The sequence below is a fragment of the Collinsella sp. LCP19S3_D3 genome (assembly GCF_052121455.1).
Taxonomy (GTDB): domain Bacteria; phylum Actinomycetota; class Coriobacteriia; order Coriobacteriales; family Coriobacteriaceae; genus Collinsella.
On record NZ_JBQKEF010000009.1, the window covers coordinates 1 to 57,671 of the forward strand.

The window sequence follows — 57,671 nt, forward strand, 5'->3', positions numbered from 1 at the left end:
CGAAGAGCTCGACGGCCCGCCTCCTGGACTCCAGGTCGTGCTTCACCCTGAGGTCTATACTCATGGAAAACCTCCCATTTCCCGATGTCCAAGAAATGGGAGGCAGTTCACAGGCACCTTCGTGGTGGTTTGGGGTGGGGCTCGCTGCTATCATGGACAACGTTGAATTTCTACGAAGGAGCAGGGCATATGGCGATTCTTTTGGGATGCGATTCCGTCAGCCTAGAGTTTCCCACCAAGCATATTTTCGATAGCGTGACGCTTGGCGTGGACGAGGGTGACCGCATTGGCATCGTCGGTAAAAACGGCGACGGCAAGTCGACGCTGCTGAGTGTGCTCGCCGGTACGCTGGAGCCCGACGACGGCCGCGTGACGCATCGCCGCGACACGACGATTGGTTTGCTCGGCCAAAAGGACAACCTGGTCGATACCGACACCGTGCATCATGCCGTCGTCGGCGACACGCCCGAGTACGAATGGGCCTCGAGCCCGCGTACGCGCCAGATTCTGGCTGGCCTTATTAGCGATGTGCCCTGGGAGGGCACGGTGGGCGAGCTTTCGGGCGGCCAGCGCCGTCGTGTGGACCTCGCGCGCCTGCTGATCGGCGACTACGACGTGCTCATGCTCGACGAGCCCACCAACCACCTGGACATGCGCACCATCAATTGGCTCGCGCGTCACTTAAAGGCCCGCTGGCAGCGCGGTCAGGGCGCGATGCTCGTGGTCACGCACGACCGTTGGTTCTTGGACGAGGTCTGTACCAGCATGTGGGAGGTCCACGACGGCCAGGTCGACCCCTTCGAGGGCGGCTACTCCGCGTATATCCTTCAGCGCGTAGAGCGCGACCGCATGGCCGCCGTTACCGAGGAGCGCCGTCGCAACATGGCGCGCAAGGAGCTCGCGTGGCTGAGCCGCGGCGCACAGGCGCGCTCCACCAAGCCCAAGTTTCGTGTGGAGGCCGCTCGCGAGCTCATCGCCGACGTGCCGCCCGTGCGCGACGAGCTGGAGCTCAAGCGCCTGGCGGTGAGTCGCCTGGGCAAGCAGGTTATCGACGTGGTCGACGTGGACGCCGGCTATGCCGATACCGACGGCGCGCCCAAGCAGGTGCTCTCCGACGTGACCTGGCTCATTGGTGCGGGCGACCGCTATGGTCTTTTGGGCGAGAACGGCGCCGGCAAGTCCACACTGCTCGATGTGATTCAGGGCAAGATCGCGCCCCTGCGCGGCCGCGTGAAGATTGGCCAGACGGTGCGCTTTGGCGTGCTGTCGCAGCAGCTCGAGGAGCTCGAGCCCTACATGGGCGACACGATCCGCGAGGTGCTCAGCAACTACAAGAAGTACTACGTTATCGATGGCAAGGAGACCTCGCCCGAGAAGCTCTGCGAGCGTCTGGGCTTTACGACGCAGCAGCTCTGGAGTCGTATCGGCGATCTTTCGGGCGGACAGCGCCGTCGCCTGTCGCTGCTGCTGACGATCCTGGACGAGCCCAATGTGCTCATCCTGGACGAGCCCGGCAACGACCTGGATACCGACATGCTGGCGATTGTCGAGGACCTGCTCGATGGTTGGCCCGGCACGTTGATTCTGGTAACGCATGACCGCTTTTTGATGGAGCGCGTGACCGACCAGCAGTGGGCGCTGCTCGACGGCCACCTGACGCACATGCCCGGCGGCGTCGACCAGTACCTGCGCCTGTGCAATGCCACCGCCGAGGGCGAGCCCGTGGGTGCGCCGAGCGCCAAGACCGGCACGTTCGACACCGGTGCCGCGGCAGCTGCGGCCGAAAAGCCCAAGGCGAGCGGTCAGCCCAATGGCCTTTCCAATGCCGAGCGCCAGAAGCTCCGCCGCGAGGTGAGCTCGCTCGAGCGCAAGATGGAGACGCAGCGCGCTCGCGTGGAGGAGGTCGAGGCCGCGATGGCTCAGGTCGACCCCACCAACTACACGGCGCTGGGCGAGCAGCAGGCAAAGATCGACGAGGCTCACGCCGCTATGGACGAGCTGGAGATGGCGTGGCTCGAGGCGAGCGAGAAGCTCGAGGGCGAGGAGTAGACGAGGATGATCAAAGCCGCATTTTTCGATATCGACGGCACGCTACTGAGCTTTAAGACGCACCGGATTCCGGCGTCGGCGCAGCAAGTGCTCGACAGCTTTCACGAGCAGGGGATCGCGTGCGTGATCGCCACAGGCCGTCCGACCTACCAGATGCCGGATTGGCTGTTCGATCTTGGTTGGGATGCGTACATTACGCTTTCGGGCCAGCACTGTTTTGATGCCGAGGGCGTCTACCGTAGCTGCCCGATTGACCCGGAGGACGTTGCGGTGATTGTGGACCAGGTGGCCGAGGGGCGCTACGACTCGCTGTGCATGCAGGGCGAGAACTCGTTTGTGAACCGCCTGTCCGAGCGCGTGGTGACGGCCGGTAACAACGCGGGAATCGTCTACCACGAGGAGCCGTTTGAGCACGCCTTCGATGCGCCGGTTTACCAGTTTTGCGCCTTTGTGGATCCTGCCGACGAGCATATCGTGACCGACGCCGTGTCGCATTCGCTCACCACGCGCTGGTGCGACCTGTTCTGCGACATTATTCCGGCCAACGGCGGCAAGGACCTGGGTGTGGCGGCGACGCTGGAGCGCCTGGGCATCGACGCGAGCGAGGCGATCGCCTTTGGCGATGGCGAGAACGACCTGTCGATGTTTGCCGCCGTGGGCACGAGCGTGGCCATGGGCAACGCGCAAGACACGGTAAAGGCTGCGGCGAGCTACGTGACGACTGCCGTGGACGACGACGGAATTTACAACGCCGCAAAGCACTTTGGGCTGCTATAGCTGCGGCTCGGCACTTGGGGACGTTCCTTTTCTGCCGGCAGTTGGGGACGCCCCTTGCGCGTTGTGTGCCGCGTCGCCCGGCCGGACAGCCACGCATGCTACAGGTTCTTGACACCCATCGCGCGCATGGCGTTCAGGATGGCGATGATCGCCACGCCCACGTCGCCAAAGACGGCGAGCCACATGTTGGCGATGCCAAGCGCCGCGAGCACCAGAATCAGCAACTTAATGCCCAGTGCAAAGATGATGTTCTGCCGAACAATCGTCATGGTCTTGCGAGCCACGCGGATTGCACGGGAAATGTTGGACGGCTTGTCGTCCATCAGCACAACGTCCGCTGCCTCGATTGCGGCGTCGGAGCCCATGGCGCCCATGGCAATGCCCACATCGGCACGGGTGAGCACGGGCGCATCGTTGATACCGTCGCCCACAAAGGCGAGCTTGCCCTTGCCCGATTCGGTCGCCAGCAATGCCTCGACGCGCTCGACCTTGTCACCTGGCAGAAGCTGCGCGTGGAACTCATCGACTCCCAGCTGATTGGCCACGGCGGCGGCCACTTCCTCGCGGTCTCCCGTGAGCATGACGGTGCGCTTGACGCCGGCGGCGTGCAGCTCGCGAATCGTTTGCTCGGCATCGGCCTTGACGGTGTCGGCAATTACGATGTGACCGGCATAGACGTCATCGACCAGCACATGGAGGATAGTGCCGACGACCTCGCAATCGGGCGCTTCGATGCCGACCGCGGCGAGCATCTTGGCGTTGCCGACGACGACGTGCTTGCCGTCGATGTTCGCCGTCACGCCATGGCCCGCGTCGTTGGTGGAGTCGCATACACGCTTGGGGTCGAGTTGGCCCTGGAAGGCGGCGCGCACCGACTGCGCGATGGGGTGGTCGGAGAACGACTCGGCGAGGGCTGCGACTTCAAGCAGCGATTGCTCGGTATAGCCGCCCTCGGGGTGCACCGCGACGACCGAGAACGTGCCGTTGGTGAGCGTGCCGGTTTTGTCGAAGACGACGGTATCCACATCGGCGAGCGCCTCGAGGTAGTTGGAGCCCTTGATGAGAACTCCCAGCTTGGACGCGCCGCCGATGCCGCCAAAGAAGCTCAGTGGCACGCTAATTACGAGTGCGCACGGACAGCTGACGACGAGGAAGGTCAGGCCGCGTAGGATCCAATCGGACCAAGCACCGGTCACCAGGCCGCCGCCGAGCGCGAGCACCGCTGCCGCGCCGGTGACGGCGGGCGTGTAGACGCGGGCGAACCGTGTGATGAAGTTTTCGGTGCGCGCTTTCTTCTCGCTGGCGTTTTCCACGAGCTCCAGGACGCGCGCGACGGTGGACTCGCCAAAGGGTTTGGTGGTGCGTACGCGGATAAGACCCGTCATGTTGATGCAGCCGCTGATGATATCGTCGCCGGTCTTGGCGGTACGGGGGACCGACTCGCCGGTGAGGGCGGCGGTGTCGAGCTGGGTTACGCCCTCGACGATAACGCCGTCGATGGGCACGCGCTCGCCGGGCTTGATGACAATGACGGTGCCGACGGCGATGTCATCGGGAAAGACCTGCTCGAGCGTGCCGTCAGCCTGCTCAACGTTGGCGTAATCGGGCGCGATGTCCATCATGGCGCTGATCGATTTGCGGCTCTTGCCCACGGCGTATGTCTGGAACAGCTCGCCGACCTGGTAGAACAGCATAACGGCGGCGCCTTCGGCCATGTGCGGGTCGGTATCGGGGAAGAGCACCGTGGCAAACGCGCCGATGGTCGCGACGGCCATGAGGAAACTCTCGTCGAACGCCTTGCCGCGGCGGATGTTGCTGAATGCCTTTTGGAGCACGTCGTAGCCGGCAATCAAAAACGGCACGAGGAACAGCACAAAGCTGGCGTAGATGTTGCCTGGGGTGCCGAATGCGGCGGTGAGGGCGCCGAGCTCATCGAGGGCGTACACCACGACAAAAATACCCAGCGCTACCAGGATGCGGTTGCGTTTATGCTCGAGTGACTCTTTTTTCTTGCGCTTCTTCTTTTTCTTCTTGGGGTCGGCGGTGGCCATGACTCGTATCCTCCCATTTGAATGTATGAACACTCGCTCATGTAATTTCGCGAGCAAAGGCCGCGGCAAGCGCGGCCTTGCGTATCAGCGTATGCGCAGGCTAGAGAATGATCTCGCAGTCCGGCTCGGCGTCGGCGGTGAACTCCACGACGCGATCGAGGACCTCGTCGAACTCAGCGTCGTCGGCTTCGAGCGTCAGCTTCTGAGTCATAAAGTTGACCGAAACGGATTTGACGCCCTCGAGCTTGGCGAGTTCGTCCTGAAGCTCACGCGCGCAGTTGGCGCAGTCGATCTCGTCGAGCTTGAACTGCTTTTTCATGATGGGTTCCTTTCCCTGTATTTGCGGCTTGGGTGCAGGCCGCGCTGGTACCGTGGTTGGTCGCTATTCGCAGATGTGGCTCATGCCTTGGTTGAGCATGGTGTAGACATGATCGTCGGCGAGCGAGTAGAGGATGTTGCGCCCGTCGCGCCGGAATTTAACCAGGTGCGACTGTTTGAGCGTGCGCAGCTGGTGCGACACCGCGGACTGCGAAGTCGCAGTCGCTTCGGCGATGTCTGCCACGCAGAGCTCGCGGCCCATGAGAGCGTAGAGGATCTTGATACGCGTGGTGTCGCTGAAAACCTTGAACAAGTCGGCAAGGTCGTACAGCAGCTCCTCGTCGGGAAGGTCCTCGGGCGAGCAAGTGGTGGGGATGTCGGGCACGATGGTGGTGTCGATATCGGTCCTTATTTCATCGGCGTGTTCGCTCATTGCAATATCCTTTCATATGAACATGTGCTCATATAACTTACTTCCGAGTATATGAGCGCATGTTCATATGTCAATATAATTTGCGAAATTTTTTGCTGTCGATTGGCCCCAGAGGCGGCTAAGGGCATTGGTTGGTGCTGATAAGGCCGCCGATGCCAACGTGGGTACCCTAGCGACGTGCAAAAACGGGAGTTTTCAGTATCGACGAGGGGTTATTTATTGCATGATACGGCGTCGTTTGCCGCCACAGGGCTTTACTGGAGTGCAAATGGCAATAGATATTCCCCAGCTGTTGCCTAACTTACATCAAAAACAGCGGCTTCGGTGCAAAATGGGGCAATTCGGCCGGCCTCGGATACTCGGCTCTGCTGAAAACTCCCGTTTTTGCACGTCGCCGGGGTACCCACCCTGTCAGTCCGCCTCTGTTCTGGCCCCGTACACCCTGCCTTCGGGTGTGGAGGTGCTTGTTTGGGCGAACTCCGGGCAATCCAGCTCGATGACTTGCATGTCGTCGATGGCCGGGACATTGTTGATCGTCGGGTCGTCCAGCGAGATGCCCTCGAGCACTGCGCGCTCGAGCTCAAGTGCATTACCCTGCGCTGCGTCTTGACGGAGGAGCTCCTCAATACGCTTCTTTTCCTCGATAAATCTCCTGAGCACAAATTGTCGCAGCTCTTCTTGCTTGATTGCGAAATCTTTGGGCAGGCGCGATGGGCGAATGCCCTCCTTTCGCTGGATTGCCTCCATAACCCTGGCGAAGGCGCTGGCGTGCATAAAGGAATAGCGACTGACGGTAATGATTCCGTAGCCCATGGACGCCAGCGCGTTCTTGCGCTCTTCGTCAATGGCGCGGTCTTCTTCGGCATCGTGCTGAAATCCGTTGTATTCGATGTCGGTTCGGGACCGCTTGAGATATGCATCCATATAGAACTTTTCGCGCCGCGTGAGATTCTTTGCAGCAGCTGTGACCTTTACTTCGTAGTCGGTCTCGATCTCGCTAATGCCAAGACCGCCCTCGCGCCTGGGTAGCGTGAGCATCATGACAAACGCCGTTTCCATCGGCGATCGGCATCCGTCCCGCACGCATTGGATGGCTTTTCGGGCAAGTTCGAGGCCCTTGCAGTCGATGAGGGAGTTAAAGAAATGTTTAAGGCTCGAAGTCGAGGTGAGCGCGAAGCGCTCGGTATAGGATGTCGAGGCATCGTGACCAAGGGAATAGGCTCCACACAGTTCGAAGTAGTACTCCACAAGTTCTCGAAAGGGAAGATAGGTTGCGGCCTGAAGCGCACAGAGTTCGACGCCGACAATATAGATGTCGTCGGCAAGCTTGATAAAGCGCGAGCCCGCGAATCGCTTGGATGATACGTGGCACTTGCAGCCCGTCATGCTGCGCACGTTTGCGCGCTCGAACACCGTTGTATCGAGCGGGGCATCGTTATCCAGTGCGACGTTGTGCCTGGCGAGCCAGTCGGCGGCAGAGTTGAGCAGCTCCTTGCTGGGGCGCGCCCCGTAGATCTTGGCAGGGCTGCAGGGCTCGGTGCCAATTGCGGATACCGAGTATGCGGCTTGGTAGACCGCTTTTGCCGTGTTATGTGAAAGCACGATACTCATACAGATAGCATGGCAGACCAGGCAGCGGGGCTCGCAATGAACGCCAAGGTAAAATGTCGCGGCATAACAAAAGCTGTCCAAGCGCTTGACGCCAATGATGGAGAAAGATGCTATTTGGAGCATTGTCGCAGCTCGCTGGCTACGCAGACCTCCACAACTGATGCTGGTCAGCATCGTTTTGATGCAAAGACGGCGTCAACAAAAATGTGCAATTTGGCTTGAACATGCGCAGATGAAGTTCTTGGTTATGCGGCGGCTAGACATCGGGGGCTGGAGGGCCATGTTGTACGGCGCGAAAAACGGGCCGATATCCGCTTGGACATCGGCCCATTTTTGCGTCGCTTGAGGGGAGCGCCTCCGCGTGTCGCTTTTGCGCGGGGCGCTATGGTCCGGCAAGTGTTGCTCGCGAATGGCGCCTCTGCTTGGCAATCTACTTGGCAAACAGGTTTTTGAGGTTGAACTCGGCCTGCACCGTCCGGAGCATGAGGTCGGTGTCGTCGAGGCCCAGGTGCTGCTCGTTGGCGTCGGGCGCGAGGGTGCCGCGACGGCGTGCCCAGTTCTCGAGTGCGGCGGGCGCGGACTCGCGGGGGAGCGAGCGCACGTCGGCGTCCAGGCTGCGGCAGATCTGGCGCGAGTCGATGACGATAATCTTGCCGGCTCGGCGCGCCTCGGCATAGCCGTCCAGATGGATCTTGAACCAGCTGTCCTCAAAGGCGGCGTTGTGCGCCATGTACGGGTATTTCTTCATGAGCTTGAGCAGCTGCTTTTGCAGCTCCTTGTTCTCGCGGAAGGGCGTTTTGCCGTCGATGTCGTCCCAGGTGATGTGATGGATATTCGACAGCGGCACATCTTCGCCGCGGTAGATATCGGGCAGGCCGCAATAGTGTGCCTCGGCGTCGTGCGGGACGGCGTCGCTGGTGAGCTCCATGATCTCCCAGCCCACGTTGATGATGTAGCCGCGCTCGGGTGCACGGCCGGTGGTCTCGATGTCGATGCCGAGCACCGTGCCCTGGATGGGCTTGCGGGCGTACGCCACGCCGAGCGCATCGCGGTCGCCGCGGATCTCGCGCATGACGGACGCGGCGGTGCGCTTTTGCATCTTGCCGATGGCGGCGCAGGTATCGGCGTCGGACAGGCCGCGCGAAAGCGTCACGGGCGTCACGTTGCGCAGACGCGCCTCGCCAATCTGGTCGCATAGGTCGCGGTTGCGGTCGGCCAGGTCGCGCACGGTGGCAAAGTCGAAGCCAGGGTCGCCCTCGGCGGTAAAGTACTCGGTCTCGAGCACCTTGAGGGCCTCTTCGCCTTTTTGACGCTCGGATTCCATGGCGGCGTGATCGCCATAGATGAACATGGGGATAAACGGCTGGCGCTCGTATTCGAGTGCTTGCGAAACGTTCATATACTGCTCCTTGGACGGGCCGCGTCGTGCGGCTCGGGGTCATTGAGATGTGGCGAGATGATAGTTTACCACATGCAACTATTGGCATCACGCCTAGGACAACTACAATACCCTAGTTGACCGCTAGGACTTTTACAATGCTGCCGAAAGACACGAAAGGTTCCATCCGTCATGGATTTGCTGATTGATATTTTGCTCGACGCCGGCAAGGACACGCTCTCGCTGGTGCCGTTCTTGTTGGTGACATATCTGGCCCTCGAGACGCTGGAGCATGTGGCGGGCGATCGCGTCAACGGCGCCATCAAGCGTGCCGGCGCCGCTGGCCCCGTGGTTGGCTCGTTGCTGGGCATGGTGCCGCAGTGTGGCTTTTCGGCGATGGCGGCAACGCTGTACGCCGGTCGCGTCGTGACGTTGGGCACCCTGGTGGCGGTGTTTCTCTCGACCTCCGACGAGATGCTGCCACTGCTGCTTGCCGAGCAGGTTCCCGTGCAGACCATGGCGATGCTTTTGGCTTCGAAGGCGCTGATCGCGCTGGTCACGGGCTTTATCGTGGATGCCGCCATTCGCGGCCTGCGTCGCAACGCCCGTGCTCATGCGGCGATCCGCCGTACCGTGTTGGGAACCGCTGCCAATCCGGCGCACGTTAACTGCGCACATGACGATCACAGCGGCGGTGACATCATCGACGAGGTGGCCGAGGCGGGCGTGAGCGCCGACCACATCCATGAGCTGTGCGAGCGCGACCATTGCGGTTGTGATGAAGACGAGGACGAGCGTGACCACGGACATGGCCACGACCACGGACACGAGGGCGAGCACGAACACCACCACGGTCACTCCCACTCACACAAAGGCGCGCCCGTCCTGTCGATTATCCGCAGCGCGATTTCGCATACCGTACAGGTTTCGGTATTCATTTTCCTGGTGACGCTGATTCTGGTCGCCGTGCTCGAGACCTTTGGCGAGTCCGCGATTGAGCAGTTCCTGCGCGGCAACGAGACGCTCGCCGTCCTGGGTTCGGCGCTTGTCGGCCTCATTCCCAACTGCTCGGCGAGCGTGGTCATTACGCAGCTGTATCTGGAAGGCGCGCTGCAGCTGGCACCGATGCTCGCCGGCACGCTCATTTCTGCCGGCGTGGGTTACCTGGTGCTGTTCCGCACCAACCGCAGCGCCCGCGAAAACGTCGTGTTCCTGGTCATGATGTACGTCATCGGCGCCGGCTGGGGCCTTATCCTTTCCGCCTTTGGCCTCTAAGTAGATGTTTGAGGTATCCCGTAAAAACTGGGGCATGCCTCAAACATCTACCGCCATGATCGGCGTTGGATGCGCGCCAATCGCCAAAACAAAAAGGTAGATTTTTAGACATGTCCCAAAAATCTACCTTGGTTAGCGCAGCAGGTCGGTGAGGTTGCGCTTAAAGCGGGCGCGGTCTTCGCTGGTGAAGGCTGCCGGTCCACGGGTGCGACCGCCGGCGCGGCGCACTTTCTTTTCTTCGTGACGAATAAACAGCTGCATATCGATGGTGGCTTTGTCGTACACGCGCCCGCGCACGCCGATGGCGGCGGCATCGCGACCGAGCACCATGCTGGCCAGGCCAATGTCCTGTGTCACGACCACATCGCCTGCCTGCAGACGCTCGATAATGGCAAAGTCGGCGCTATCGGCGCCTACGCTCACGTCGAGCGTTGTGACCCAAAAGCCACGTCGCGCGTGCTCGGCATCGCGCGGGTCGTCACGGCGAATGTGCCGCTCCAGGTTTTGCGTGCTGTTGCCGGCGACAACCACGGCAACACCCGCCCGTCGCGCGCAGTCGATCGACTCACGCGTAACCGGGCAGGCGTCGGCATCAATAAACAGCGTTCGCGGCATCTAGTGCACCAGCTTGCCAAAGCGGATAGCGCGAATAACCAGCGTCACGCCAAACACCAGGAGTGCAGCGCCGGTAAAGATGACGAGCATCTTTGCCGACCACAGCGGATAGATGAACACGAACACGCCGGCGATGATGGAGAGCGCGCCGCTCAGGATGGCGAGGGCGCGGTTGGAAGAAAGCTCGGACTCCAGAATCGACATGATGCCCTCGACAATCCAGCCAAAGCCGGCCACGACCACCACGAGCGTGCTGAGCGTCGCGGTCGAAAGCGCCTGGTTGCGCAGGATCACCACGCCGCCCAAGATGATGAGCAGGTTGGCGAGGATGCTCGTGACGCGCCAGCCGGCAGGCAGCAGCGGCTCAAAAATGGCGGTGAACAGCCTGACGCCAGCCGTGATCACAAAGTAGAAGCCCAGTACGGTCGTCAAAAAGACGAGGGTCTTAGCGGGTGCAAACAGCAGCGCGATGCCGGCGAGGAGCGCGATGACGCCCGTGGCGGCGTAGATCCAGCGCACGGCTTTAATCGCCTTGCCTGCCATGCTTTTCTCGTCAAATCCAAACAGACTCGATTGCTGGTCGTCATTCTTAAAGATGCCCATGAGGCCTCCTTTCCGTGCGGCGTAAGCCGCGGTCGTTACAACCAGTATCGCCTAAAGGCGCTGGCGTATGGGCCGGGGAGGGCGAAACGCAACTCAAAAGCCCCGATTTGTTCCCGTTGTTCCCCACGTTGCGATTTTCTATTCAACAGGTGTAGAACATTGCAGCTCTGTTCGTTATTGCCTGCGTTTTAGGTTAGATTTTCCTAAGAACAATTGGCTTTTTGGGGGTCCCTATGAACGAAGCAGTTCCCGTGGTGCCGTTGAGCGCCGAGTCGATGGCAAAGCAGGGTTGCGAAAAGCTTGGCCTGGATGCGTTTGATGCGCTGGTCCGTCGCGCCCGCACATGCCGCCGTTTTGACGAGTCCATGCGCGTGCCGCGCGAGTTTTTGCTCGAGCTGGCAGAGCTGGCGCACCTGGTCCCCTGTGGCGCCAATGCTCAGCGCTTGCGTTTTCATGTGGTGAGCGGTGCCGAGGACTGCGCTCGCGTGTTTGACGAGCTCGCATGGGCCGGGGCGCTCAAGGACTGGCCGGGTCCTGTCGAGGGCGAGCGTCCGACCGGCTACATTGCAATTCTTGCCGAGCGCACCGTTCCCGGCAAGCCCGCCGCGCCTATCACCGAGGTCGACACGGGCATCGCGGCTCAGACGATGATGCTCGCCGCGCGCAGCGCAACGCCCGAGGTGGCGGCTTGCATGTTCAAGGCCTTTACGCCCCGCGCGATCGATGCGATGGGGCTCGATAACGACAAGTACGAGCTCAAGCTGATCATGGCTTTTGGCGTGCCGGCCGAGACCCAGGTTATCGACGCGATCGATTCCAACCCCGACGGTTCTATTAATTACTGGCGCGACGAGGCGCAGGTGCATCACGTGCCCAAGCGTCCGCTTGCCGACGTGCTGGTGTAGTTGCGTCGTTGCGGCGCGATCCGGCGGCAAACCACCACAAAGGTGCCTGTCCCCTTTGTGGTGGTGCGAGGGGAGGGCGTGTGTCCGATCTGTATTTGGTTCGGCATGGGCAGACCGAGCTTAACGTGCAGAACATTTTGCAGGGCTGGCAAGACTCGCCGCTCACGGAGCGCGGGCGCGAGCAGGCACTGGCGACGCGCGCGGCGTTTGAGGCGCGCGGCATCTCCTTTGACCACGCGTATTCGTCTCCGTTGGGTCGGGCGCGCCACACGGCCGAGCTGATCGTTGGCGAGGATCTTCCCATAGAGCCAGTCGATGATTTGCGCGAGTGGCGCCTGGGCACGCTGGAGGGCACATCAAATCGCGATATGCCGCCGCAGCCCTGGGGCGATTATCCGGTGGCCTTTGGTGGCGAGTCGGAAGGCGAGCTTCGGGCGCGCATGGTCGCGGCGCTGTCCCGTATTATGGCCCGACCGCAGCACGATCGTGTGCTTGCGGTCTCTCATGGCTCTGCCTGCCAGGAGTTTCTTAGATGCGTGACCGGCGGGGGAGAGCAGCCCGACAACGGTGCCGTGCTTCATTTTGGCTATTGCGACGGGGCGTTTTCGCTCCTTGATTGGTAACGAACGAAAGGACCCCTATGAACAAAGATCTGTATCTGGTCCGTCATGGACAGACGATATTCAACCTTAAACGCATTATTCAGGGATGGAGCGATTCGCCGCTCACGCAGTTGGGCTGCGAGCAGGCGGCGCGTGCCGGTATGTTCTTGCGTGCGCGTGGCGTTGAGCCCGATCACGCCTACACCTCGACGCTGCACCGCACCGAGCAGACTATCGCCAGCCTGTGGCCGGGCCTTGCCTACGAGCGTCTGGATGGCCTGCGCGAGTGGTTCTTTGGCGACTTTGAGGCCGAGCGCGTGATGCTGATGCCCGAGCGTCCGTGGCGTGACTTTTATCGTCAGTTTGGCGGGGAGGGCCAGATGCAGGTACGTGAGCGCATGGTGACGACGTTGACCGATCTTATGCGACGCCCGGACCATTCGTGCGTGCTCGCGGTGAGCCATGCCTCGGCCATCAAGGAGTTTTTGGACCACTCTAGGGGAGCGGCGGCCGACGAGCGCGAGCGCGTGCCGGGCAACTGCTCGGTTCTGCATTTTGCGTTTGACGATGCAACCGATACGTTTGAACTGGTCGAAGTCTTTACGCAGGAGGATTACGCGCGTGAGCTGGGGCTAGAGCCACTCGTGGCGGCAGCGGGCCCGCGGCGTGGGTAGCGCGGGTGCGGCGATGCGGGTCGCCGGCGTAATTGTTTGATGTGAAAGGGGCGGGGATGCATGCACGGGCATTGCATCTCCGCCCCTTGCTTGTTTGGATGCTGGGTTTTCCAGCGTCGCGTTTGAGTTCGCTAGAACCGTGAGATCTGGTGAGTGAGCAGACCCGTCGGAACCTGCGGCGCGCCGCCGCTGACCTGCGCGGCGGGGAACAGCACGGCCACGGTAAAGTTGAACGGCTCTTTGCCCGTGTAGGTGCCGGCTGCGCGGGCCTCATCGGCCAGCAACTGCGACGCCCCTGCTAGTGCGGCAGCGTAGGCGGGGTCGTCTGCCGGCGCCGGCTCCGGTGCCTGATCGAGCATGGCTCGGATGGCGGCAACGGCGTCCTCGCGCTTGACTTCCCATACGCGATGCGTAATGCCGGCGGGGTCGGTGACGGCATAGAGCGATGCGCCCTCTTTGGCGGCGCCAAGGATGATATCCATGACGGGCGACGCCTCGTAGGCGAGCGACACGGGGCGCGGCTGCACCTTAAGCTCGGCGATCGCGCGCGCGGCGGCGAGTGCGTCGACGCTCTCGGCGGCAGCCTCGTCGTTACCCGTCAGCACGTTAACCGGGCAGATCGCCACAACGCCCGTCACGCGTCCCGGCTCTCCGGAGCACTCGTACACGTAGTATGCCGCGCCCGGATCCTTGAGCATGAGCCCATCGGCAATCGCGCCGCGCAGGGCGTCGTTGTCACTCAGAATGCTGTCCATCGCAGGCAGCGCTTCGAGCACGCGATCCTGAGCTGGGCGGATGCAGGGAAACGGAAGAGCTTTCATGGACAGTCCTAACGCGCGAGTCGGTTTGTTTGCGGCTTATTATGCCCCAACTTGGCTATTCGCGCCCCAGAGCGTGTTGTCGGCGAGCGCGATCAGCACCCGCTGGCAGCGAACGATATCGGCGTGGGGCACATATTCGTTGGGCTTATGGGCGAGCGCGAGCGAGCCTGGGCCATAGCTCATGCAGTTGCGGTTACCCGTCTTGCCGGCAATGACGGCAGTGTCGGTGTAGCCGGTAAAGAAGCCGACGGTCGCGTCCGCGCCTGTCACGTCGTCGGCGGCACGCTTGAGCGCGGCTAGAAGGGGAGAGACCGGATCGCGCTCGATGGCGGGGCGGTCGCCTGTCACGGTATAGCTTCCATGGCAACCGGGGATTGCGGCTTCGGCGCCGGCGATGGCCTGCTCTACCATGCGCGTCGCGGCGGCCGTATCGGTCGGCGGCGTCAGGCGCATATCGACCCAGACCTTGGCACGGTCGGGCACGACATAGGGGCGATAGCCGCCCTCGATCTGTCCAAACGTGATGGTCGAAGCCCCCAGCTCCTCATGTGCGGGCAACGCTGCAAACGCATGGCGCAGCGCACAGACGGCCTCGGCCATGGCGGCGATGGCATCCGCTCCCTTCCAGGGCTGGCTCGCATGCGCCGTGACGCCGGTCATCTCGATCTCGAACCACGTGCGACCCTTGTGCGCCACCTGAATCTGTCCGTCGGTGGGCTCGGTGTCCAGCACCCATTCGCGCGAGCCGACCCAGCCGGCATCGATGGCGGCCTCGGAGCCGCGCATAAAGTCCTCTTCGTCGACCGAGCAAATAAGCGAGAAGCCGCGGTGGGGCAGCTCACCATCCGCCGCCACGCGCTCGAGCGTATGGACCAGTGCGGCAATGGCGCAAGCCAGGCCGCCCTTCATGTCGCAGGCGCCGCGGCCATAGAGTTTGTCGTTGCGCACGGTCGCCCCGAGTGGCGGTGTGTCCGCGTTCCAGCCATCTCCTAGGGTGACGGTATCCATATGGCAGATGTAGACGAGTCGCGCCTCGTCGCTCACACCCGGCACGGTGACCATAAGGTTGCGGCGCCCGGGGAGTACTTCGAGCTCTGCAACCTGCACGGCATCGAGTGCAGGACTATCAAGCTGCGCCAGCTGCTGTTCAATGAGCCTCTTAATGAAGTGTTCGATCTCTCCTTCGTAGGCGCCCGGGTCCGAGCTATCAATCTTCACGAGCTCCTGCGTAAGCCGCCAGGCAAAGTTCTCATCAACCATATGCAACCTCACAATCAGTTTGTTTCCAAAACCGATTGTAAGCCACCTGGAAGATTCGCGACGTGTGCGTAGCAGTATTAACCGTTCACAGGCCGAGCCATCGCGTTTGGCGTCCGGGCAGGCTCACAAACGACGCAATGGGTACGTATCCTTCATGGATGACATGCTGTGCGACATATCTGCCTTTCGGTATCACCGGATACCTCCGCAGGTCTTGGCAATAATGCCGGACCTGCCCGATTCTGCGGACGATCCGCGCAGGGAGCATCTTTGTGAGCACCCGCTCGTCAAGCATTTCCTGGGCACTCCGCTACACGTGTTGGCGCAGGGCCTCTGCGGGCGCAAGGGCGGTCGAATTGTCAGGCATGTCTGGAACGGGGAGAGGCCGTTTGATTCCGTGCGGCAGACAGAGTTTGGCCTTGATGTTGCGTCCCCGCTCTTTACCCTGCTGACCCTGGCTTCCTCGGTCTCAAATGAGCGCCTGATCATGTGCATGTATGAGATGTGCGGCACCTTTGCCGTGTGCAAGATTGCGTCTCAGGTAAAGTCGGCGCTTGAGCAGGCATATGGGAGCCGGTGGGGTGACGCACGGTTGGGCTGGGAAAACGTAAAGGATACCTCGGGGAATCCAACGGACCTGTGGAAACGACCTCCCTTGATTGAGCTCTCTGAACTTACAGAGTTCGCCAATAAGATCCAGGGGCTCCGCGGTGCTAAATCGTTCACGCGTGCCGCGAAATGCATTACGGGGGTTGTGGCATCGCCGCTCGAGGTCCAGGCTTCGATGCTGTTTGGCCTTACGAGGTTGCGCGGCGGCGAAGGGCTGCGCCTTACCAATAACGTCGAGATTCGCATGACGCGCAGCGCCCGCCTGATTTCGGGGCTTGATAGGCGCTACGCCGATATCCTGCTGTCAAATAAGGACGGCAGCAGAGAGTGCCTGGTTGAATGCCAAGGTAAAGCCATTCACGGATCCATAGAATCCAAGATCTCGGACTCCGATCGAACGACGGCCCTTCAAGCGATGGGATATCCTGTCGTTCTGATGACCTATGGTCAGCTGGTCGACTCCGATGCCTTCCGCGTGGTGATGGAACTCATCATGTCCTATCTCGATGTGCCGTTGAAAGACAAGACGCCGCGGCAGCAGGAGCTCGAACGGCGGCTTCGTGAGGAGATTTTTATCGATTGGGCGGGAATGTAGCCGTGCGGGTGGAAAACGGTCGCGTGAGCTAGGGTTTGGTTACGAAAAGGCTTCAATTTCGCCTTTGGATGGCCCTAAAAATGCTATCTAGAATAAGTTGTTTCGGAAAATGGACAGTCAACTTAAATTTGGCATATAGAGATCGATTTTTACCTACTAAAACCACTGATAAAGGTGTTTATCAAAGCAGGTGTGCTCAGTGATTTGGGCATGACTGTCGATTATCCGAAAAAACTTATTCTGGGTAGCATTTTCAAAACCAGCCGGAGCAACGAAATCGGCCCCCGTTTCGCGAAAACGGGGGCCGAATGAGCTTCATTGCCTGTCTGGCAGGCTTGGCGCCGACGCTATTTGATCACGCGTACGCGATACATCGAAGGAATCTGCTTGAGCGCCTCGATGGTGCTGCTGTCCAGGTGCTCGTCGGTGTCGAACATGGTGTAGGCGTTCTCGCCGGCGGACTCGTTGGTCATACGCTGCACGTTGGCGTTGTCCTTGGCCAGGATCGCCGTGATCTGGCCGATCATGTTGGGCACGTTGGCATGCAGGCAGGCAATGCGGCTTGCGGCGCGCGCCTTGCCCATGCTGCAGGCGGGGTAGTTGACGCTGTGCGCGATGTTGCCGTTCTCCAGGTAGTCCTTGAGCTCGCTGATGGCCATATCGGCGCAGTTGGCCTCGGCCTCGCCGGTGCCGGCGCCCGAGTGCGTGGTGATAAACGTATTGGGCATCTTGACGGTCTTGGGCGTGGCAAAGTCGCAGCTAAACCAGCTCAGCTTGCCCGCGCGCAGGGCTGCGTCGACGGCGTCCTCGTCAATGATGGTCTCGCGCGCGTAGTTGATGAGCACGGCGCCCGGGGCCAGCAGGTCGATCTGCTCGGTGCTGATCATGCCGATGGTGTCGGCCTTGCTGGGCACGTGCACGGTGAGGTAGTCGCAGCCGCGGCAGAGGTCCTCGAGCGTGCCCACGCGCTGCACCTCGCGGCTCAGCACCCACGCGTGCTCGACGGAAATGAACGGATCGTAGCCGTAGACGTCCATGCCCAGGTCGACGCAGGCGTTGGCGACCTTGGAGCCCACGTTGCCCAGACCGATGACGCCGATGCGCTTGCCCTTGAGCTCACGGCCCACAAAGGCCTTCTTGGCCTTCTCGGCGTCGACCTGAATCTCGGGGTCGTCGGCGTTGTCGCGCACCCAGTTCATCGACTGCACCACGCCGCGGCTCGAGAGCACCAGCATGCCCAGGACGAGCTCCTTGACGGCGTTGCTGTTGGCACCGGGGGAGTTAAAGACGACGACGCCCTTCTTGGCGTACTCCTCGATGGGGATGTTGTTGACACCGGCGCCGCAGCGGGCGATGGCGCGGATGCCTTCGGGCAGCTCGTAGCCGTGCAGGTCGGTGGAGCGCATAAGGATGGCGTCGGCCTCCTCGGCGGTGCCCACAAACTCGTAGCCCTCGCCAAACTCGACCTTGCCGTCTTTGGTAATGTCGTCGATGGTTTTGATCTTGCGCATGAAAAACTCCTTAGCGGGTTTGTTTATAACAAGTGGTTTGAAGTGGCTGGTCGGCCCGCGGGTTGCGGGCTAGTTAGATCGCGGACTCAAACTATGCTGCGCTTCGAAGGCCTTCATGTACGAGGCCAGTGCCTGCACATCTTCCATGGTTACGGCGTTGTAGACGCTGGCGCGCATGCCGCCCACCAGGCGATGGCCCTTGACGTTTTGAATCTGGTGCTCGGCTGCGCCTGCGACAAAGGCCGCGTCGAGATCGGCGTCGCCGGTGCGGAAGGTGACGTTAGCGATGGAGCGGCTGCCGGCCTGCGTGGTGCCATGGAACAGCTTGCTGTGCTCGAGCAGGTCATAGAGCAGGTTGGCCTTGGCCCAGTTGCGCTCGGCCATGGCGGCTAGTCCGCCGGCTTGCTCCACCCAGCGGAATACCTTGCCGCATACGTAGATGCCAAAGGTGTTGGGCGTGTTGAGCATGGAGCCCTTGGCAGCCTGGGTCTTAAGGTCCAGGTACTGCGGCGTCTGCGCAAAGGCTGGGCCGTCTGCAATGAGGTCGTCGCGCACGATGACCACGGTCACGCCCGCGGCACCGGCGTTTTTCTGCGCGCCGGCGTAAATGAGCCCGTAGCGCTCGACGTCGAGCGGCTGCGACAGAAAGCAGCTCGAGACGTCGGCGACCAGCGGCACATCGCCGCAAGCGGGCAGCTCGTGGTACATGGTGCCAAAGATGGTGTTGTTCTGGCAGATGTAGACGTAGTCGAGCCCGTCGCCCGCGGCCTCGGCGGCAATGCGCGCGTTGATATTGGCCATGGTGGGAATGCGGTCGAAATTGGTGTCCTCGGAGCTCGCGAGCAGCACGGCCTCGCCGTACTTGGCGGCCTCCTTGTACGCCTTGTTGGCGAAGTTGCCGGTCACGACGTAGCCGGCGCGGCCGCGGCGCATGAGGTTCATGGGGATGCCCGCAAACTGCAGCGTGGCGCCGCCCTGCAAAAACAGGACACGGTAGTTGTCGGGGATGCTCAGCAGGCGGCGCAGGGTTGCCTCGGCGTCGTCGATGATCTGCTGGTACATGCTAGATCGATGGCTCATCTCGAGCACGGACATGCCGCAACCGCGGTAGTCCATCATCTCGTCGGCGATCTCGGCGAGCACGCTTGTGGGCAGCGCGGCCGGGCCAGCTGAGAAGTTGTGCACACGTGCCATCTTCTAGTTCCCCTCGTAGTCGTTTGAACGTTCGGGATACTTTAGCACAGTGGAGCGCTAGGCGCGACCGCATCACGGTAAAACTCGACCGCGCCGCTATGATTTACAGGATGGTTACATGGGGGAGGGGTGACCTTACCTGATGGCTCGCATCCGATCTGCCTCTGCTTTTGCCTGCTTCCAAGGACGCACGCGGCCGTTGACAAGGTCAGCGTAGCCGCGGGCGATGGAGAGCTGGACAGCCCTATGAGCTTCGTAGTGGTTGTCAATTACCGAGCCAGAAGTGTTTTGCAAGTATGGAACTTGCTTTTCAATTGGCACGCAGAGCCCCTCCTGTAATGCTTGCCCATTCAATTTATATCGATAATAGCGTGTGGGCACCTTGCGGGATTGGGGCAAGGCGACAGACCGTAGGGAAAACCTAGACTCCCGGTCGGCAGATCCGTGCATCTATGTTCACAATCGAATCATTTTGGCGGCGGTTTTGTTGTGCAATAAAAGACACTTGAGCCATAGCAGGTACTTCCAAGCGCTGTTCACCGGATGATAACGACCGTCTGCAGAAACGGCCCATTGGACAGCTTTGTTCGTTGGGTTGCGTATGTGTCTCACGGTATGATTAAAAGCACGTCATGCCAGACCGGTGTTAATAAAAGGCCAGAAATGACGGCATCAAATGCAATCGCGGCATAGGGGATGCTGATGAGCGAATCGAACTACTTGGAGAGGTTGGAGAAAACGTCCATCTCGGAGCTTAGTTTTGATGATGTACGGCTGAAGCGTTCAATTCAGAAAGCTGGCTTCTGCTACTTGCCCGATCTTTTGTCTCTTGCCGATAAAGAAATAGACGCTCGTTTTGATAGCAGATATGCCGATTCAATCATAAGGATGCGAAAGAAATACCGTGCGGCCCCCGACGACTTCGCGGCCTCCATGCTTCAGCCCAAGATGGTCGAGAATACGACGAACGTGAAAGTCCTGCCGAAAAGCCAATCTCCTCGCGAGTCAAATACCGAGACAGCGTCCTCGATAGAGCAATATGAATACGACTTGAGCCATTTTCCGCTCACACGCTCGCATGGGTTGTTTTCGGCAAAGTTGGAGGAATTTGAAGAAAGAGCTCGGGGTGCCTTTGACGACCTTGACTCAAGGTCTGAAAACGTCATGGTTTATCAGACGTTTGAGGAATTCTCGGCAGACCTTGATGAGCTCAGCGCTGCTTTTGAAGAACTCATAAAACGTTACCCGACAAAACCTCGCATTGTTCTGATGCTGATTGATAGGTGTTTGCCGAACGCATTTATGGTTTATGTTGCTGACAAGGCGCGCAGGGTTTTCAACGATCATAACTTATGGGGCAATTTCTTCGCGAGTCTTGGCATTTTCGACAGTAACGTACAGGGGCTTGTAAAGCATATTTTCATGAAACATGTTGAAGAGCGTGGAATGCCTTTGTACGGCCGTGATGAGGAAGCTAATTACTACTTCTACACCACACTCCTCCACGGAGGCTTATCGGAAGATTCTTGGTCAAACCTGTGGGAGAAATTACTTCCGCTTGCGAAAGAAGTTTCTAAAGGCAGTTTAGGTTTTGGCGGAGAGATGGACGGGCGCTCCGTTCTTAGGGAGCTAAAGAACCCTGAGAGTCGGTATGCTCCCGAAAAGGCAGTCCTTAACATTCTTGAGAAAGCGCCCGATTCAACCATTGCTCCATTATTTGAGGCGTCCATGCGCGTGGCGGCGCAAATTGTTGACACGAATAGGGCTGGAAGCCGCTACACGATGCTATCTAGTTTCGGTCTGCCTGAAGCTGCAATGCAGGCCCTTCGTGACAATCAAGAGCGTGTGCAGCCCTTGGCGACCGGAGGAAGGGCTGCTTCTGAGACGCAAGAGCGGAGAAGTGGCACCCACCGATTAATCTATCTTCCGATTGCCAGTTTGCAGCTGGATTTATCTGAGGGTGTTGTGACCATGCGCTGGCCGCGTCAACAGTTCCCGCTGCATTTTGCTGGTGACAAGATTGACTATTATGTTGACGGCGAGCTAAAGGCAAGCTCTGAATTCGATATGAGTGTCGGAAAATGCATTTTGAATGCCGTCAGTATTGCCGTTAACCCTCGGGCTCGTTACGACGTGGAATTGAAGCTCATGCAGAAAGATGAGCGAGCGGGTGACTACATCGAGCTTAGCTCTTTGAGCCAGTCGTTCAGTAGGAACAAGCCCGGTTGTTTTGAATTTATAAAGGACGCTAAGGGCTTCTATCGCTTGCGTGGCAAGAACGAGCGGTTAACGAAAAAGCGTCGTATCGCATACATTGTTAAAGACGGATACAAGATCGTTCCCGGGCAAGGCATGAAAGCCGTTTCGGAGTATGAGGCTTCTGGCGATTGGAACGATAACCAGATTTATATCTACGACGTTGAGCCCGGTTCGGCAGGTTCGGTTGTTGACGAGCTTACGGGCGAGGAAGTTGCCGTTTGGCAAGAACGTTATGTCGCAAAGGTTGATAAGCATCGCATTATCGGAGAAACGAGCGACGGCGTTGACTTGTATGGGTGCGTTCCGAACGAACTCAATACCAGCGACGGCCTGCCCTCTGTGAGCATTGAAGCGCTTGATGGCGCGAGCGCCCTAAAAGACTTGGACATCATGTGCTGCTGCGATGGCGAGCTGGTGTCGATGCCTCGTTGCGCCATATATGAGGACGATACTGAAAATTCAGGTATTGCAAGAATAGAACTCAATCTCTCAAAAACGAGTCTATTCAGTTGGCATATTGAAGAATGCGTCCTAGAGGCGAGGCAGAAATCTGCCGGTGGTAAGGTTGTTTTCCGCTACCGATTCGCAGTGGTACCCATACAAGAATTTAGGCCTCTGTCCATCAGCATTGATCACGGGCGTGCTGTAGCTGAATATGGTTTCCAGGCGTGCCTTCCCATTGATGTTGTGCGTATTCGTGAAGAGGCTGATATGGCAGGCGAATGCGACAGTCCCGATTCTCTCAATGCGTGGGAGCGGTATGAAGCGAAGGCTCTCCTGAAGGATGAGTTCTTGCGCGTTCGCATCCGATCGAAAGGGAGTGGCAAAGAAACTGATGCCAAGCTGGCCCTTGCTGCAATAGATGTTGACATACCAGATAGACTAGCGAATCTATCCGAAGAGCGTCCAATCTGTTTGGCGGATGCGCTAGAGCTCGGTCCTAGCGCGGCAAACTTTAAGATTGTCTCCTATGGTTGGAGGTATAACAGGGCCGTGCTGGCGTTACTCGGTTCAAGACCCCTTTTCTTCAAGGCACTCAAGCAGCCTGGCGAATACGGATTCAATCTTTTTAGGCATGCAAGTCTCTTACAACAAGCTGATAATAAGGCGCCCATCCGCCTTCCCTTGAAGCTGTCCCTGTGGTATGGCGATGACGTGTCAACGGGAGAACTGAAGCCGGCCTGGACTGATGTTCAAATGCTTGACTGCGCTGAAGGGCTCGGCATTAACGGCTGGAAGTTATTGCCGGCCGATTCTCTTGGGTATGTCCTTCGGTTCGAAGGCAAGCCCTTATGCGACATTCATTTCAGGTTTTTTGGACTTTCCAAGTATAAGGAAAGAGGCGAAAAGCCGATTGCTACGGCCTTTGCGGAAAAGGGCTCTGCGGAGGTCGCCCTTCCATCAAGCGTGGTGAGGCAGCTGGGCAACAAGAGAGAGGTCGCAGTTGAAATGTCACCGAGCGACTTCTTTGGAGACCCTCGGCGAGAATACGCGACCAGTATCATTCTTAAATAGCGGGAGCAAATAATGACGGATGTAAAAGAATTCAACCCCATTGAGACTGCGCGCAAAGTGGAGGACTCTTATCGTGAATACATTGCCACTACTATTCACTTTGATGACGCGGATTTGCAGAAGCAGCTTGAGACGATTCTCTGCGAGCCGGGATATCTTGCAAAGGGACCGTTTCTTGAGGCGGCGCCTCCGTACCGCAAGGATAAAACTGTGGCCGACCTGGTGGACGAGGGGCTTCTCTGCAAGGGCATGATGAGTTTAGGCGGCGGAGAGGCACGTAATTTTGACCCCTATCGCCCCTTATATGTGCATCAAGTTAAGGCTATTGAAAAGAGCGTTGCCGGGTGTAATTACGCCGTCGTTACGGGCACGGGTTCGGGTAAAACTGAGTGCTTCTTGCTTCCGATTCTGAATGACATCCTCTCAGAATTTGAAAAGAGTGGGCGCTCCGCTGGCGTCCGTGCCATGATTCTTTACCCGATGAACGCCCTTGCAAACGATCAGCTTAAACGATTGCGCCAGTTGCTGAAGGGGACCGATATTACCTTCGGGCGTTATACCGGCGACACTGAGGAGAAAGAGTCCGTGGCTCTCCGTAAGTGGAAAGACGAAAACCCGGATCAAACTAGACTGCCAAATGAAATCATCTCTCGCGAGAAAATACGTGAGAACCCACCCAACATTTTGCTTACAAACTACTCTATGCTTGAGTATCTCCTTCTACGTCCGGAGGATGCGCCGCTGTTCGAAGGGGCATTTGGTGCAAACTGGCGGCATATCGCCATCGATGAGGCGCACGTTTATTCGGGCGCGCTTGGCACCGAAATCGCATATTTGCTGCGTCGAGTAAAGGCTCGTATCGAATCGGAAACGGGGGAGCTGCCCAAGCTTCATTGTTACGCAACTTCCGCAACAATCGGCTCGGAAGAAGATATGCCGAAGGTGGCTAAATTTGCTCGGGATCTTTTTGGCGAGCCTTTTTCGGGTGATCCCGCAGATCTCGATGTCATCACGAGCGAGAAAGATCAGCCCCAAGATGCTCTTGATGAAAAGCCTTGGGGCACGCTTTCTCTAGACACTTGGGCGGAACTTCGCAGGGAACTTTCCGATCCTGAAAACGTAAACGTAGAAGACATTCGCAGCACACTCGCATCTGGTGGAGCTCCTGAAGAGGTTGTAGCGAGACTAGACGGCGAGTCCCCCCTAATGGGACTAGGAAAGATCCTTCTGGGTGAATCGTCTGCGGCAAAACTGGTGAGACGCTGCGAGCGTCTTTTCGACCTCACTGATCTTGACACCATTGAGGAGCTTGAGATCGAAGGGCTCACGGGAGATAAGAGAGGTGTGGAAATCCTCACTGCCATGGTTGAGGTGCTTTCCTCTGCGCAGCGCTCCAAGGATGTCCCCATTCTTACGAGTCGCTACCATTCCTTCTTGCGTGCTCCTGAGGGCATCTATTTAAATCTGCATACACGTAAGCTGACTCCCCACAAAACGATTGCGGAGCATTATGACGATGTAAACGATACTCCTGTATATGAGGTGTCGGTCTGTCGCCACTGTGGGCAGGCATACATCCTTGGTGAGGAGAGCTCCGATCCCGAGGTGAAGACTGCGTGGCTTAGTCCTCGACATGAAGGAACGGATTCCGACGACGAATTTCTTCCGAGGATCTATTACCGTCTTCTCTCTGACGAATCGGAGAGAGATCCCGATGAGAAGATCCAATGGCTGTGCCCGATATGCGGGTCTTTGTATCATGAAGCCGAGGGTGGTGCTCATCGTTTCGAGCATGAGATTGTCGCCCGCATCCCAATTGCGCTCAACCAAAACGAGAAAAAACAAGCAGATGAGGCAGAAGCGCGTTGTCGCCATTGTGGATATCAGTCCGTTGTGGCAATTCAGCCTATGCGCGTTTCGCCTGAAGCTGCGGGCAGTGTCGTTTGCTACGACTTAGTCAGGGATATTCCTCCTTTTGATGAGGAGGCTGACGAGGATGATTTGTTTGCAGACCTCGATGAAGAACGCAGGGCCGGAAGTGTTATTTGCTTCTCGGACAAGCGCCAGGACGCGGCTTTCTTCGCGCCCGCATTGGACAGAACTTATGGAAACATCACACGTCGTCAGCTGATAAGAGAAGCGGTGGAGGCTCTGTCTCGCGACGGTGAAGGCTGTAAGCCGAGCTCAGTTATTGATTGGATAACAAGTGTTGCAAAGAGGCGATATCCGGGGGTCTTGGGTTCCAACAAGAGGGGCCAGGCGACGGCCTGGGTTCTCGATGAGCTTGCGGCCGAGGATTCGCGGAACAGCCTTGAAGGCCTTGGCGTTGTAAGGATCGAGCCTACTGAATTTAACAAGGGGTTTTCCCATCCTGGGGCGAAAAAGCTTGTCGCAAGGCAAGTGGATATACTTAATGCCGATGGGGCCACCTGGCTTTCATGCGAAGACTACATTTTGTTTGCAAGGACCTGTCTTGAACTGCTCCGAGAGAAAAACGTTATCGAGGTTCCTGAAGGGGTCCCTGAACTAAGAAACAATCATGAGAAGCGCGGCAACCTTGTCGTGCTTGAGAGCGACAGCTCTGCGTCAAAGGATATTGTTCAGTTTGCGGGAGATGCGGTACGTGGTACAGAAAATAAGCGCAGTGCCTTTATTCGCAAGTACGTCAAAAGGGTCCACGGTATCGAGCTGACCCGTGAGGACGTTCGCCCGATTCTGCAAAGTCTATTCCAGTTTATGGGGGAGTATCTAAGTTGCAAGCTATTTAGGGGCGAAGGATATCTGATTGATTCGCGTGAACACTTTAGGCTTGGCAGAGATATTTGGACTATGTATCCGCATTCCAACGATGATATTGTCTATCGTTGTGATGCGTGCGGATGTGAGACTCACCTGGATACGCATGGTGTTTGCATGACAACGAAATGCAACGGCACGATGGTGAAAATGAGCTTCGCAGAGGCAAGAGGCAAAGACCGCTACTATAAAACGGTATATCAAGATGAGGCGCTTCCTCTCAAAATCGAAGAGCATACGGCGCAGCTGTCTTCTAAAAAGGCCAGGGAAATACAGAGCGATTTTATTAAGGGCGACGTTAATGTTTTGAGTTGCACAACGACATTTGAGCTGGGTGTAGACGTCGGTGATTTGAGGGCAATCTTTATGAGAAATGTTCCGCCCAGCACTGCAAACTACACACAGCGTGCTGGACGCGTTGGACGCCGCGCTGGCAAGCCTGGATATGCCATCACATTTGCTCGCTTGCGGCCCCATGATGTCGCGTACTTTGAGGACCCAGCCAAGATAATTGGCGGCAACACGAGAGTGCCAATGTGTTATCTGAATAACGATGCCATTGCGATACGGCATGTTTTCGCTGTCGCTATGTCTGAGTTCTTTCGCTACGCGAGCCGGAGCTTGGGCAAAGACTACTCTCATGGATACAACGACTTTATGGATCTTTCTAAATCGGAGCCGGAAGGCCTCGAAGATCTTCGCCGCTTCCTTGCATCGCGGCCAAAGAGTGTCTATGAACAGCTCGTCCGCGTTGTTCCGCAAGGCATGCCTGTGGCGGAAGAAGTTGGCGTAAACGAGTGGGGGTGGGTAGCAAAGCTCGTTGGGCCAATCGATTCGGCTGAGAATGGAGGCGGTGGCAGGCTTCTCCTGGCACATAGCCTTAAGCATGCTGATTTTGAGCGTGTTCAGGATGGTATTGAGCTGAATATGGGCGTCAACGACATTCTCGCATCCAAGCTTTTAAAGTCTAGGGATGCACTCAAGAAGGAGAGAACTATCGCAATTCTTGCCGAGAACGGAGTATTGCCTAAGTACGGGTTTCCGACTGATCTCGTAGAGCTCCATCTTCTTGATATTGAGAATTCTGTAGGTGAGAACAGGCTCGAGCTTTCTAGGGGTATGCGTCAAGCCATTAGGGAATATGCACCGGGGGCGGAAATCGTTGCCGGCAAGACGCTTTGGAAGTCCGTCGGACTCAGAAAGCCGAAAGGGCAAGAGTTGCGAAAGCGCAGGTATGGAAAGTGCCCAAATTGCGAAACATTTGTATGGCCCATTGAAAACTACAGTGATAAAGGCGAGTGCCCCGTTTGCCATACCGAGTTTGCTCTCGAAAAGAATATGCTCATACCTTCCTATGGTTTTGTCGGCACAGAAAACAAAAAAGGCATCGGGCTTAGAAGGCCGAGGCCAAAGGGGTATGCATCGGTGCACTTTAGCCAGCACTGGCCTAACGAGACTGCGACCGGAGAGTTTTGTTTTCCTGGCGGTGCGGTGAAAGTAAAATATGCCGAGAACGGGCAACTTTGTGTGCTCAATAGCCCTGCTAAGGGCTTCCAAGTCTGCTCTTACTGCAATCGCGCTGCTGTTGGTGGAGAGAAGATTCAACATGCCTACTGGTGCGAGAAGAGCGGCGCTGCTCCAAAGATTAATAGGTTCAGCGCACTGGGTACGGCATTTGTGAGCGACGTTCTCGAGCTCGTATTTGATTTTGATGCGGCGACGGTTTGCTGCGATGGCGACTGGGAAGCTGTGATGTGGGCGCTGGTTACCGCTGCGGCTAAAATCCTTGAGGTTCCCGAGACCGAACTCGGAGGGACTACATACAAAAATGATGCAGGCAGCTTCTCAATACTCATCTATGATGACGTGCCTGGAGGAGCCGGTCATGTGCGCCAGCTCAGCAAAGAGGTGGCGGAACTAATTGAAGAGGCATATAAGGTCGTAGACGGTCATTGCGGATGCGGTGAAGAAACTTGCTGCTACGGTTGTATTGCAAATTATTACAACCAAGCTGTGCAGGCGAATCTTTCTCGAGGCGCTGCAAAGCGAATTTTGGGGACTCTTCTTGCTGTATCGCCTTCCGTTTGTTCTGCCGGCAATGCCGATGAGGATAAAGAACTCGATTGCGAGCCGGATGCCTCGGACTCGGTTGCTGGGTTTGAGCTATATGCCTCTGATGATGGCGCAAACAACAAGGCGCTATCGTTGGCCGAAGCGATGAAACTGTCAATCCAATCTGGTTCTACGGATGAATGGGCCGAGCTGGTTTGTGAGATGGCGAGCTACGATCCGCATTTGCGTTGGGAGACTCCGGACAAAGACGTGGATCTATCTAATGCTAGCGGCGACAGCGCTTACGCCACGTTTGTTTGGCGTAAGTCCAAGGTCATTCTTCTTGATGAAGAAGCGGCGAGCGATTTCAAAGATGTATTTGGGCCTGCTTGGCGCAACATTTCGGGTTGGAGCCTGTTTGTCGTTGGCGAGTGCTCCGCCAAAGATGTGATGGACGAGATTTATAAAGAGGCGTAGCTGTGGCTGCAAGAATGATACCGAGCCTTGGCCCGGCTGAATACGACGATCGGAGCCGTGAGGGGGAGATTTATTACGCGCTGAGCAAGCTTCCCGATGATTTTACGGTTATCCATTCATACAAGATGTTGGATGTTGTGGATGGAAACGCTATTGAGCAGAGGGAAGCCGATTTCGTCGTGTTTAATCGCAGGCTCGGTATCCTTGTCATCGAGGCGAAGGCGGGAAAGATTCGCTGCGAAAACGGCGAGTGGCTATACGGTAGCGGCATATCGATGAGGAGGCATGGAGGGCCTTATCGGCAGGCGGATAGCATCAAATGGAAGCTCATTAATCGCTTTGAGGATGTAGGGTTAGGAGAGCTTTGCGGTAGGTGCAAGGTTGCTCATGCGGTTTGGCTTCCGTCCCTGGGGGCACATGAACTTGGCTTTATTGATTACTCCCCCGAGGCTTCTCGCGATATTACTCTGTGCAAGACAGACCTTGGAGATCCAACTGCTCAAATAGTTCGCATCATGAGTATGGAAGTCGGGGGAAGGGAGACGAGACTCTCCAAGACCGAGGCTCAAGAGGTCTTGCATAAAGTGCTCTTGCCGGAGTTCGATATCGTCCCGACGAATTCGGTGGACTATCGATATAACGACTTCGTGTTCGCAAGGCTGCTGGACTCGCAAGCTCGCGTGTTGAATTTCATAAAGGATCAGAAGACAGCGGTAATTAACGGGGCGGCAGGAACTGGCAAAACTCTCATTGCAATTGAGAGAGCTAGGCAGGCCGCCTGTACGGGCAGGGTTCTCTTTTTGTGCTTTAACTCGCTTTTGAAGGAAGAGATTACTAGAAGGTGCGACGATGTCCCGGAAATTGACGTCTATACAATTCCGGGCTACGCCTGCAAGGTCTGCAATTCTCTCGAGCCAAACTACGCCAGCCTGACCGAAGAACTCATGGAGCACCCTGACTCGTTTCCCTATCAGCACATCGTAATAGACGAAGGCCAAGACTTTGGCCTCAAACCCATTGAAGATGCGATGGTGCTCGAAACCTTGCGTTCTATCGTGGACTCGAGGCCGGAAAGCACGATGTACCTCTTCTACGACAAAAGGCAGTTTGTCCAAGGCTCAACTATGCCCAGCTTCCTTATGGATGCCGATTGCAAGCTAACGCTTTATGTAAACTGCCGGAATACGGAGGCTATCGAGAGGTCTTCCTTGAGTGCTCTTGGTGAGGCGCATGGTTTTAGAATGCAGGTTATGGCTAGGCTCGGAAAACCTCCATTGCTTATGATTGATTGTGACGCCGCCGCGCAAGAGGCATTTGTGGATAAGCACATTGATCTACTCAAGAACGCTGGTATTAATGACATTGTGGTTATCACATGCAAGACACTGGAAAACTCTAAGCTGTCGAGTTGTTTCACTGGCGATCTGAGCTTAAAGAGATGGAAAGGTCAGAAGGTTCCCGTCCATACGGTGAGGAAGTTCAAGGGGATGGAGGCTGCTGCGGTAATTATGATTGATGTTGATCAAGCCTTATGGGAACAGCCGTCCATGAGCTACATGCCTGAGCCTGGAACTCTGTTTTATACGGCTGCTTCGAGGGCACGGCATGAGCTTAGAATTGTTTGCGACATGAATGGGGATGACTGCAACCATGCGCTCGTGGCGATGGGTGAAAAAGCGAATAGGCGCCCCGCCAAGAAGCTCGCAAATGTTCTGGGAGCAGTATTGGTTGGATAGGGCGCCGCCGCGCCCCACCGCCCTTTGTGAATCCGAGATTGTTTCCTAGGAGCTTCGCTGCTGCTTTCGTTGCTATTCATGTCATGTGTGGGCGCCAGCCTATATCACCGGGATATACCGCGACAAATACTCCTTGAGTGCGGGGTCGCACACATAGAGATACGTTCCCAGCATGCCACGCGTCATGAGGACATAGTAGGCGTTGACGATAATCTTCCGTAGCTCATCTTCGCTCGCCTTTTTCTTTGCGACAGCATCTTTGAAGTTCGCTTTGTTAACGCAGACGGCTCCTTTATCGGTGTCGTAGTAAATGTCTGGCCCCAGAATGACGAATCCGTAATTGAGGTCGTAGCCCTGCACCGTGTGGATGCATCCAACCTCGTTGACGGCATTGGGGGAGTTAACCCAATCCTTTTGACTCGAGTTCCAACGTTTGGGGATGCCCTCAATGACGATGTCGAACGCGTCTTTGTGTTTCTTCGTCTCCCACTTCCACGCAAAGCCTGCTGTCATGCGGGATAGACCAACTTCTTCTTCCTTGGCTTGCTGCAGGGAACAGAAATCCTCAAATTGGTTGACGATTCCAAACTGGTATCTGGGGATATCGCTGTCCGGATCCCCGGCTCGCGAATCGTAGGGCTCCGACGAAAAGAGTTCGTTGAACTTCATGCCGGTATGCATATACGCCTTGTTGTTGAGTAAGTCATAGACAAAATCGAGGTATTCGTCACCACCGCGTACGCGCATTTGTGTGCTTAGGCTGAACTCTTCAGTTTCAATGCCCGCTTCTTCGAGCTGATTGAGTCGCTGCTCAAGGCCGTCTCGATTGAGTCCGGATGCCCTGACTTGCTGTTTGGGGTCGTAGAACAGGTACGCCTTGTCGCAGCATTTGAATATCCAGTCAACTTGGTTGCTCGTATGTGGGAGGCCGAGACGATCGCAGGTGTTATAGAAGGCCTTGATGCCGGAGCCCATGCTTAGATAATTACCTAGTCGATGTGCTTCGTCGACAAGCAGGATGTCATACCGATCGTTTTTGGTAACATCGCTGGGGCTCAAGATATCGCCAGGCTTTAACCCTGGAAGGAAGTGGGTGAGTTTCCTGAGGGTCTTCTTCAGGGAATCCATGGGGGTGACAAAACCGACTCGCAGGCCGGAAAGGTTGGGCTCATTTTTGATTTTGAACATGAGACTGATGGCGAGGATTGTTTTACCTGTTCCCGGTGCGCCATTCACGACGGTTATACGTTCTCTTTTTGAGCCGCCATGTTTTGCGTCTTCATGCTCCTGTTCGAGACGTTTAAAAATCGTCTCGATTGTTTCGTATTGGTCGGGCGTAAGCGTCTTGAAAGGTGAGAACTTGAACAGATCGGAGTTCTCGAGCTCTTCAATCGGATGAATCGCGTAGTTTTCTTCGCGAAGCTTTGTCCAGAGGTCTCGGAACTTCTGGCGATATTGAGGCCGCTCAAAATAATCGAATTGGGCATAGCCGTTGTTGGCATTGGTGACCTGGTATTTTTCGTCAGCACAGAACAGCTCAATAAGTCGATTCTCGAACTCGAACGTTGCGGATTGGTTGAAGGTGGGATTGTCGATCAGAAGGGTCCGGTCGAAGTCCTTGTCCACGTTTGCAGCGTGTTGTTTCATACGGCGCTGGTAGTTGGTTGTTTGACCGATGTATGCCGTCTTGTTTCTGCTGTTGGTAAGAATGTAAAGGACGGGCCAACTCTCGTCATGATGGGCTCCAGGCTTTGGCGTGCCAAAGTCCTGAAGCGATTCGCTTGTCTCAAAGGGTTGGGGCAGGGGAAGCGTGTATTGCCGAAGGGCGAACTCATTACTCACGGTGGCCCGCCTTTCTGTATTCGACAGATGATGCGTTGATGGGGTAGCGTTCGCCATTGCGCTTGAGTTTGGACGAAAGCGCCGCTGGCAGGTCGATTTCATTTAAATCAGCGAAACGCAGGAGGAAAAGGAGCGTGTCGGCAATTTCGTCTTCGATGGCTTGACGTTGCTCGGCGTCTTCGAACATTTCTGCAATGCGCTCGTCGCTCATAAAACGAAAGAGCTGAAGGAGCTCGGAGGACTCAGTCGCCATGCCGATGGCAAGCTCTTTTGGCGTGTGATATTTGCGCCAGTCGCGTGCATCACAAAAGTCCCTGACTTGTTCCGTCATGGCATCGAGCTTATCCATCGTCCTCAACCTCCCTGATGTTCATTGTTTTATTATGGCCGTATCTGGGGTTTATTGCACATCATTTGGGATGTGAGGTTTGTTTGGTCGCGATTGCCCGGTAGGAGGTTACACCATGAAGATCGATGTGGACGTAGACCAGCTGCGCGAGAGTCTGCTCGATCGCGCGGGGAGTGCAGCAGGCGTGGGCTTTCCGGCTGCCATGCTCGACGTAGTGGATATCGAGGACGAGTCGCCCCAAGAGCTCCTAGCCCGAGCCGAACGCGAAGGCTTCGACCTCCGAGATCTTGCCGTCGACGATGACTAGGAATGTGACAAGGATAGCTAATTTGGGACGGTAGTCTGCACCCCGCAGCTGCGCGAAAATGCATGATAAGCCGTCCCAATGGAGTCTAATGAGCTCGCGACCGTTCTATTTTGACTGCACGCTGGCTAAGTGAGTAGGCTTTATTGGTAATCCTGAGCACACGACTAATTTGCTTCAATAAACCCGCAGGTCACAGACTTGTGCTTTGGTGACGTGGTCGGCGATTCGGCAAAAGTCTACTCACTTAGTTTTGAGAGGCGCTAATTGTCCGCAACGAGACCCCAGCCGGGGCGATTGATGTTCAAATGTAGCCAATTCGGGACGGCTACCCCTGGCCGCTACGATGCCAGCGTGGCGATGACGGCTTCGTCGCCGGCGTATATGAGGGTGTTGCCGTCGGGGATGATGGTTTGGCCGTCGCGCTTGAGCATCACGACGATAAACGGGTGCTTGCCTTGCGGCACGTCGCGCAGGCGCAGTCCTGCCAGGCGGCCGTGGGGTGTCACGGTGACCTCGCGCAGCGTAACCTCGGCACGCTCTTCAAACGTCGGCGCGGCCATAACCAGAAGGTCCCCTTCTTCAATTACGGTGTCGCCGTTGGGCAGCACCGGATGCGCGCCATCGCGCAGCACCAGGACGACGAGCATGTTCGTAGCGTTGCCAATATCGGCAAGCGAGCGCCCGGCAAACGGATGCCCCGCGCCAACCTTGAGCTTAACAAACGACATGCCGTCCTCGTCGCGGTAGTCGTTAAACGTACGGCGCACGTCGCCGGCCGCATCGATCATGTCGAGCTTTTTCGCCACCGCCGGCAGCAGCGAGCCCTGCACCACAATGCTCGACACGGCAATTACAAACACCAGGTCAAACAGGTCGTGCCCACCGGGAATGCCGGCCACCACGGCAAAGAGGCTAAACACGACCGAAGCCGCGCCACGCAGGCCCGCCCAGCTTACGAGCGCCACCTGGCGGGGGTTTGTCTTATAGGGCGCCAACAGCAGACCGACGGCGATGGGGCGGCTCGCAAAGAGCATAAACGCCATGAGCGCCAGGCCGGGTAGCAGCACTTGCGGCAGGCGCGCGGGCGTCACGAGCAGGCCGAGCAAGAAGAAGATCGTCATCTCTGCCATCTCGGTAAGGGTGTCAAAGAAGTGCGCCATCTCGACCTTGCCGGTGATGTCGCTGGCGCCCAGCACGATGCCGGCAAGGTACACGGCTAAAAAGCCGTTGCCGCCCAGATAGCTCGGCAGCGCGTAGGCGACGATGGCCACGGCGAACAAAAAGATGGTCTGCGCGCCCTCGGCCGTTGCGTGCGCGCACTCAATCAGGCGGCTGGATGTCCAGCCAATGACAAGGCCCACGCCCACGCCCAGGATGATCTGCTTGGCCAGCAGCACAGGGATGTTAATGTCGCCGCCGGCCGCAAGGGTTGCAAGCACGGCGGTGAGCATGTAAGCGACGGGGTCGTTGGAGCCCGATTCGACCTCGAGCAGCGAGTCGGTGCCGCCCTTTAGCGACAGGTTGTGCTCGCGCAGCACGCTAAAGACACTCGCCGCATCGGTCGACGCCACGACCGAGCCCAGCAGCAGGCCGCCGATCCAGTCGAAGCCCAGTGCGAAGTGCGCAAAGGCGCCGGTGATGCCGGCGGTGACGACGACGCCGAGCGTGCTCAGCAGCACCGCGGGCACGGCGACAGGTTTGGCGCGGTCGATATTGGTGTTAAAGCCGCCGTAGAACATGATGAACAGCAGCGCCGTGCTGCAGACGGTTTCGGTGAGCGCATAGTCGCTAAAGTCAATGTGCGCCGGACCGTTGACGCCCAGCAGCATGCCCAGCGCGATAAAGATGAGCAGGGTGGGGAAGGGGAGCTTTTTGCCGACGGGTTTGATGGTCAGGCACAAAATGATGACGAGGCCTATAAAGAGAAGTATCTGGTTCATGGATAGTGTCCGCTCCTGGGTGGTTGGCGTGGCACGGTCAGTTATCTGCGGTTATTTGTACCCAAAGGTGGTGGGTTTATGGGTTGAACGGAGGGCGTTCGCGATATCGTCACAGGCGGCGCCGTTTTTCTAGACCATTGGCGGCGACTCGTATCTACTTTTCAGCTTTATTGCAACGGAGTACAATGGGTAACGTTTAAGTTCAACTTGAAGTTTTAGTTGTGGCTCCGGGCTTCGGCCGTAATGCAGGGAAAGGCGTTCCATGGCGATCTATGTGACATCCGATGCTCACGGGCACGTGCGCGCGCTGGACGAGGCCCTTTCCAAGATCTCGCTAACGTCCGACGACACGCTGTATGTGCTGGGCGACATGATCGATCGCGGTCCCGATCCGGTCGGCGTCATCAACTTGGTGCGCTCGCTGCCCAACGCTCGCGTGCTTAAGGGTAACCACGAGCAGATTATGCTCGACGCGATTATCGGCCAGGACCCGCTCGATGCCGAGACCTGGGACATCAACGGCGGATGGACCACGCGCCAGCAGCTCAACGATATGGAGTTTGAGGCATACGAGGAGCTGGTGCGCTGGGCTGCCGCCCTGCCACTCTATGCGGTGGCAGAGACTGCCGAGCGTCCGTATCTGCTGGTGCACGCCGGTATTCAGACCGAGGCGGCGCGTGCGTTTTTGCTTGAGCATGGTGTCGATTGTGCCGACGGCAGGGGAGCGGTCGATGCCGATAGCGAGTTGCTGCAGCAAATGCTCGCCGTGCAGTCGTCCGATGACTTGCTGTGGATTCGCCATGGCTATTGGGATGCCCCGACGGGGCTGCTATCTGCCGAGGGCAAGGGTCCGGTCGTGGTGAGCGGCCACACGCCCACGGTATCGCTGGGGCGTTATTGCGAGGTAGGCGGCCTGGCGGGGCTCGATGAGGAGTCGGGCCGCGGACAGATGGTGCGCTTGGGCGGCGAGGATACCGCCGGTGTTCCCGACCGTATCGACATCGACTGCGCCGCCGCCACTGGCTCCGAGTTCGGCCGCGTCGGGATCCTGCGCCTGGACGACGGGGCGGAGTTCTATGCAAATATTCTCCCTGGCGAGTAATCGGTGCAAAGGGTAGCTAATTTGGGACGGGGCTTTTTTGACTACTTTTGCCCTTCTGCCCATCAAATGATTTTTCTGGGGCGGGGATTACATAATCATTTGGCTGCCCGCTGGCTAAGTGAGTAGACTTTTTTGGAAATGCCGAGCACCCAACATGTTTGCCTCAATAAAACCGCAGGTCACAGACTTGTGCTTTGTCGGTGTGGTCGGGGATTCGGTAAAAGTCTACTCACTTAGTTTTGCGTGATGCATATTGTCCGCGACGAGACCCCAGCCGGGGTGATTCCATCGCAAATTCCGGTGGCCGAGGCATCTAATTAGACACCGTACGGGTTGCGGGCTCGTTCTATGCGCTGGCGAATGTGAGCGTACTCGACAATCAATAGCACCAGCAGTAGGGCCATGATAGCCAGGTAGCTCACGACGGCACCCATCAGCCCCAGTAGGTTGATGAGGATCATCGGCACCACCACGCTCACGGCAAAGCAAATGAGGTAGATCTTGGTGACATCGCCGGCGTGGCGCAGCACTGTGATAATGGCGTAGATAAAATCGATGGCTGCGGTGATGCCGCCGGCGACGACCATCAGCAGCGCCAATGTGCGGTAGCGCTCAAAGTTGAGGCCGTACATAAAGCTCATAAGGGGAATGCCGGGGCCTGCCATAAACGCGGCGCATGCGCCAGTGAAACCCAAGATCAGCGCCATGACGGCGACAATAATTAAGTCAAAGCGGCGACGCTGACGCGGGTTAGCCCAAATGCTCGACAAACGCAAGAGCTGCGGTTTATAGATAAAACCAACGCTCAGCAAAATGGCCTGCGCCGGAAAGAACAAGGCATTAAAATACAGCTGATATTTGTAGGCCAGCGTGCCTTCCATCACAAATTTGGGCATGCTCTCGATAAGGTTGAACAAAAAGAGCGCGCCAAAGAGCGGGGCACACTGCGCAAAAAGGCGGCCGACTTCGCGTATGCTCATGCGACGCGATTTTTCGGTTTCGAGGAGGGCGAGCGGGGCGGTGACCAGCACAAGCGAGGCGATCGCTGTAACACCCATGGCCATGGCCGCGATGGGCATGCTGCGCGTAAGGAACAGCGCCACGCTAAAGACCGCGATGACGCCGGCGGAACGCAGCGTTTGGCTCATGCCGGCCAAATAGAGCTTGTCGGCCTGCTGCAGGCGGCCCTCGTACACGTCGGCGATGCCGTCGATCACCTTATAGAGGTAGACGCCCAGGCCGATCGTCGCCATCTGCGCGTCATAGCCGCGGGCGCTGCTGTACATGAGGCCGCAGCCTAGGGCGAGAGCTCCGCAAAGCCAGCGGTTGAGCTGGTAGGAGGCAAAGGACGTCTTCTCGTCGATGTCCGAGACCTGAAAATTGCGCACGCCGTAGTTGCACGCGATCATGATGAGCGTGCCGGTGACAAAGGCGATGGAGAACTTGCCGGCTTCTTCGGCGCCCACGAGTTGCGTGGACACGATAGTGAGCAGCGGAAACGCCATGCCCCACACGGCGGTGCCGAGGGTATTCCAAAGGTAGTCGCGACGGGTGGCGTGCTCCTCGTATTCGGCTTCCTGCATGGAGAAACCGCCGCCGTAGACGGCGCCGAGCAGGCGGTTCCACCAGGCATTGACCATGCGGCGGACAGGACCGGGCTCGCGATCGCGCTCGCGCCGACGACGCGTGGCCTGGCCGCTATTTGGCCCGCCGGCGTTGCGCTGACTCAGCTCCTGGATACGCGCGAGCTCCTCGGCGGTGTGCGATGCGGGGAACAGGCCGTTCTCGATGCGTCCGCCCTGTCCGTGCGCCCCGCCCGATACAGCGGGGTTGGCGATGCCGTTGCGGCGGGCGATGGCGCGGCGGATGCTATCGAGGGGCGAGATGCTCAAGGCGGGTCCTTTCTATTGCTGCGTTCTAGTATAGACGCGACGGTGTCACTCATGTTTTTGAACGGATTGTTCAATATTTTCGGGGGGCGGCAGTAAATTGTCGGTGAGCGTGCGGTATCCTGTTGAAGTTATGTGATACCACGATGCCGCCCGCGCGGCACCAAGGAGCTTCTACCTATGGACGTCGCCGCATTCTTGCTGGCTCTTGTGCCGATCATTTGGCTTGTCGTGATGCTGCTGTGCTTTAAATGGCCAGCTTGGAAAGCCGCCATCGGATCGTTTGTCCTTTCGTGCGTGCTTGCCTTCGCATGGTGGCACCTGCCGGCAGCGCAGATCGCGACCGCCTCGCTCGAAGGCTTTTTGATGGCCCTGTGGCCCATCGTTTTGGTAATCATCGCCGCGGTGTTCACGTATAACCTGTGCGTTCGCACGGGCGCCATGGACGTGATCGGCAGCATGATCACCTCCATCAGCAGCGATCGCCGTCTGCTGGCGCTGCTTGTGGCCTGGTGCTTTGGTGGCTTTATGGAGGGCATGGCCGGTTTTGGCACCGCCGTTGCCATTCCCGCCGGCATGCTCGCGGGCCTGGGCTTTGAGGCCGTGCCCGCCGTGCTCATCTGTCTGCTGGCCAACGGCGTGCCCACGCCCTACGGCTCCATTGGCATTCCCACGGTGTCCGTTGCCGGTCTGGTGGGCCTGGACCCGCTGCATTTGGCGACCGTTCAGATGGTGCAGTTGGCGCCTTTCTTTGTGGTGATGCCGCTGTTTATCGTGCTGGTTGCGGGTCGTGTCGCCGATGACCAGGGTAATGTTGCGGGCGTTGCCGAGCGCCTGAACGGCGTGGCGGGCATCGCCGTGCTCTCTGGCGTGTCCTTTGCCGGTGCGGCTCTTGTCGTTGCTATGTTTGTGGGTCCCGAGCTTGCCGTCGTCGTCGGTTCCATCGTTTCGCTCGCGCTGACAGCTGCGCTTGCCATGCGTGCCGAGAAGTCGGGGCATCTGGGCGCACGTTTCCACATGAATATCGAGGCCGGCGAGCAGCTCACCGCTAAGTCGGCGCTTTCGGCTTGGTCGTGCTTCATCCTGATCTTTGTGCTGCTGTTGGGAACGTCTAACCTGGTGCCTGCCGTGCATGCTGCGCTCGCACCGTTTGCGAGCCAGGTGCAGGTGTATTGCGGCGAGAACCCCGGCACGCTCACGTTTTCGTGGATCAACACGCCGGGCGTCTGGATTTTCCTGGCGGCGTTTGTCGGCGGCGCCATTCAGGGTGCTTCGCCGCGCATGATGGGCAAGGTGCTGGCCGCGATCGTCAAGCAGATGATGCCGACGGTCATTACCATGCTTTCGGTTCTGGGCTGTGCCAAGGTTATGGGCTATGCGGGCATGATCTCTTCGATCAGCGCGTTTTGCATTGCGGTCGCCGGTGGCCTGTACCCGATTCTGGCTCCGTGGATCGGCGCGGTCGGTGCGTTCGTGACCGGTTCGGGCACGTCTTCTGGCATGCTGTTTGGTCCCATCCAGAGCCAGGCTGCCACCGCGCTGGGCGTGAGCGACTACTGGATGGTCGCGCTGAACGCGCTTGGCGTCGCCGCCGGCAAGATGATCTCGCCGCAGACGCTCGCCATCGGCCTGGCCGCCGTGCACGTGCGCGGCAAGGATGCCGAGCTCCTGGGCGCGGTCCTGCCCTACGCCGCCGGCATGCTGATCCTTATGAGCGCCATCGCCATGCTCGGCCAAGGCTTGCCGCTATAGTTGGCACTTAGGGACGTTCCTTTTGTGCCGGCATCCGGGGACACTCCTTGAATGTTGCCTGTTCAAGAGTGTCCCCAACGACTCGTCGTTTAAGAACGTCCCCAATGACTACTCAATGACTAGGCCGCTTGCCTGGGATTTTTGACCGTTGGGCGGGCTTGCCGCCCTTGCCGCAAAAACGTTTTTGCATATCGGGTACAACGGGCTTTACGTGAGTAAAGTGCGCGCCGCGCCCGCGTGACGCGCTTTTAAAGGAGGCCCCATGCCTGGTGTTACCCCTGCAGAAGTTCTGTCCAACTTTGGTATTACGCTGGTCGAAGATCCCGCCGAGAATCAGCCGCGTCTGCTGGTCGATCTACCTGCTGCGGAGCTCGTCGAGCACGCCATCCGCCGTGAAGAGGGCCGCATGGCATCCAACGGCGCGCTGGTAATCGAGACGGGGGAGCGCACCGGCCGTTCTCCCAACGACCGCTTTATCGTTGACACCCCCGATGTTCACGACAAGATCGCCTGGGGCGCCGTCAACCGCCCGCTTTCGATTGAGAGCTACGAGGCAATCAAGGCCGGCATCGTTGACTACCTCAACGAGCGCGACGTGTTCGTCACGCGCGGCATGGCGGGTGCCGACCGCAACCACACGCGTCGCCTGCTCGTTGCCTGCGAGCGCGCGAGCCAGGCGCTCTTCATTAAGCAGATGCTCGCCCGTCCGCTCGCTCGCGAAATTGCGCGCACCGGCGAGCCGGACTTTTGCGTGCTCGCGGCACCCGGGTACCAGTGCGACCCCGCCATCAAGGGTCTCAACTCCAGCGCCGCCGTGGTCATCAACTTCCAGGAGCGCGTGATTCTGGTTGCCGGCACCGGCTACTCCGGTGAGATTAAAAAGTCCATCTTCAGCGTCATGAATTACCTGCTGCCCGTCGAGGACGATGTGCTGCCCATGCATTGCTCGGCCAGCATGGATCCCGTCACGCACGAGACCGCCGTGTTCTTTGGCCTGTCCGGCACCGGCAAGACCACGCTTTCGGCCAATCCCACGCGCCTGCTGATCGGCGACGACGAGCACGGTTGGTCCGACATGGGCATCTTCAACATCGAGGGCGGCTGCTACGCCAAGTGCGAGGGCCTGGACGAGTTTCACGAGCCCGAGATCTTCAACGCCGTTCGCTTTGGCGCGATCTGCGAAAACGTGGTGCTCGACGAGAACCGCAAGCCCAACTACGATGACGTCTCGATCACGCACAACACGCGCGTTGCCTATCCCGTCGAGCATATCCCCAACGCGTGGACCAAGGGCATGGGCACCACCCCGAGCGTCGTGCTGTTTTTGACCTGCGATGCCTTTGGCGTGCTGCCGCCTATCTCGCGCCTGACGGCCGATGCCGCCATGTATCACTTTGTGACGGGCTTCACCGCCAAGATCCCCGGTACCGAGGTCGGCGTCACCGAGCCCACGCCCACGTTCTCCTCGCTGTTCGGAGAGCCGTTTATGCCGCTCGACCCCATGGTCTATGCCAAGATGCTCGGCGAGCGTATCGCCGACGGTCGCACCCGCGTCTATCTGCTCAACACCGGCTGGATTGGCGGCGGTTATGGCGTGGGCCATCGCATCGAGCTTGCCTACACGCGCGCCCTGGTCGCACGCGCCCTCGACGGTACCATCGAGGACAGCGAGTTCTTGCACGACGATATCTTTAATGTCGACATTCCCACCACGTGCCACGGTGTGCCGGACGGCATCCTGGTGCCGCGCCAGTACTGGCAGAGCACAGCGCGCTACGACGAGGCCGCGCACAACCTGGCGGTGATGTTCGAGGAGAACTTCGAGAAGAAGTACTCGCACCTGCCCGAGTCCGTCAAGGCCGCCGGCCCGCACGCTCAGGTGTCCGCCGAGGCCCGTCATCGCGGCCGCGGCCTGCTGGGACTCCGCCACTAGCGTCGCCTCGAGTCCATATCCACCACAAAGAGGCAGGCGCCTTTGTGGTGGTTTTGCTCGTGTGGATGACTCGGGTTACAATGCGCCTGACATATCGTCCCCTTCTCCGGATGGGGGCAGCGTAAGCGCTCTTGTGACGGCACCGTAGGACTTTGAAGGTGGCCGTTGTAGGGGCGCTTTTTGTTTAGGCGCTCGCGTTGGCGCGAATTGCGAAAGGAGCACGTATGAAGGGCTTTGTTGCCGAGGATTCATTTTGGGAGCTATTTCCACAGGCGGCGATCGGTGTTGTGGTCGTGGAGGGCATGAAGCCCGCGGCTACGATTCCTCAAGAGGACGTGGACGCGATTGCGGCGCTGCTCGATCGCGCCAATATCGATGCGGAGCGCCACCTGACAAGCGATACCATCAGCGAGAACGCGCCGGTCAAGGCTTGGCGCGAGGCCTATCGCCTGTTCAAGACTAAAAAGGGCGCCCGCTGCTCGATCGAGAACTTGCTCAAGCGCGTGCTCAAGGGCAAGCCGGTCGGTCATATCACACCGGCGGTGGATATTTACAACACGGTGTCGCTGACCTACGCGCTGCCCGTGGGAGGCGAGGATTTGCACGCGATTGAGGGAGACCTTCGCTTGAAGGTGACCGACGGTGGCGATGCGTTCTTGCCGCTTGGCGAGGAAGCAGATGATCCGACGCTGCCCGGCGAGCTCGCCTACATCGATGATGCGGGCGCCGTGTGCCGCTGCTGGAACTGGCGCGACGGCGTTCGAACGGCTCTGTCCGACGATTCTGCCGATGCGTTCCTGGCGATTGAGTGTGTAGAGCCCGAGCGAATGGGGGACTGCCAGGCCGCGATCGATCGCTTAGCCGAGCTGCTCGAGCGCTATCTGGGAGCGACGGTTGTCGTCAAGACGCTTGTGACCCGCGATAATCCCTGCGTGGAGCTGTAGCGGCGCCTAGAACCTTTTGATGCCCCAAACCACCACAAAGGTGCTATCCCCTTTGTGGTGGTTTTTATGTTGATGGGTTAACAATTGCGATATTTAGGTACGGGGGTTCGGGCATGCGGCTAAGATGTTTACCCGTTAGCATCATGCAAGCGAAAGGCGGTCGTCTCCCATGCAGCAGAACGACGAGACGCGTTTTGAGGATTTTGTCGGACTGATCAGCGGACTCTACAAGGAGATCCAGCGCATTAAGGCATCTGAGGGCGCAAGGCTGGGCCTTAAGGGTTCCGATATCATGTGCCTGTACTATCTTGAGCGCAGCAAGGACGGCCTGACTGGTGCCGACCTCGCCCGCATGGCAGGCGTGACCCGCGCTGCCGTCTCGCGCACGCTGGCGCATCTGGAAGAGGGCGGCTACGTCGAGGTCGACGATTCGGGCGATGCCGCCGTTAAGTATCGCGCCCCGGTTCGCCTGACCACGTTGGGCGGCGAGAGCATGAATGAGGCCGATCGCATTATTCGCGAGGTGCTCGACGCCACCGGCAAGGCCATGGGCGTGGAGCAGCGCGAGCAGATGTACGCGTCGCTGCGTACGATTCTCGACACCCTGCGCGAGCTGTAGGGCCGCCTAGGCATTTGCTTCCCATTAACAACTGCATCGTCCCGTTTGAGCGCGTATACCGTGCCGGGACATTGCTGTCAAAATTCCCTGCGCGGGACCTGCGCAAGAAAGGATTCGCTATGTCCGTCCGCATTATTACCGATTCCGCAAGCGATATGTCGCCGGCGGAGCACCCGGCACTGGCTGTTCTGCCGCTGTCCGTCACCTTTGGTACCGATGTGTACATGGATGGCGTCGACATCGATCACCAGCGCTTTTACGAGATGCTCGTGGAGCGCGATGAGCTGCCCAAGACCGGTCAGGTCAACCCGTACGCGTTTTCGCAGGCTATCGCCGAGGTTCGTGAAGCCGGCGATGAGGCCGTGATTATTACCGTGGGCGCTAAGCTTTCCGGCACCAATCAGAGTGCCCGTACCGCTCTTGCCGAGGCACCGGGCGGCGATGTGTTCGTGGTGGACAGCAACAACGTCACCCTGGGCGAGCGCGTGCTGGTCGAGTATGCCCTGCGCTTGGTGGACGAGGGCCGTGGCGCTGCCCAGATCGCGGCGGCGGTTGAGGCCGTGCGCGACCGCGTGGTGGTTATCGGCCTGCTCGAGACGCTGGAGTACCTGGTGCGCGGCGGTCGCCTGTCTGCTGCGGCCGGCGCCGTGGGCACGCTGCTCAACGTAAAGCCCGTGGTGGCTGCCGAGGACGGTCTGATCGTGCAGCTGGGCAAGGCGCGCGGTTCCAAGAACGGTCGCAACCTGCTGAACCAAAAGGTCGAAAAGGCGGGCGGCGTCGACTTTTCCATGCCGCTGGCGCTGGGCTATACGGGCCTTTCGGATGCGGTGCTCAAGAAGTATATCGAGGACAGCGCCGCGCTGTGGGCTGGCCACACCGAGGGCGAGCTGCCTGTTCACACCATCGGCGCCACCATCGGCACCCATGTAGGCCCCGGTGCCGTAGCCGTAGCCTTCTTCCAGCCTGCCAACTAACCGACCTGCCAAAAAGGGACAGGTTTATTTTGGCAGGTTTTATCTGGGCAAACGCTACCTGCCATGCCATGTGATCCCTCGGCGATGACGGGGTTGCGGACCATCGGTCGCACGGAGGCCGCAAATGATCCGCAACCCTGCCGTCCCCGAGGGATCATTTGATTTATGCTGTTGCGGTCGGAAAGGAGCATCGATGGCGTCTGAGGGCTTTTTTGAGCGGGTGTACGAGGTTGTCGAGCAGATCCCTGAGGGGATGGTTGCCACGTACGGCCAGGTGGCGCTGCTCGCCGGTCGTCCACGAAGTGCGCGGTACGTGGGGTATGCCCTGCATAGCAATCCGCGCCCCGGCGAGATTCCCTGTCACCGCGTGGTGTTTGCCGACGGCCGTATCTGTGAGGGCTTTGCGTTTGGCGGCCCCGATGCTCAGCGCGAACTTCTGTTGGGGGAGGGCGTGACGTTTGTCGACCCCATGCACGTCGACTTGGCCGCCTGTCGTTGGCCAGCAGGGCTCTAGCGGCTCTGCCGTGGCCAAAACCACCACAAAGGTGCCTGTCCTCTTTGTGGTGGAACGCTGGCTCCATTGATGTTTCCCCAGATAAAACCTGCCAAAATAAACCTGTCCCTAATTGGCAGGTTTAGGTACTGACGTTTGGTTTTAGGGGGGCACTAACTTTGATTGTTAGTCCCGCTTACAGCAACCGATCTTGGTAAATCCCCGCGGCGCTTCTTCGCCTGCGGGGATTCTTGGGCTGTCGCTTCCCAGATATGCTTCTACATGCCGCGCGAACGCTTGCCACGACCACTCGTCTTTATCGGCCTCAAGCCGATCGGGAGAAATCGCGTTGAACAGGCACGTTGGAATCTCGTGCTCGTGCAGATTCTTAGCGATACACGGTGTGCAGCCCTTCTCGTGGTTGACAGGGTTAAATGGGCATTTCCGGTCGTTGCAGGTACAAAACGCAACTGAGCTCATGGGACTCCTTCCGGTCGGTCGGGTCTGCCGTAAAAGCTGCCGCATGTTAAACAATAGGGTGTCATTGCTTAACAGGATATAGCCTCAAGGTGCTTGCGACTTAGGGGTTCTGCCAAGCGGCTGAATATCTCGGCGACCGACCTCTGAAGAAAACAAAACCGCCGCAACGAGGATTGTGCCAATCGCGGCGGTTTAGTTTGAGTGTTGTTTATTGCTCTCGACTAGTACACCATGCCCATGGCGTCCCGAACCTCTGCCAGCGTCTGCTCGGCAATCTCGTTGGCGCGACGGTTGCCCTCGTGCAGGACGTCCTTCACATAGTCCAGGTCGTTCTCGTAGCGCTGGCGACGCTCGCGGATCGGTGCGAAGTACCCGTTGACGGCCTCGGTCACGTACTTCTTGAGTTGGCCAGAGCCACCCATGCCAATCTCCTCGGCAATCTCGACTTCGGAACGGCCAGTGCAGATGGCGGCGGTCGAAAGCAGGCCGGACACGCCGGGGCGGTTCTCGGGATCAAACGTAATCATGCGCTCGGAGTCGGTCTGGCTCTTCTTGATGCGCTTGGCCGTCTCCTCGGCGGTCATCGAGATATTGATGGCGTTGCCGTAGCTCTTGCTCATCTTGCGGCCGTCCAGGCCGGGCAGCAGTGGGGTCTCGGACAGCAGCGCGTCGACCTCGGGGAACACCTTGCCGTAGCGGTTGTTAAAGCGGCGGGCGATGGTACGGGTGAGCTCGATGTGCGGCAGCTGGTCGCGACCGACGGGCACAACGTTACCCTTGCAGAACAGGATGTCGCAGGCCTGGTGCACCGGATAGGTGAGCAGAAGGCCGGTGAGCTCGTGGCCCGAGGCCTCCATCTCGGCCTTGACGGTGGGGTTGCGCGCCAGCTCGGCCTCGGAGACCAGCGACAGGAACGGCAGCATGAGCTGGTTGGCGGCGGGCACGGCGGAGTGCGTGTAGATCATGGTCTTGTCGGGGTCGATACCGCAGGCAAGGTAGTCCATGACCATGTTATACACGTTGTCCTGGATGTGCTCGGTGGTGTCGCGGTCGGTGATGACCTGGTAGTCGGCAATGAGCACGTTGGTCTTGGCGCCCATATTCTGCAACTCCACGCGGCCCTTGAGGGTGCCAAAGTAGTGGCCTAGGTGCAGACGGCCGGTGGGGCGGTCGCCGGAAAGCATGGTGAACTTCTCGGGCGTCTTGGCCAGGCCCTCGCGAATGGCGTTGCTCTTTTGCAGCGCGACTTCGTAGCTGTTCTCGTTTGGCATGATTGCTCCTAACGTATGTTCATGGGTCAAGATGATAACGCGTTTATCGAGAGGGGCGGGCGAAAGTGGGCAAGGGGGTGGTAAGGCGAGACATGCGTGGCGGTCGAGGCGCGGTCACGAGCGGCCGACGGTAAGCAGAACAATCTTCTGCAGCAAACCTTAATGCCTGTGGTGGCGCTCTCCCTTACGCTCCTCGGCCGCTTGCTCCTCCTGCTTAAAGGCGGGGTCGTCGGGGGTTATCAGCTCGTCTTCGTGCGTGCGCTTGTTGTAATGGTGGCGTAGCACGGGCTCAAACAGGTGCAGGTGCTTGGCGAAGGCTGCCGAGCCAATGCCAAGGACGGTAAAGATGAGCACGCGCATGGGGACTTCGACCTGGTTGATGGCGGCCGCACCGGCCGAAAGCAGGACACACCAGGCATAGATAAGCAGCACAGCCTGCTTTTGGTTATAGCCCTCTTGAATGAGGCGGTGGTGGATGTGGCCTTTGTCGGCCTGCCCAATGCTAATGTGGGCGCGCTTGCGGCGCACGATGGCGCTAAACGTGTCGATGATGGGCACACCGGCAACGATGAGCGGAATGATAAGCGAGGTGAGCGCGGCGGTGCGGCTCACATTAAGCAGCGAAATGGAACCAAGCGCAAAGCCCAGCAGCAGCGACCCCGAGTCGCCCAGAAAGATGCTCGCGGGGTTGAAGTTATAGCGCAAGAAGGCCAGGCAGGCGCCAAACAACGCGATGGAGAGCGCGGCGGCATCGATGCGGCCCGAGAGAACGGCCATCGAGAACATCGTGAACGATGCGATGCCGCAGATGCCTGTGGCCAGGCCGTCAAGGCCGTCGATGAGGTTGATGATATTGGTGAACGCCACCAGGTAGACCACGGTGATGGGGTAGGCAAGCCAGCCGAGCATGATTTCGCCGGGGGCAAGCGGGTTGAGGATGACGCCGATTTTTAGGCCACCCACGCAGGCGATGAGCGCGGCGAGGACCTGGCCGGCGAGCTTTTGCTTGGGCTTAAGCTGGAAGACGTCGTCGATCGCGCCGGTCGCAAAAATGACGGTAAAAGAAAGCGCTAGCATGGGGTAGCTAATGTGCAGGCGCGGATGCGGGACCAAGACGGGCGGCCAACCCAGATGCCAGGTGCCCATAATCTGAACGATGCAGGCAACGACCAGGCCCAAAAAGACCGCCGTACCTCCCAAGCGCGGGATGGGCTTGGTGTTGATACGGCGTTTTGAAGGATAGTCAACGGCGTCGAGCTTGATTGCCAGACGTTTAACCAGGGGCACCGTGAGGAAGGTCGTGATATATGCCGCGGCTGCCACGCAAAGGAACGGTATGTAGCTCGTGGATGAAGCCATGTATCAAAAACCGCCAAGCGTCGAAGGAAAAGGTCAAAGGATGCCATGCCGCAAAGGGTATAGCTGACCCATGATACTCGACCAAAGGGGGTGCGGGGAATCGCGCCAATCGATAATCACGCGCTTACCAGATATTGGGATGGTGGCGGGGGTTCTGCCGAGTGTCGTTGGGTGTCATACGGGATCTGCGATGGCATTTTTTGGCAAAATCGGCAAAAGAAAACCACCCCCCACGTTACGAAAATGAACCCACCTAAAACAGGTGGGTGCCCTCATCGACCGTTCCAGCGTCCTTAACAACGAAGGATACCTGTACTACGTACGACTGTGTGGGCTCCCTAAATAAACGCGACGGTTCACCCAGTTGCTCCGCGGGGGGCGGAATACCTACATCATAAAGCGGTACTTTATCGATTCCAGTCTTGACATTACAAAAATCGTGTCGGACGATTACGGCGCCTTGGGCTCGAGCCGTCTGCGCGGTTGGTCCTTTTGCGTTTGAGCTGCTGAATCGTTGTTTTGGAGCATGTTTTTATGCCGACGTCGTTGACCGAACTTTTTTCGCCCGCCTGCCATTTGTGTCCGCGGCGTTGCGGTGCGGCGCGCGATGAGGGTGCGCGCGGCGTATGCGGTGCTAACGACACACTCAAGGTGGCCCGTGCGGCGCTTCATATGTGGGAGGAGCCGCCTATCTCGGGCGAGGCCGGTTCGGGCACGATCTTCTTTAGCGGCTGCTCGCTCAAATGCGTCTATTGCCAGAACCACGAGATCTCGACGGGCAATTTTGGGCTTGAGATTATGCCCGAGCGCCTGGTCGAGATTATGTTGGAGCTGCAGGACCAGGGTGCAAACAATATTAACTTGGTGACGGCGACGCACTACGCGCACCTGCTGCCGGCTGCGATTGCCGCGGCACGGGCGCGCGGACTGGTTGTTCCAATCGTCTACAACACAAGCGGTTATGAGCGCGCGAGTGCCGTGGCGGCGTTCGGCGATCTGGTCGATGTGTGGCTAACCGACTTTAAATATGCCGATGCGGGGCTTGCGCAGTCGCTCTCTCATATTCAGGACTACCCGCGTGTGGCCGTGTCGGGTTTGGCGCAAATGGCGCGCGAGATTGAGCGCCGTGGGGGAGAGCTGGTGGACGAGGACGGGCTCATGAAGCGCGGCATGATCGTGCGTCACCTGGTGTTGCCGGGGCATGCGGACGATTCGTGTCGCGTGCTGGACCTGGTGTGGCAGACGGTGGGCGATGTGCCGATCTCGGTCATGAACCAGTACACGCCCAATGCGCTCATGCGCGAGCAGGGCGGCGACTTGGCGCGAGCCGTGACGCGCGAGGAGTACGAGCGGGTGCTCGACCATGCCGACGACCTGGGCTTTACGACGATGTTCTGGCAAGAGGGCGGTGCGGTAGACGAGAGCTTTACCCCAGCGTTCGACACCACTGGCGTCCTCACCAGCGCAAAGTAGCTCTTTTGAGCAGTCTTTTTGGGACGGGGCTATTTTAGCTGCCCCTGCCGTTAATCGTCCAAATCGTTTTCGCTATCTGCCTGGGTAGCTAAAATAGCCCCGTCCCAAAAAGACTGCTCCCGGTGGGGGTCGAGCTACCATCCGAAAAGTAGTCAAAAAAGCCCCGTCCCAAAAAGACTGGGTATTGGGCGTTGACAGTTGGCGAGCCGTAGGTAAAATATCAACTTGTCCTGGGGACGTAGCTCAGTTGGGAGAGCGCTGCCGTCGCATGGCAGAGGCCGAGGGTTCGACTCCCTTCGTCTCCACCCTTGGATTTGATAAGCCGCTGACATTGTGTCGGCGGCTTTTTTTAAAAAGAAAGGGCTGCACTATGGCCGAGCTTGATTCCCAACCATTGTCCGACGAGGAGCGCGCCGAGTTGGAAGAGCTCCGCGCTGAGAAGGCCCGCCGCGAGGCCCAGGAAAAGGCCCGGCGCGAGCGTGAAGAGCTGGCTGCCCTGCGTGCCGAGCATGCGAAGGCCGAGGAGGCTGCCGCGAGCGCCGCATCCGAGCGCAAGCCCGCGCCCGCGCCCAGGCCCGCCGCTGCGAAGCCTGCGCCCGCTGCACCCAAGCCTCAGCCTAAGAAAGCCGCCCGCCCCAAGCCCGCCGAGCCCAAGCCGAGCCGTGACGAGATGACGTTTGCCCAGCGCATGGTCACTTCCAAGGAGCCCACGGCCGAGGGCGAGATCCCCGGTATGGCCCCGGCTCAAAAGATCATCATCGCGCTCGCCTTGGTCGCGTTTGTCGTCTTTATGGGCTACACGATCATGACCAGCATGGGCCTGCTCTAACCGATTTGCATCGGGCGTCATGTCCGCATGCTCTGCTCTCGTCCAACCCTCAACCTCTGCACAACGCATCCGAAAGGTCGCCCCATGGCTTTGACCGACATCTCGCATCCCACCGACATCGCAATGCTCACCGATCTGTACGAGCTCACTATGGCCCAGGGCCTGTGGGAGAGCGGCAAGGCCAATGAGCAGGGCTGTTTTACCGCGTTTTACCGTGACCATCCGTTTGGCAGCGCCTACGCCGTCATGTGCGGCACCGCCGAGCTGCCCGAGCTGGTCGAAAACCTTCGCTTTACGCCCGAGGATATCGACTACCTCGCCTCGCTCCAGGCCCCGGCCGGCGGCGCGATGTTCAAGCCTGAATTCCTCGACTACCTGCGCGATTTTCGTGCGCATGTAAACATCGACGCCGTCCCCGAGGGCGAGCTCGTCTTTCCGCGCGAGCCCATGGTGCGCGTCACCGGCCCCGCGCTGGAGTGTCAGCTGCTCGAGACGGCGCTGCTCAACATCGTCGGCTTCCAGACGCTTGTCGCCACCAAGACGGCGCGCGTGGTGCTGGCGGCGGACGGCCGTCCCGTGGCCGAGTTTGGCCTTCGCCGCGCCCAGGGTCCCGATGGCGGTCTGGCCGTCGCGCGTGCGAGCTACGTTGCCGGCTGTTCCTCTACGTCCAATGTGCTCGCCGGTCGCCGCTACGGTATTCCCGTCTTTGGCACGCATGCGCACAGCTGGGTGATGAGCTTCGATTCCGAGCTCGAGGCCTTCCGTGCCTTTGCCAAGTCGAGCCCTAAGAACTGCACGCTGCTCATTGACACTTATGATGTGCGCGAGGGCTGCGAGCATGCCATTACGGTTGCCAAGGAGATGGAGGCGGTGGGCGAGCGTCTGTCGGCCATTCGCATCGACTCAGGCGACCTGGCCAAACTCTCCAAGTATGTCCGCGGCCGTTTTGATGCCGAGGGCTTGCCCTATGTGGGGATCTCGGTTTCCAACGATCTGGATGAATACACGATTCAGTCGCTGCTCGACCAGGGCGCGCCCATCGATAGCTTTGGCGTGGGCACTAAGCTCGCGACCTGCTACGACCAACCAGCACTGGGCGGCGTGTATAAGCTTTCCGCCCGCCGTGCGAGCGAGACGGACCCGTGGACGCCGGTGGTCAAGCTCTCCGAGCAGCCCTACAAGCGCACGATTCCGGGCGTGCAGCGCGTGCGCCGCTATTACGACGGCTTTGGCGGCCCGGTCTGCGACATGATCTATGACGAGGACCATCTGGCGGGGGAGGGCGCCGCGCGCGGCAATACCCTCGTGGCCGTGAACGATGCCGCTCTAGTGACCGACGTGTCCGAGCTTGAGTATCGCGAGCTGCTGGCGCCGATCGTGCGAGACGGTAGTGCTGTTGCCCCGCGCGAGAGCATCGAGGCCGCACGCGAGCGTTGCGCTTGGGCGCTGGACCATCTGGATCCGGTCTACAAGCGCTTCCTGTACCCGCAGACCTATGTGGTGGGCATGGAGCAGGGCCTGGCGCAGGTGCGTGACGAGCTCGTGCGCAAGAACATGGCCGCGGCTTCTGCCTTCCCCTGGGCTCGCTAATTTTGTTGGGTGTAGGGTGGAATTACGTTCCCTCGGCCGTCAGCTCGCCCGAACCCTCAACAGTTGATTGGTTTGACGTATGACGACTTCTTATAAAACGATGGTGGTAAAGATCGGTTCGTCCACGGTGGTGGGCGCCGATGGCAAGGTCAACCGCGCCTTTATCGGCGGGCTTGCCGATCAGGCTGCTGCCCTGCGCAAGCTCGGCTGGCGTCTGGTCGTGGTGAGTTCGGGCGCCATTGCCTGTGGCTATCCCGTGCTGGGCTTTGACCGCAAGCCGGTCGGTGACCTGCCGAGCCTGCAGGCCTGCGCCTCGGCCGGTCAGTGCATCATCTCGTCGGCCTACGACGAGGAGTTCCATGCGCGCGACCTGCTCACCTCGCTCGTGCTGCTCACGCGTCACGACACGGCCCGTCGCACGTCCTATCTGCACGCGCGCGACGCGCTGCTGCGTCTGGTGGAACTGGGCGTGGTGCCGGTCGTCAACGAGAACGACACCGTTACCGTCGACGAGATCAAGTTTGGCGACAACGACACGCTGGCGGCGCTTGTGGGCTGCTTGGTTTCTGCCGACCTGTGCGTGACGCTCTCGGACATCGATGGCCTCTATACCGCCAATCCGCACGAGGACCCCACGGCCGAGTTCGTCCCGGTCGTGCATAAGATCGATGCCAAGATTATCGCCTCGGCGGGCGATTCTTCCACATCGGTTGGCACAGGCGGCATGATTACCAAGATCCGCGCGAGCCGCATCCTGATGACGGCGGGCATTCAGAGCGTGATTTGCTCGGGCGAGGAGCCCGATGCGCTCGTGCGCCTTGCCCGCGGCGAGAGCGTGGGTACGCTGTTCGATCCGCCGGCGGAGCGCCTGGACATTGCGCCCCGCAAGCTGTGGATTGCACTGGGCGACAAGGCGCATGGCTCGGTGACGGTCGATGACGGCGCCGCGAAAGCGCTGGTCAGCCGCGGTTCTTCCCTGCTTGCAGTGGGTATTCGCGAGGTCGATGGCACGTTTGCCGAGGGCGATGTGCTCGACGTGTGCGATCCGAGCGGTATGGTCGTCGCCCGCGGTATCGCCGAGGCCGATTCGGACGTGCTGGAGCTTGCAGCCGGACGCCGCCAGGACCAGATTGCCGGCAACCGCTTGCTGGCAGACTTGGCCGAGAAGCCCGCGATCCACCGAGACAACTTGATCGTCTTTGCATAAAGAAAGACAGCGCTGCGGATCGTTTCCTGCAGCGCTGTCTTTCTCGTGCCGGCACTTGGGGACGTTCCTTTTGCGCCGGCAGGTGGGGACACTCCTTTGCTAGAAGATTCGACGCAGGTCTCCGCGGTTGAGGGCCTCGTCGAAGAGGTGCTTGAATACCACGCTGCCGTGCAGGCCGTCGTGCTCGAACTCGTTCGTCACCCAGGCGTGTGAGTTGCCCACGCGGCTGAGCGTGTCGAGCTGCAGGCCCGAATCCACGTACATGTCGTCGAAATACACCGCGGCTTGGAGCGGCACCTCGTTGCAGGCCAGGCGCTGCGGGTCGTAAATCTTGTCCCAGCTGGTGTCTTCCATCAGCAGGTCCATGGCGGGCTTGAAGGGCTTGAGCTCGGGCATCTGCTCAAACATCCACGGGAACATGGCCTCGCCGGTAAACATGAGTGGGCGCGCGAGGGTGTCGAACTCGGCACGATGGGCCTTTTCCTCGGCGGCTGCCCAGCCAATGGGCATCGTGTCGCCATCGGCGTAGATGAATTCCTGCAGCGTCCAGTACAGCGGATTCGTGCGCGTGTTGGTGCGCTCGAAGGCGCGCATCAAAAAGCTGTCGGATACCGAGGAGCCGCAGTTCAGCGTACCGTCGCCATTAACAAACGCGTGGTCGATAATCCAGTGCATGCGCTCAAAGCTCGGCTTCATGCCAAAGTCGCTGCCCATGAGCTGCAGGCGCTCGACCGTCATCGGCGAGCCGTCGGGCAGCGCGGGCTTTTGATCCTCAAGGGCATCTGCCAGGGCCGCCACGCGCTCGACGTCGGTGGGGTAGCGGTCGTAATACTGCTGAGTCTTGGCCGCCATACGCGGGAAGGTGTGCGCGTAGACCTCGCTGGCACTCGCCGGTACGTGCGGAATGCCGCCGCAGGTAAAGCTCGCCGCCACGCCCTCGGGGAAGAGCGACAGATAGCTCAACGTCAAAAAGCCGCCGTAGCTCTGGCCGAGTGTGACCCAGGGCTTGCCGCCAAAGCCCACCAGGCGCAGGTACTCAAAGTCGCGCACGATGGAGCTGGCGAGGTGGCGCTTGAGGAAGTCTGCCTGCGAGCGGGCCGCATCGGAGCCTGCCGCCTCGGCGCGCTCGCCCAGTGCGGCAATCGTGCGCCCGTCTACACAGCTGCTGCGCCCGGTACCGCGCTGGTCGGGCAGGACGACGCGGAAGTGCTTGACGGCCTCCTCGATCCAGCCGTCGCTTGTGGGCGACAGCGGACGCGGGCTCTCACCGCCGGGGCCGCCCTGCAAAAAGAGGAGGAGTGGCAGGTCGTCGTTGATACGGTCGGGAGCGCAAACCACGCGGTAGAAAAGCTTGATGCTCTCGGGTGCGCCGGCGATGGGCGCCGGCATGGCGCCGCGGCGCATGGTGCTGCCGAAGGCCAAAAGCATTGGCTCCAGGCCGCGCCAATCCAAGGGGACGTCGATGCTGTGGTCCTCGACATAGAGGCCGGGGACGTGGTACGAAGTGATGAGGGCCATGCGGTACTTCCGTTCGTTGCGGTGTTTCGGGTTGACCAATTCTACCGCCATGCGCGAGGGCATGCACAAATCGGCTACCATGGTTGGCAAACTTCTAAGAGAAAGGGCCGTCCATGTCGGTCGATATAGCCACGTATGTCCACGATCTTGCCGTTGCCGCCAAGGCAGCGTCGGCCTCGCTTGCCACGGCGAGCGACGAGCAGCGCCAGGAGGCCGTGCGCGCCATGGCCGCAGCGCTGCGCGATGGCGTCGATTCCATCGTCGCCGCCAACGAGCTCGATATGTCCGCTGCGCGCGATGCGGGGACCTCGGCGGGGCTCCTCGACCGTCTGCTGCTGACGCCCGAGCGCGTCGAGGGCATGGCCGCCGGCCTGGAGAAGCTCGCTGAGCTGCCCGATCCTGTCGGCCGCGTGCTCGACCACCGCGTACTTGCAAGTGGTGTGGACCTCACCCGCGTGAGCGTGCCGCTGGGCCTGGTCGCCATGGTCTATGAGGCGCGTCCCAACGTGACGGCCGATGCCGCGGGCATCTGCATCCGCACCGGCAACGCCTGCATTCTGCGCGGCGGTTCGCTGGCCTATCACTCGTGCGCCATGATTGCCGAACTGCTGGCCGATGCGCTCGAGGCCAAGGGTTTCCCGCGCGAGGCTATCTCGATGATCGAGTCCACCGATCGCGAGGCCACCGGCGAGCTCATGAAGCTTCGCGGCATCGTCGACGTGCTTATTCCGCGTGGCGGCGCGGGCCTGATCCAGCGCTGCGTGCGCGAGTCGCTTGTGCCGGTTATCGAGACGGGCACGGGAAACTGCCACATCTACGTGCATGAGTCGGCCGACTTTGATAAAGCGCTCAACATTATCGTCAATGCTAAGACCCAGCGCGTGGGTGTGTGCAACGCCGCCGAGTCGCTGCTTGTGGACCGCGTCGTGGCAGATTCGTTTTTGCCGGCGGTCGTGGCCGTGCTGCACGACCACGGCGTGCTGATTCACGGCGACGGGGCCGCGTGTGCCGCATGCGCCGCCGCCGGTCTTGCCGAGGGCGACGACTACGTGGCCGCGACCGAGGAGGACTGGGGCCGCGAGTACCTGGCGCTCGAGATGAGCGTAAAGGTCGTGGCGAACGAGGACGAGGCCATCGCGCACATCAACCGCTATGGCACTATGCATTCCGAGGCCATCATCGCCGAGGACGCGGACGCCTGCGAGCGCTTTTTGGATGAGATCGATGCCTCGGCCGTGTATGCCAACGCCAGCACGCGCTTTACCGACGGCGGCGAGTTTGGCCTGGGCGCCGAGATCGGCATTTCGACCCAAAAGCTCCACGCCCGCGGCCCCTTTGCCGCCGAGGCCCTCACCACCTACAAATACAAGCTCCGCGGCACCGGCCAGGTCCGCCCCTAAACCTACCAAAAAGGGACAGGTTTATTTTGGCAGGTTTTATCTGCGGTTTTGCCGGGCGACGCGTTCGCCCGGCTTTTTTCTCCGTATGCCTTTTCTGCCTTTCGGCTTGAGCCGCGGCGATATACGATAGTGACACCGTGTCCTAGCACCGACTCACCTGGAGGTATTGCCATGTCCCAGACGCTTTCCGCCGGAATCACCCGCGACCGTGCGTTCGAATTGCTCAACGAGCACAACAAGGACCCGTTCCACATCACCCACGGCGAAACGGTCGAGGGCACCATGCGCTACTTTGCGCGCGAGTTCGACCCCGAGAACGAGGAGTTTTGGGGCATCGTCGGACTGCTGCACGACTTGGATTGGGAGGAGCATGAGGACGACCCCGTGAACCACACCATCTATGCGGCCGAGATCCTCAAGGGCGAGGGTGCATCGCCCGAGCTCATCCGCGCCATCCAGACGCATACCTCGGACTTCAACACCTCGCTGCCCAAGCCCGAGCTGCAGATGGAAAAGATCCTGTTTGCCTGCGACGAACTTACCGGCCTGATTGGGGCTGCCGTGATCATGCGTCCGAGCAAGAGCGTCATGGACTTTACGACCAAGTCGCTCAAGAAGAAGTTCAAGGACAAGCGCTTTGCCGCCGGCTGCTCGCGCGACGTGATTACGCAGGGCGCCGAGATGCTGGGCTGGGAGCTCCCCGAGCTTTTCGACCGCACCATCGCGGCCATGCAGTCCTTCGCGCCCGACCGCGACACCTTCCAGGCCTAACCTGCCAAAAAGGGACAGGTTTATTTTGGTAGGTTTTATCTGGGAAGACGCTTCCGTTGGACGTTATTCAGCGGAAGCGTTTTCTGTTTGACCTGGTGACGTTGGCGAATGGCGGCGCCTCGCGGCAGGTGGCTGCGCTTCGCCGTACCCGTAACTCGGCAAACGCGACGTTAGGACGCGTTCTTAATAATCCATGTTCCGAGTCCGGTCAACAGCTGAACCTGCTTAACGGTTAGCCCTTGTTTTCGAAGCGCGAGAATCGCCTCATTGCGAAGTGGCTTGGAGACGGATTTGAGTTCCGTCGGAGCGCATCCTGCGACACTCTGCACGATTGCCGTGCCAAATGAATATGGTTTCCCATAAGGCACCAAGCGATAAGCTCGATATTGTGTTTGGGGAGGATTGCATCGAGGATCTGAAGCATAGCGATTCGGTCCTCGGCATCGTCAAACAGCAATTGCCCTCCGTTTCCACGCAACGTGACGTGGAAATAACCGGTTGGTGACTTTGAACGAGGTTTTCTCGGCATGGCCCCTCCTTTAGCTTGGATGGGCTGAAGATACCTCATTCGGAGGCTTCGGTTGTCGAGATTCAGTTTACCGACTATAGCTGCTACCTGCCGAAATGTTATTGCGTTTTCAAATTGATGCTTTTTAATGGTAATTGAGCAAGACGGGTGCGCTTGTTGCGGATAAGGGCGTTGGTTGCGTCGATCTGGACGGCCCTCGCGTGATGTCATCACAAATGGGCTTCACGCATTTTCGCGGCGATAGAAAAATGGCCGGGGCTTACAAACAAAACGGAGCACCCGACCATTTACCAATTGTTTGTTGACGTTTCCCCAGATAAAACCTGCCAAAATAAACCTGTCCCTTTTTGGCAGGTTAGTTGAGGGCGGCTTGGGCTAGGCGGGCTTCGGCGTCTTCCTCGGTGACGCCCAAGGCCACGGCAATCTCCTCGATGGAGCGGCGCTTGGCTTCCTTGAGTACGCGCATGTAGTAGGAGCTGGGTTTTTTATCTGCTTCCTCGGCCTGGCGAATACGGTGCATCATTGTTTTTGCCACGCGGACCGTCTCGGGCGCACCCAGCTTGAGCTGCTGCTTAAAGTGCGTCTCCTCGAGCGAGCTGTTGCGCTCGGTAAAGGTGTCGCACTCCAGCTCGTCGTAATGGCTTAGTAGGTGCTCGGCATCTTGCTGGGAGATGGCGGCATGCAGACGGTCGGCCTGCGCCACGGGGTACATGAGGATCGTCTGCGCATGTCCCTGCTTGGTCTCGAGCAACAGCATGGGCTGCGGTGTGTCTTCCCTAAAACCGACGACGGTGCAGACTCCCTGACCCGGATGAATGACGTGTTGACCGATTGAGAACATGCTACCTCCAACTTATACGAATTTACGTATGTCTAGAATACCACGCTGACGTGCGCAAACCCTTACTTTATGCAGGAAAAGCACACAAATCCGATAGGTAAGAGTATTCGATATTCTGAGCTGCCCATGCAGATGTTTATGCA

The 57,671-nt window shown here is 58.9% G+C and carries 44 protein-coding genes and 1 tRNA gene; 25 read left to right on the forward strand and 20 right to left on the reverse strand.

Features of this window, described 5'->3' with window-relative positions; all coding sequences use genetic code 11:
- Window positions 1–189 precede the first annotated feature (189 nt).
- Both ACTQXM_RS04975 and ACTQXM_RS04980 read left to right on the forward strand, forming a co-directional pair.
- The gene (locus tag ACTQXM_RS04975) at window positions 190–2,049 is read left to right on the forward strand and encodes an ABC-F family ATP-binding cassette domain-containing protein (RefSeq protein ID WP_441537144.1); all 1,860 of its coding nucleotides are present in this window, start codon (window positions 190–192) and stop codon (window positions 2,047–2,049) included.
- 6 nt (window positions 2,050–2,055) lie between these two features.
- On the forward strand, window positions 2,056–2,826 hold the full coding sequence (locus tag ACTQXM_RS04980) for a Cof-type HAD-IIB family hydrolase (RefSeq protein WP_441063030.1): 771 nt from the start codon (window positions 2,056–2,058) through the stop codon (window positions 2,824–2,826).
- Window positions 2,827–2,924: 98 nt separating this feature from the next.
- Here ACTQXM_RS04980 and ACTQXM_RS04985 read toward each other — a convergent pair whose 3' ends face one another.
- From ACTQXM_RS04985 to ACTQXM_RS05005, 5 genes are all read right to left on the reverse strand, one after another.
- A complete protein-coding gene (locus tag ACTQXM_RS04985) occupies window positions 2,925–4,877 on the reverse strand; it encodes a heavy metal translocating P-type ATPase (RefSeq protein ID WP_441537145.1) in 1,953 nt (650 codons plus the stop codon).
- A gap of 100 nt (window positions 4,878–4,977) precedes the next feature.
- Complete coding sequence (locus tag ACTQXM_RS04990) at window positions 4,978–5,196, reverse strand: cation transporter (RefSeq protein WP_117583778.1); 219 nt, start codon at window positions 5,194–5,196, stop codon at window positions 4,978–4,980.
- Window positions 5,197–5,259: 63 nt separating this feature from the next.
- The gene (locus tag ACTQXM_RS04995; protein WP_117794534.1) at window positions 5,260–5,628 is read right to left on the reverse strand and encodes an ArsR/SmtB family transcription factor; all 369 of its coding nucleotides are present in this window, start codon (window positions 5,626–5,628) and stop codon (window positions 5,260–5,262) included.
- A gap of 411 nt (window positions 5,629–6,039) precedes the next feature.
- Entirely contained in the window at window positions 6,040–7,230 is a 1,191-nt protein-coding gene (locus ACTQXM_RS05000; RefSeq protein WP_441537146.1) for a hypothetical protein, read from the reverse strand.
- Between the two features lie 439 nt (window positions 7,231–7,669).
- Window positions 7,670–8,638 carry a 3'-5' exonuclease gene (locus ACTQXM_RS05005; RefSeq protein ID WP_427719557.1) on the reverse strand — a complete coding sequence of 323 codons (969 nt, stop codon included), beginning with the start codon at window positions 8,636–8,638 and terminating at the stop codon, window positions 7,670–7,672.
- Window positions 8,639–8,809: 171 nt separating this feature from the next.
- Here ACTQXM_RS05005 and ACTQXM_RS05010 point away from each other — a divergent pair, with 171 nt between their 5' ends.
- Window positions 8,810–9,892 carry a putative manganese transporter gene (locus ACTQXM_RS05010; RefSeq protein ID WP_441537147.1) on the forward strand — a complete coding sequence of 361 codons (1,083 nt, stop codon included), beginning with the start codon at window positions 8,810–8,812 and terminating at the stop codon, window positions 9,890–9,892.
- 132 nt (window positions 9,893–10,024) lie between these two features.
- Here the strand turns inward: ACTQXM_RS05010 and ACTQXM_RS05015 are convergent, their stop codons facing one another.
- Together ACTQXM_RS05015 and ACTQXM_RS05020 are read right to left on the reverse strand one after the other, a co-directional pair.
- The gene (locus ACTQXM_RS05015; RefSeq protein ID WP_154515742.1) at window positions 10,025–10,507 is read right to left on the reverse strand and encodes a YaiI/YqxD family protein; all 483 of its coding nucleotides are present in this window, start codon (window positions 10,505–10,507) and stop codon (window positions 10,025–10,027) included.
- Window positions 10,508–11,110 carry an HdeD family acid-resistance protein gene (locus ACTQXM_RS05020; protein WP_441537148.1) on the reverse strand — a complete coding sequence of 201 codons (603 nt, stop codon included), beginning with the start codon at window positions 11,108–11,110 and terminating at the stop codon, window positions 10,508–10,510.
- 233 nt (window positions 11,111–11,343) lie between these two features.
- Here ACTQXM_RS05020 and ACTQXM_RS05025 point away from each other — a divergent pair, with 233 nt between their 5' ends.
- The 3 genes from ACTQXM_RS05025 (at window position 11,344) to ACTQXM_RS05035 (ending at window position 13,291) form a co-directional block, all read left to right on the forward strand.
- Complete coding sequence (locus ACTQXM_RS05025) at window positions 11,344–12,015, forward strand: nitroreductase family protein (protein ID WP_427794324.1); 672 nt, start codon at window positions 11,344–11,346, stop codon at window positions 12,013–12,015.
- An 80-nt stretch (window positions 12,016–12,095) separates the two neighbouring features.
- Window positions 12,096–12,638: a histidine phosphatase family protein gene (locus ACTQXM_RS05030; protein WP_427747436.1), complete on the forward strand. Its 543-nt coding sequence runs from the start codon at window positions 12,096–12,098 to the stop codon at window positions 12,636–12,638.
- 17 nt (window positions 12,639–12,655) lie between these two features.
- A complete protein-coding gene (locus tag ACTQXM_RS05035; protein WP_441048236.1) occupies window positions 12,656–13,291 on the forward strand; it encodes a histidine phosphatase family protein in 636 nt (211 codons plus the stop codon).
- 131 nt (window positions 13,292–13,422) lie between these two features.
- Here the strand turns inward: ACTQXM_RS05035 and ACTQXM_RS05040 are convergent, their stop codons facing one another.
- Window positions 13,423–14,112 carry a DUF1015 family protein gene (locus ACTQXM_RS05040; protein ID WP_441041982.1) on the reverse strand — a complete coding sequence of 230 codons (690 nt, stop codon included), beginning with the start codon at window positions 14,110–14,112 and terminating at the stop codon, window positions 13,423–13,425.
- A gap of 39 nt (window positions 14,113–14,151) precedes the next feature.
- Entirely contained in the window at window positions 14,152–15,372 is a 1,221-nt protein-coding gene (locus ACTQXM_RS05045; RefSeq protein WP_441537149.1) for a M20 family metallopeptidase, read from the reverse strand.
- 154 nt (window positions 15,373–15,526) lie between these two features.
- Between ACTQXM_RS05045 and ACTQXM_RS05050 the strand changes: the two genes are divergently transcribed.
- Entirely contained in the window at window positions 15,527–16,576 is a 1,050-nt protein-coding gene (locus ACTQXM_RS05050) for a hypothetical protein (protein WP_441537150.1), read from the forward strand.
- A 347-nt stretch (window positions 16,577–16,923) separates the two neighbouring features.
- On the opposite strand, the gene ACTQXM_RS05055 is transcribed toward ACTQXM_RS05050, so the two are convergent.
- Window positions 16,924–18,087 carry a phosphoglycerate dehydrogenase gene (locus ACTQXM_RS05055; RefSeq protein ID WP_154515718.1) on the reverse strand — a complete coding sequence of 388 codons (1,164 nt, stop codon included), beginning with the start codon at window positions 18,085–18,087 and terminating at the stop codon, window positions 16,924–16,926.
- Window positions 18,088–18,156: 69 nt separating this feature from the next.
- Window positions 18,157–19,281, reverse strand: a complete 1,125-nt coding sequence (gene serC, locus ACTQXM_RS05060) for a 3-phosphoserine/phosphohydroxythreonine transaminase (RefSeq protein WP_441537151.1) — start codon at window positions 19,279–19,281, stop codon at window positions 18,157–18,159.
- A 702-nt stretch (window positions 19,282–19,983) separates the two neighbouring features.
- Here serC and ACTQXM_RS05065 point away from each other — a divergent pair.
- Genes ACTQXM_RS05065 through ACTQXM_RS05075 form a run of 3 tightly spaced genes read left to right on the forward strand, consistent with a single transcriptional unit; the run spans window position 19,984 to window position 30,116 of the window.
- Window positions 19,984–23,055, forward strand: a complete 3,072-nt coding sequence (locus ACTQXM_RS05065) for a hypothetical protein (RefSeq protein WP_441537152.1) — start codon at window positions 19,984–19,986, stop codon at window positions 23,053–23,055.
- A gap of 12 nt (window positions 23,056–23,067) precedes the next feature.
- Window positions 23,068–28,380, forward strand: a complete 5,313-nt coding sequence (locus ACTQXM_RS05070) for a DEAD/DEAH box helicase (RefSeq protein WP_441537153.1) — start codon at window positions 23,068–23,070, stop codon at window positions 28,378–28,380.
- Between the two features lie 2 nt (window positions 28,381–28,382).
- Window positions 28,383–30,116 (forward strand): ATP-binding domain-containing protein, encoded by a 1,734-nt coding sequence (locus tag ACTQXM_RS05075; RefSeq protein WP_427727988.1) that lies wholly within the window; start codon window positions 28,383–28,385, stop codon window positions 30,114–30,116.
- A gap of 99 nt (window positions 30,117–30,215) precedes the next feature.
- Here the strand turns inward: ACTQXM_RS05075 and ACTQXM_RS05080 are convergent, their stop codons facing one another.
- A complete protein-coding gene (locus tag ACTQXM_RS05080; RefSeq protein ID WP_441537154.1) occupies window positions 30,216–31,958 on the reverse strand; it encodes a DNA/RNA helicase domain-containing protein in 1,743 nt (580 codons plus the stop codon).
- Window positions 31,951–32,307, reverse strand: coding sequence for a nucleotide pyrophosphohydrolase (locus ACTQXM_RS05085; RefSeq protein WP_441537155.1), 357 nt, complete (start codon window positions 32,305–32,307; stop codon window positions 31,951–31,953). The genes ACTQXM_RS05080 and ACTQXM_RS05085 overlap by 8 nt, the downstream gene beginning before the upstream one ends.
- Before the next feature lie 115 nt (window positions 32,308–32,422).
- Between ACTQXM_RS05085 and ACTQXM_RS05090 the strand changes: the two genes are divergently transcribed.
- Window positions 32,423–32,614, forward strand: coding sequence for a hypothetical protein (locus ACTQXM_RS05090; protein ID WP_441537156.1), 192 nt, complete (start codon window positions 32,423–32,425; stop codon window positions 32,612–32,614).
- Between the two features lie 338 nt (window positions 32,615–32,952).
- On the opposite strand, the gene ACTQXM_RS05095 is transcribed toward ACTQXM_RS05090, so the two are convergent.
- Window positions 32,953–34,554 carry a potassium/proton antiporter gene (locus ACTQXM_RS05095; protein ID WP_441537157.1) on the reverse strand — a complete coding sequence of 534 codons (1,602 nt, stop codon included), beginning with the start codon at window positions 34,552–34,554 and terminating at the stop codon, window positions 32,953–32,955.
- 262 nt (window positions 34,555–34,816) lie between these two features.
- Between ACTQXM_RS05095 and ACTQXM_RS05100 the strand changes: the two genes are divergently transcribed.
- Complete coding sequence (locus ACTQXM_RS05100; protein WP_441537158.1) at window positions 34,817–35,656, forward strand: metallophosphoesterase; 840 nt, start codon at window positions 34,817–34,819, stop codon at window positions 35,654–35,656.
- A 317-nt stretch (window positions 35,657–35,973) separates the two neighbouring features.
- On the opposite strand, the gene ACTQXM_RS05105 is transcribed toward ACTQXM_RS05100, so the two are convergent.
- Window positions 35,974–37,548, reverse strand: a complete 1,575-nt coding sequence (locus tag ACTQXM_RS05105; protein WP_441537159.1) for a lipopolysaccharide biosynthesis protein — start codon at window positions 37,546–37,548, stop codon at window positions 35,974–35,976.
- A 177-nt stretch (window positions 37,549–37,725) separates the two neighbouring features.
- On the opposite strand from ACTQXM_RS05105, the gene ACTQXM_RS05110 reads away from it, so the two are divergent.
- The 6 genes from ACTQXM_RS05110 (at window position 37,726) to ACTQXM_RS05135 (ending at window position 44,281) form a co-directional block, all read left to right on the forward strand.
- Window positions 37,726–39,297 (forward strand): L-lactate permease, encoded by a 1,572-nt coding sequence (locus ACTQXM_RS05110; RefSeq protein WP_441537160.1) that lies wholly within the window; start codon window positions 37,726–37,728, stop codon window positions 39,295–39,297.
- A 262-nt stretch (window positions 39,298–39,559) separates the two neighbouring features.
- On the forward strand, window positions 39,560–41,230 hold the full coding sequence (gene pckA / locus ACTQXM_RS05115) for a phosphoenolpyruvate carboxykinase (ATP) (RefSeq protein WP_427719537.1): 1,671 nt from the start codon (window positions 39,560–39,562) through the stop codon (window positions 41,228–41,230).
- A 224-nt stretch (window positions 41,231–41,454) separates the two neighbouring features.
- Window positions 41,455–42,174 carry a B3/B4 domain-containing protein gene (locus ACTQXM_RS05120; protein WP_441537161.1) on the forward strand — a complete coding sequence of 240 codons (720 nt, stop codon included), beginning with the start codon at window positions 41,455–41,457 and terminating at the stop codon, window positions 42,172–42,174.
- 169 nt (window positions 42,175–42,343) lie between these two features.
- Window positions 42,344–42,793, forward strand: a complete 450-nt coding sequence (locus ACTQXM_RS05125) for a MarR family winged helix-turn-helix transcriptional regulator (RefSeq protein ID WP_154515655.1) — start codon at window positions 42,344–42,346, stop codon at window positions 42,791–42,793.
- A gap of 119 nt (window positions 42,794–42,912) precedes the next feature.
- Complete coding sequence (locus ACTQXM_RS05130; RefSeq protein ID WP_427727967.1) at window positions 42,913–43,767, forward strand: DegV family protein; 855 nt, start codon at window positions 42,913–42,915, stop codon at window positions 43,765–43,767.
- Between the two features lie 193 nt (window positions 43,768–43,960).
- Window positions 43,961–44,281, forward strand: a complete 321-nt coding sequence (locus ACTQXM_RS05135) for an MGMT family protein (RefSeq protein WP_154515649.1) — start codon at window positions 43,961–43,963, stop codon at window positions 44,279–44,281.
- Window positions 44,282–44,446: 165 nt separating this feature from the next.
- Here the strand turns inward: ACTQXM_RS05135 and ACTQXM_RS05140 are convergent, their stop codons facing one another.
- The 3 genes from ACTQXM_RS05140 to ACTQXM_RS05150 form a co-directional block, all read right to left on the reverse strand.
- Window positions 44,447–44,785: a DUF6485 family protein gene (locus tag ACTQXM_RS05140; RefSeq protein ID WP_441537183.1), complete on the reverse strand. Its 339-nt coding sequence runs from the start codon at window positions 44,783–44,785 to the stop codon at window positions 44,447–44,449.
- A gap of 176 nt (window positions 44,786–44,961) precedes the next feature.
- On the reverse strand, window positions 44,962–46,011 hold the full coding sequence (gene trpS / locus ACTQXM_RS05145; protein WP_441014802.1) for a tryptophan--tRNA ligase: 1,050 nt from the start codon (window positions 46,009–46,011) through the stop codon (window positions 44,962–44,964).
- A gap of 159 nt (window positions 46,012–46,170) precedes the next feature.
- Window positions 46,171–47,370 (reverse strand): MraY family glycosyltransferase, encoded by a 1,200-nt coding sequence (locus tag ACTQXM_RS05150; RefSeq protein ID WP_427727958.1) that lies wholly within the window; start codon window positions 47,368–47,370, stop codon window positions 46,171–46,173.
- Between the two features lie 534 nt (window positions 47,371–47,904).
- On the opposite strand from ACTQXM_RS05150, the gene ACTQXM_RS05155 reads away from it, so the two are divergent.
- From ACTQXM_RS05155 to proB, 5 genes are all read left to right on the forward strand, one after another.
- A complete protein-coding gene (locus tag ACTQXM_RS05155; protein WP_441537162.1) occupies window positions 47,905–48,843 on the forward strand; it encodes a radical SAM protein in 939 nt (312 codons plus the stop codon).
- A gap of 232 nt (window positions 48,844–49,075) precedes the next feature.
- A tRNA-Ala gene (locus ACTQXM_RS05160) sits at window positions 49,076–49,148 on the forward strand.
- A gap of 65 nt (window positions 49,149–49,213) precedes the next feature.
- A complete protein-coding gene (locus ACTQXM_RS05165) occupies window positions 49,214–49,672 on the forward strand; it encodes a hypothetical protein (RefSeq protein ID WP_441537163.1) in 459 nt (152 codons plus the stop codon).
- A gap of 84 nt (window positions 49,673–49,756) precedes the next feature.
- Window positions 49,757–51,262, forward strand: coding sequence for a nicotinate phosphoribosyltransferase (locus tag ACTQXM_RS05170; protein ID WP_441083213.1), 1,506 nt, complete (start codon window positions 49,757–49,759; stop codon window positions 51,260–51,262).
- Window positions 51,263–51,341: 79 nt separating this feature from the next.
- Window positions 51,342–52,469 carry a glutamate 5-kinase gene (gene proB, locus ACTQXM_RS05175; protein ID WP_154518242.1) on the forward strand — a complete coding sequence of 376 codons (1,128 nt, stop codon included), beginning with the start codon at window positions 51,342–51,344 and terminating at the stop codon, window positions 52,467–52,469.
- A 99-nt stretch (window positions 52,470–52,568) separates the two neighbouring features.
- Here the strand turns inward: proB and ACTQXM_RS05180 are convergent, their stop codons facing one another.
- Complete coding sequence (locus tag ACTQXM_RS05180) at window positions 52,569–53,987, reverse strand: alpha/beta fold hydrolase (protein ID WP_441537164.1); 1,419 nt, start codon at window positions 53,985–53,987, stop codon at window positions 52,569–52,571.
- Between the two features lie 113 nt (window positions 53,988–54,100).
- On the opposite strand from ACTQXM_RS05180, the gene ACTQXM_RS05185 reads away from it, so the two are divergent.
- Together ACTQXM_RS05185 and ACTQXM_RS05190 are read left to right on the forward strand one after the other, a co-directional pair.
- Window positions 54,101–55,387 carry a glutamate-5-semialdehyde dehydrogenase gene (locus tag ACTQXM_RS05185; RefSeq protein ID WP_441537165.1) on the forward strand — a complete coding sequence of 429 codons (1,287 nt, stop codon included), beginning with the start codon at window positions 54,101–54,103 and terminating at the stop codon, window positions 55,385–55,387.
- A 171-nt stretch (window positions 55,388–55,558) separates the two neighbouring features.
- Entirely contained in the window at window positions 55,559–56,158 is a 600-nt protein-coding gene (locus tag ACTQXM_RS05190; protein WP_441083210.1) for an HD domain-containing protein, read from the forward strand.
- 884 nt (window positions 56,159–57,042) lie between these two features.
- Here the strand turns inward: ACTQXM_RS05190 and ACTQXM_RS05195 are convergent.
- Window positions 57,043–57,528, reverse strand: coding sequence for a CarD family transcriptional regulator (locus ACTQXM_RS05195; protein WP_154518254.1), 486 nt, complete (start codon window positions 57,526–57,528; stop codon window positions 57,043–57,045).
- Between the last annotated feature and the right edge of the window lie 143 nt (window positions 57,529–57,671).

Bases quoted from the DNA above. Each gene is read 5' to 3' on its own strand.
- ACTQXM_RS05165 (WP_441537163.1), top strand. From the start codon at position 49,214: ATGGCCGAGCTTGATTCCCAACCATTGTCCGACGAGGAGCGCGCCGAG.
- ACTQXM_RS05100 (WP_441537158.1), top strand. From the start codon at position 34,817: ATGGCGATCTATGTGACATCCGATGCTCACGGGCACGTGCGCGCGCTG.
- ACTQXM_RS05085 (WP_441537155.1), bottom strand. From the start codon at position 32,307: ATGGATAAGCTCGATGCCATGACGGAACAAGTCAGGGACTTTTGTGAT.
- ACTQXM_RS05035 (WP_441048236.1), top strand. From the start codon at position 12,656: ATGAACAAAGATCTGTATCTGGTCCGTCATGGACAGACGATATTCAAC.
- ACTQXM_RS05010 (WP_441537147.1), top strand. From the start codon at position 8,810: ATGGATTTGCTGATTGATATTTTGCTCGACGCCGGCAAGGACACGCTC.
- proB (WP_154518242.1), top strand. From the start codon at position 51,342: ATGACGACTTCTTATAAAACGATGGTGGTAAAGATCGGTTCGTCCACG.
- ACTQXM_RS04980 (WP_441063030.1), top strand. From the start codon at position 2,056: ATGATCAAAGCCGCATTTTTCGATATCGACGGCACGCTACTGAGCTTT.
- ACTQXM_RS05150 (WP_427727958.1), bottom strand. From the start codon at position 47,370: ATGGCTTCATCCACGAGCTACATACCGTTCCTTTGCGTGGCAGCCGCG.
- ACTQXM_RS05070 (WP_441537153.1), top strand. From the start codon at position 23,068: ATGACGGATGTAAAAGAATTCAACCCCATTGAGACTGCGCGCAAAGTG.
- ACTQXM_RS05040 (WP_441041982.1), bottom strand. From the start codon at position 14,112: ATGAAAGCTCTTCCGTTTCCCTGCATCCGCCCAGCTCAGGATCGCGTG.
- ACTQXM_RS04985 (WP_441537145.1), bottom strand. From the start codon at position 4,877: ATGGCCACCGCCGACCCCAAGAAGAAAAAGAAGAAGCGCAAGAAAAAA.
- ACTQXM_RS05195 (WP_154518254.1), bottom strand. From the start codon at position 57,528: ATGTTCTCAATCGGTCAACACGTCATTCATCCGGGTCAGGGAGTCTGC.
- ACTQXM_RS05045 (WP_441537149.1), bottom strand. From the start codon at position 15,372: ATGGTTGATGAGAACTTTGCCTGGCGGCTTACGCAGGAGCTCGTGAAG.
- ACTQXM_RS05020 (WP_441537148.1), bottom strand. From the start codon at position 11,110: ATGGGCATCTTTAAGAATGACGACCAGCAATCGAGTCTGTTTGGATTT.
- ACTQXM_RS05015 (WP_154515742.1), bottom strand. From the start codon at position 10,507: ATGCCGCGAACGCTGTTTATTGATGCCGACGCCTGCCCGGTTACGCGT.
- ACTQXM_RS05180 (WP_441537164.1), bottom strand. From the start codon at position 53,987: ATGGCCCTCATCACTTCGTACCACGTCCCCGGCCTCTATGTCGAGGAC.
- ACTQXM_RS05190 (WP_441083210.1), top strand. From the start codon at position 55,559: ATGTCCCAGACGCTTTCCGCCGGAATCACCCGCGACCGTGCGTTCGAA.
- ACTQXM_RS04990 (WP_117583778.1), bottom strand. From the start codon at position 5,196: ATGAAAAAGCAGTTCAAGCTCGACGAGATCGACTGCGCCAACTGCGCG.
- ACTQXM_RS04995 (WP_117794534.1), bottom strand. From the start codon at position 5,628: ATGAGCGAACACGCCGATGAAATAAGGACCGATATCGACACCACCATC.
- ACTQXM_RS05125 (WP_154515655.1), top strand. From the start codon at position 42,344: ATGCAGCAGAACGACGAGACGCGTTTTGAGGATTTTGTCGGACTGATC.
- ACTQXM_RS05155 (WP_441537162.1), top strand. From the start codon at position 47,905: ATGCCGACGTCGTTGACCGAACTTTTTTCGCCCGCCTGCCATTTGTGT.
- ACTQXM_RS05110 (WP_441537160.1), top strand. From the start codon at position 37,726: ATGGACGTCGCCGCATTCTTGCTGGCTCTTGTGCCGATCATTTGGCTT.
- ACTQXM_RS05065 (WP_441537152.1), top strand. From the start codon at position 19,984: ATGAGCGAATCGAACTACTTGGAGAGGTTGGAGAAAACGTCCATCTCG.
- ACTQXM_RS04975 (WP_441537144.1), top strand. From the start codon at position 190: ATGGCGATTCTTTTGGGATGCGATTCCGTCAGCCTAGAGTTTCCCACC.
- ACTQXM_RS05005 (WP_427719557.1), bottom strand. From the start codon at position 8,638: ATGAACGTTTCGCAAGCACTCGAATACGAGCGCCAGCCGTTTATCCCC.
- pckA (WP_427719537.1), top strand. From the start codon at position 39,560: ATGCCTGGTGTTACCCCTGCAGAAGTTCTGTCCAACTTTGGTATTACG.
- ACTQXM_RS05120 (WP_441537161.1), top strand. From the start codon at position 41,455: ATGAAGGGCTTTGTTGCCGAGGATTCATTTTGGGAGCTATTTCCACAG.
- ACTQXM_RS05095 (WP_441537157.1), bottom strand. From the start codon at position 34,554: ATGAACCAGATACTTCTCTTTATAGGCCTCGTCATCATTTTGTGCCTG.
- ACTQXM_RS05140 (WP_441537183.1), bottom strand. From the start codon at position 44,785: ATGCGGCAGCTTTTACGGCAGACCCGACCGACCGGAAGGAGTCCCATG.
- trpS (WP_441014802.1), bottom strand. From the start codon at position 46,011: ATGCCAAACGAGAACAGCTACGAAGTCGCGCTGCAAAAGAGCAACGCC.
- ACTQXM_RS05135 (WP_154515649.1), top strand. From the start codon at position 43,961: ATGGCGTCTGAGGGCTTTTTTGAGCGGGTGTACGAGGTTGTCGAGCAG.
- ACTQXM_RS05130 (WP_427727967.1), top strand. From the start codon at position 42,913: ATGTCCGTCCGCATTATTACCGATTCCGCAAGCGATATGTCGCCGGCG.
- ACTQXM_RS05090 (WP_441537156.1), top strand. From the start codon at position 32,423: ATGAAGATCGATGTGGACGTAGACCAGCTGCGCGAGAGTCTGCTCGAT.
- serC (WP_441537151.1), bottom strand. From the start codon at position 19,281: ATGGCACGTGTGCACAACTTCTCAGCTGGCCCGGCCGCGCTGCCCACA.
- ACTQXM_RS05185 (WP_441537165.1), top strand. From the start codon at position 54,101: ATGTCGGTCGATATAGCCACGTATGTCCACGATCTTGCCGTTGCCGCC.
- ACTQXM_RS05055 (WP_154515718.1), bottom strand. From the start codon at position 18,087: ATGCGCAAGATCAAAACCATCGACGACATTACCAAAGACGGCAAGGTC.
- ACTQXM_RS05170 (WP_441083213.1), top strand. From the start codon at position 49,757: ATGGCTTTGACCGACATCTCGCATCCCACCGACATCGCAATGCTCACC.
- ACTQXM_RS05025 (WP_427794324.1), top strand. From the start codon at position 11,344: ATGAACGAAGCAGTTCCCGTGGTGCCGTTGAGCGCCGAGTCGATGGCA.
- ACTQXM_RS05050 (WP_441537150.1), top strand. From the start codon at position 15,527: ATGGATGACATGCTGTGCGACATATCTGCCTTTCGGTATCACCGGATA.